The organism is Thioclava sp. ISO4, from assembly GCF_058105145.1.
In genome coordinates this window covers 3,079,254-3,133,846 of sequence record NZ_CM176571.1, presented here as the reverse complement: position 1 = coordinate 3,133,846, position 54,593 = coordinate 3,079,254, and the positions used below count along the sequence as shown (strand labels likewise).

Here is a 54,593-nt window from a genome sequence, read left to right as displayed (position 1 = left end):
GGCCGCCCCGAGCAGGTCAGCTTCCAGCGCTGGAGCAATGCGAACCCGCAAAAGCGCCACCGGCTTCAGCCCTTCGGCGGCTATCTCTCGGAGTTTCTCGAGGTCGAGGGCTTTCGGCTGCCGACCCATGTGGAGGCGGGTAACGACTTCGAGAGTGAGGCCTATTTCCCGTTCTACATCGCCGATGTCACCGACATCCGCTTTCCCAGGTAACAGCGCCTACCCGTGTCTCATGGCCGCACTTCGCCGGGGATCACTTCGGTCACGGCGCCTTCACGCGTGAACATCATGTCGCGCTTCCACCAGACGACGATCGCGGCGACGCCCACTAGAATCCACGTGTCCCAAGGCTGCGCATCCGGCCAGAACGGGTTGATGAGCTGCCAGTGGAACAGCATCGGCAACAGCAGGCTGCCCCGCGCCGCGTTGAAGATCGGCGTGACCAGAACCGCGAGGGTGATATTGCCGATGAAGAAGGGCAGGAAGCTCCATTGCGCGAAGACCACCCCGGCGAGGTAGAAGGCGGGCAGGTGCCAGACACCCCAGATCGCGCCGATCAGCACGCCCGCCCAGAACGGCGCGACATGGCGCTGCAAAAGCGGTTGCGCGACGCCGCGCCAGCCGAATTCCTCGATCGGGCCGAGAAGCAGCATCATGAACATCACGCTGACCATCGCGCCCACGCCCTCGGGCGGCATCGGCGCAAGCAGGGGGCCGCCCTTGATCAGCGAGCCCGCCATGAAGACGAGCGGGATCACGAGCAGGATGAAGCCCCACCACGGCGCGGGGCAGCGCCAGATCAGAAGCCGCGACAGGAACCTGCGCAAGCCGCCAATCCCGGCGGAGGCCACGACCAGCGTGAAGGCCGCGATGGCCGGGGCCCAGGTGGCCAGAAAGAAGAGCGGGTGGGAGCCGCTGATCTGGCCGAACCGCGCGGCCATGGCGTCAGGCCAGAAGATGTAGCTGCCGATCACGCCCCAGGTGATCGCGAAGGTCAGCGCGAGAAAGGCGAGCAGGGCGCGCGCCGTTGATGTCGGGGTCGGGTGTTCGCGTGCAGCAGACATTGGGATGACCTTGGAGCGTGACGTCAGGAAACGCGTCACCGTCACTCTTTTTCGCGCGGATTTCCTTGTTCTGGGTCAAGCGGATCGAGCCTCGAACGCTCGCCACCGGCTAAGGGGCCATGAACCGCCGCCGCGCCTCCACCGCGATGTTGTAGCGCTGCTCCAGATCGGCGATCAGCGCCATCGCGACGCGCTTGGCATCGTCTCCCTCCGCCTCCCGGTAGCTCTCTATGGCGGCCTCCAGCAGCTTCTTGAGCTTGAACTCCTCGGGCAGCGCGCCGGCTTCGGCCATGATGCGCGACGCCACGGCCGTCGCCATATCGGTGAACGCCTCGCCCGAGCGATCCGGAAGCGGCTTGCCCTCGCCGGAAAGCCCGCTCAACTGTCCCTCCGCGAGAGCCTTCTGAATTTGCCGCTCGACGAGGCGGTTCAAGGATTGGGTCATGCCGTGGTCCTGCCTGATCCGGCGCCGCGCGCGATGCGGCGCCCACGCGAGCATAGCGCGCTTGTGGCGGTGCGAATACTCGGACTTCTGTGCGAAACGGATGATAGGGCGGCGCGCGGGTTCAGGCTGGTCGCGCGAATTGCGGCAGAACCCAAAGCCCGTCCGAGGCCGCCGCGCCCACCTGCAACTCGCATCCATAGGTGCGACTGAGGACCGGCCCGCGCATCACTGCCTCGGGCGGCCCATGCGCCTCGATCCGGCCCTCGCGTATCAGCACCATCTCGTCCGCCAACTGCGCCGAGAGGTTGAGGTCATGCATCACCGCGACCACGCCGCCGCCCGCATCGGCGAAGCGGCGCAGGATCGCCATCACCTCGAGCTGATGCGCGATATCGAGGCTCGCCACCGGCTCGTCGACCAGAAGCCAGCGGGGGCCCGCGTGGCTGACCGGTTGCCAGACCTGCGCCCGGACCCGCGCCAGATGGGCGCGCGCCTGCTGGCCGCCCGAGAGCGACTGGATCGGGCGATGGGCCAGATCGCTCAGCCCGACCTCGGCCAAAGCGGCGGCCACGATTTCGGGGTGATCGGCCTCGATCCCGGCATGCAGCCCCATCCCCACGACCTCGGCCACGGTGAAAGGAAAGGCGACGCTATTGGATTGCTCCAGCACCGCGCGCAGCGCGGCCAGCCGCCAGGCGGGCGTCTTCGCGATCTCATGGCCTTGCAGCGTGATCCGCCCGCGATAGGGCAGCGCCCCCGAGGCCGCTTGCACCAGCGTGGATTTGCCCGAGCCGTTCGGGCCGAGGATCACGGTCACCGCCCCCGGTTTGGCGGTCAGCGAGAGGCCCTGCAACACGTCGCTACGCCCCCGCGCGACATGCAGATCGGAAATCTCCAGCATGTTCAGACCCCTCCCAATCCCTGACGGCGGATCAGGATCCACAGGAAGACCGGCGCGCCCAGAATGGCGGTGACGATCCCGATGGGCAGTTCCGCAGGTGCGACCACCAGCCGCGCGATCAGATCGGCCAGCACCAGAAGCGCCGCGCCGAGGAGAGCCGCATCCACCAGCAGCGTCTTGTGATCCGGCCCGCCCGCGATGCGCAGCAGATGCGGCACCACGATGCCCACGAAACCGATCCCGCCCGCCATCGCGACCGCCGCCCCCGCCAGCGCCGCGACGCCGATCACCGCGCGATGTTTGAGCCGCTCGATATCGTGGCCCATATGCGCCGCCGTCGCCTCGCCCAGTGCCAGCGCGTTTAGCCCGCGTGCGAGGCGCGGCACGAGGATCAGCGCAGGCCCGATCAGCAGCCCGCCCACGAGCAGCTTCATATCGCTCGCGCCAGCCAGCGAGCCCATGCCCCAAAAGGTCAGATCGCGCAGCTGCGTGTCATCGGCGAGATAGGTCAGGATGCCGGTCAGTGCGCCCGCCAGCGCGGCCAGCGCGATCCCGGCCAGAAGCAGCGTCGCGATGGAGACCTGACCGCCCCGGCTGGCAACCCGATAGAGCAGCAGCGTGGCCGTCCACGCCCCGCCGAAGGCCGCAACCGGCACCAGCCATGTGCCGAAGAAGGCGGCAATGGCGGCGGGGAGAAAGCCGCTCAGCACGATCATCGCGACGGCGCCGAGGCCCGCGCCCGCGCCGACGCCGATGATGCCGGGATCGGCGAGAGGGTTGCGAAACAGCCCCTGCATCACCGCGCCCGCCACTGCGAGCGCCGCCCCGACCATCAGCCCCATCACCAGCCGCGGCAGCCTAATGTCGAGCAGCACCACCCGGTCGCGGGTCGAGATTTCCGCGCCCGTCAGCCACTGGCCCAGAACCTGCGGCAGCGAGACCCCCGCCGCCCCGGTCCCGAGCGACAGGGTCGCCGCGATCACCAGCAAGGCGATCAGCCCGAGCCGCAGCGGCGCGCAGGGGCTGCGAATGGCGTCGGGCAGGGCGAGGGAGGTCATCGCCATCGCCTCAGCCCTCCGCCTCGGGATAAAGCGCGGCATGCAGAGCTTGCGCGGCCTGCGGCGTGCGCGGTCCGAAGCCCAGAAGCAGCATCCCGTCCATCGCGACCAGCGCGCCCTTTCTGGCCGCGCGGGTCTGCCCCAGCGCAGGATGGGTAAGGATATCTCGCTCGGTCACCGCCATCTCGCCCTCGCGATCCATCGTCAGAATCACATCCGGATCGGCGGCGAGGATCGCTTCGTCGGTGACGGGCTTGTATCCGGCGAAGCCTGTCGCGGCATTCACCCCGCCCGCAAGCTCGATGATCGCCTCCGCCGAGGAGCCTTCGCCGCCTGCCATGACGCGGCCGTTCTGCAGGGACAGCACGAAGAGCACCCGCTTGGGCGTGGCGACAGCGCCCGCCGATTTGCGCACCGTGTCCATCTCGGCGTCGAACCTTGCGGTCAGTCGCTCCGTCGCCTCTTCGCGATCAAGCGCGGCGCCCACGACCGCGATCTTCTCGCGCACGCCCTGCACGCTGGGATCGCCCGGCAGCGCGACGAAATCGACGCCCGCCGCCTTCAGCGTCTCGACTGCCTCGGGCGGCCCTGCCGTGGCTTCGGCGAGGATCAGGTCGGGGTCGAGCGCCAGCACGCCTTCCGCCGAGAGCGCGCGGACATAGCCCACATCGGGCAGCTCGGTGATGGTCGCGGGATATTGCGAGGTGGTGTCGCGCGCGACGAGCCGGTCTTGCGCGCCAAGCGCCGCGACGATCTCGGTCACGGCCCCGCCGAGCGAGATCACGCGGGCGGGCTCTGCCAGTGCGGGTCCGGCGGTGAGAAGGGCTGCGATCAGGGCAAGGCGCTTCATGCCTGCCCCTCCCGGCGCGGCAATGCGCGGATCGTCGCGTTGAACGCCTCGACGCCGCCATCCTTGCGCGAGGCGAAGATCTGCGTGATCAGCGCGCCGTGCTTGTCGAAGGCCTCGAGACTGAGCGCGGGGCCGTTCTTCGTCGGCTTGTCGACCAGCCAGACCTCGGCGATGTGATCGCCGCGCAGATGCAGGTTGAAGCGCGGGTCGAGCACGTTGATCCACGGGCCCATCGGCTTCACCGTCTCGATCGTGCCGCCATGGATCTCGATGCAGCCCGCATTGCCGACGAAGATCATCAGCGGCGTCTGATCAGTAGCGCAGCGATTGAGCAGCGCCTCGACCGCATCGGGGGACATCTCGGTCGCATAGGGCGCGCCCGCGATGCGGTAGGCCCCGAGCCGGTTCATCTTCAGCTTCGAGACCAGCCGCAGGAACTGATGCGTGTCGGTCAGCTTGTCCCATTCCGCGCGCAGGGTCTCCGCCTTCTCAGGCAGCGATTTCGCGGCCTCGACCTGAGCGCGGGGCGCAAGGTCGAGCTGGTCCGACTGTTCGGGCAGGCGCAGCTCTGCGACGAGCGCGTGGAAGGCCGCCACGTCGCTCTCGGGTTTCAGATGCACCTTGTGGATCGCATCGCCCGCCCGGTCGAACACCTGGATCGAGCGTTTCTCGCCATCCTCCAGCGCGAAGGCATGGGCCCAGTGCTGCGCGAAAAGACGCAGGTCGATCTCCTTGCCGAGCACCATCTGCGCATGCGCGCCCGAGTGATAGTCTTCGTAAGTGCCGCGCCGCTCGATCACGCAGCTCTCGTTGCGGGTCAGCGCCATCACGTCGCCAAGCGCGGTCAGGCGCGGCATGATCGCATCGGGATGGGCTTCGATTGCGGTGGCGGTCGTGCCGATCTGGGCGGCGACCAGTTCGGCCTCCGCGATGCCATGCTGCGAGGCGAAATCGCGCGCGCGCATCTCGGGGCGCTCGGCGCGGAGCGCGCGGATACCTTCGGGGGAAAGCTGTTGGGGCAGGGTGCCGTCTGCGGGCATGGGGAGTCCTCTCGTCGTTTTCGCAAGGGGCGCGAATCTGGCGAGAGGGCGAAGCCTCGGGCTGGGCGCGGATGGGATCAAATATATCTCAGGAATATACTTGACTACTTTTGTCGGATTCTCTAGCTGGTCAAATCATCGAAATCAAGACAGTTTCTGCGCTGCCAGCGTCACGCCAGCCCCATGCAGACCACGAAGGGGACAATCATGGCTACGACGCCTCGCGCCGCGCGGATGCGGCTTTTCACGACAGTTACCAGCCTCGCGCTGATCGCCGCCGCAGGTCCGGTACTCGCACAGCAGAGCGGGACCGATGACGGCTACACGATGCTGGGCCGCCTGATCTATGGCTGGGGTACGCCGAAAGTGGCGATCGACACGCCACAGGCGGTGACGGTGATCGACCAGCAGGACCTCGACGAGGAACAGCCGCGCACGATGGGCGATCTGTTTGCCGATGTGCCGGGCGTGCAGGCGGCGGGCGCTTCGGCGCGGATGCTGGGGCAGGCCTTCAACATCCGCGGCATCGGCAATGCCGAGCAGACCGGCAGCCAGAACCGCATCATCATCACCGTCGACGGCGCGGTGAAATTTTTCGAGCAATATCGCACCGGCTCCTTCTTCGGCGATCCCGAGCTTTACAAGCGTGTCGAAGTGCTGCGCGGTCCGGCCTCGTCCACGATGTATGGCTCGGGCGCGATCGGCGGCGTGGTGAATTTCACCACCAAGGACGCCACCGATTTCATCCCCGCGGGGCAGACCGGCGCGGTGCGGCTCAAGGGCGCTTATGACAGCAATGGCGACGGCAAGATCGGCACGCTCACCTATGCCCAGAAGCTGGGCGAAGATGCGGATATGCTGTTCAGCTATTCGCAGGGCTCGTCCGACGACATGGAAGACGGTGCGGGCGAGACGATCCCGGCCACCGCAGGCGATCGCTGGTCGGCGCTGCTGAAGTCGAACTACTATTTCGGCGAGAACCGCGATCAGCGCCTGACGTTTTCCGCCTCGCGCACCGATAGCGACCTGAAGGATGCGGCTGTCGCGCAGACCGGCGGGTCGCTGGCCTCGGCTTTCGGCACCTCGGATCTGCATGCGATCGACGACACGCTCAGCCTGACCTACGCGAATGAGGGCGTGGGCAACCCGTGGCTCGATCTCGAAGCGCAGCTGAGCTACTCGAAAACCTCGACGGAGCGGGACAATTTCTCGCTCGGGATGATGTGTTCGGCGGGCCGTTTCTCGGTGCTCTGCCCGAATACGGCGAGCTATGAGACCACCGCGCTCAAGCTCGAGAACACTGTCGAGATGTCGCGCGGCGCGTGGGAGAATTACCTCACCTTCGGCACGCAGCTCTCGCATCAGAACCGCTACGCGAATTCCTCGGTGGGCGAGCCCGCCTTCCACCCCGGCGGCACCGAGGACAAGCTGGGCCTCTACGTGCAGGGCGAATTCGTCTGGAACGACAAGCTGACGATCACGCCGGGCCTGCGCGTGGACCGGGCATGGCTCTCGCCCGATGCGGCGGCGGCAGCGCAAGGCGGCACCGATCAGGACGGCACGGCGATCTCGCCCAAGATCGCGGCGCTCTATCAGTTCAACGACACTTGGGGCGTCTTCGGCTCGCTCGCGCGCACCGAGCGGATGCCGACGCTGGACGAGCTCTATCAGACCGACGGGATCGGGGCGGCGGGCCGCACCGCGAGCCTCAATCTCGACAAGGAGAAAGCCACCACCGTCGAGCTGGGCGTGACCTATCAGACCTCGGGCCTCATCTCGGAAGGCGACAGCCTTTCCGCCAAAGCCACGCTGTTCCACAACGACCTGACCGATCTGATCGCGGCCAACCCCTCCGGCTCGGTCGGCGTGCCCTATTTCCGCAATGTCGATTCCGCGAAAATCTGGGGCGGCGAGATCGAGGCGTCCTACGAGGCCGATCGCTGGTTCGGGCAGCTCGCCTATTCCAAAGTGAAGTCGAAAGACGAGGCGACGGGCCAGACCCTCACCGACACGCCCGCCGAGAATATCGCGCTGACGCTGGGGGCGAAATTCCCCGGTCAGGGCGTGCGCGCGGGCTGGCGCGTGCAGGGCTTCAGCGGGATCGAGACGGCGTCCACCTCGACCTCCGCGCCGGGCTACGCCACGCATGATCTGTTCGTCAGCTGGCAGCCCGAACGGCTCGCCGGGATCGAGGTGAACCTGACGGTCGAGAACGTCTTCGACCGCGCGTATCGCAACAACCTCTCGCTCGACAACGCGCCGGGCCGGAACGTGAAACTCTCTGTCGCCAAGGCCTTCACATGGTGAGGGCGGCGCTTCTGACACTGCTTTGCGCGTGCCTCCCTCATGGCATCTCCGCGCAGGGCGCGCCCCGGCTCAGCTTGACGCTGGCCGGGGCAACCGAGGCCGAAAACGCCTGCCGGTTGAGTCTTCTGGCCGAGAACGGGCTGGGGAGCGATCTCGACGCGCTGGTGGTGGAGGCCGTGATCTTCACCCGCGCGGGCGCGGTCGAGCGGCTGTTGCTCCTCGATTTCCGCGACCTGCCCGCGGGCAAACCCCGCGTGCGGCAATTCGATCTGGCCGGGCTGCGCTGCGAGGCGCTTGGCCAGATCCTGATCAATGGCGTCGAGACCTGCGAGGGCGCGGACGAGGCGGCCTGCGCGGACGCTCTGGAAACCGGCTCGCGCGTCGACGGAACGGAGGTGACGGGATGATCTCTATTGCGGCAATCCAACAGGGTTTGAACGATTTCGTGGCGCTCGGCGGCTGGGTCGTGGCGCTCCTGCTGTGTGTTTCGGTGATCGCCGGGGCGGCGGTGCTGTGGAAGCTCTGGCATCTGGCGAGCCTGCGGATCGGGGCTCACGCGCGGTTGGAGGCCGCGCTCGATCTGTGGCAGGCGGGCCAGCGCGGGGCGGCGCGCCAGAGCCTCGCGCAAGCTCGTGGCCCGCTGGTGGAACTGACCCGCCGCGCGATGGCGGCGCCCGAGCCGCAGGCGCTGCGGACCCGCTTGCAGACCGAGACCGAAATCCAAGCCGCCCGCAGCGAGGCGGGGATGCGACTGCTGGATGCCATCGCGCAGACCGCGCCGCTTCTGGGCCTGTTCGGTACGGTTCTGGGCATGATCGAAGCCTTCCAGACCCTGCAGAGCGCAGGCGCTTCGGTCGATCCGGCGCAGCTTGCGGGCGGCATCTGGGTCGCGCTTCTGACCACCGCGCTCGGCCTCGGGATCGCGATGCCGGTCTCGCTGTTTCTCTCCTTCGTCGAGAGCCGCATCGCCCGTGAAAGCCAAACTGCGGCGCTGATGATCGAGGCGCTCTGCGGCCCCGCGCTGCCCGAGAGCGCACCTGCCCGGGCCGAACTCAATCGCACCGTGCAAACCGCCGGGGAATGACATGCGCAAGCCGCTTCGCCGCCGCAGCCTGTCGATGACCTCGCTGATCGACGTGATCTTCCTGCTGCTGATGTTCTTCATGCTGGCCTCGAGCTTTTCGCGCATGACCGAACTGCCGATCGCGGCGCGCGGGGCGGGGGGCGCGGCTGCGACCGAGAGCAAGCTGGCTTTCCTCAAGCTCGGACCCGAGCGGCTCAGCCTGAACGGCGAACCGCTGGACTTGGAAGCGCTGGAAGAGACCTTGAGGGATGACTTCGCACAGACCCCGCCGCGCCTGCTGGTCAGCCTCGAGCCTGACACGTCGAGCCAGCGGCTGGCCGATCTGCTGGTGCGGCTGCGCGCGGTGCCGGGGCTGCAGGCGGAGGTGCTGGGATGAGCACGCGTTTCACCCGCCGGCGGAGCGAGCCGATCCTGACCCTGATCAACGTGGTCTTCCTGCTGCTGGCCTTCTTCCTCGTGGCCGGCACGCTCGCCGCGCGCCCGCCCGCCGATCTGCAGCTTGTCACTTTGCCGGAAGGCGCTCGCGCGCCCGAGCCGGGCCGGGTGGCGCTGAATGCGCAGGGCGAGATTCTCTGGCCCGAGGGCGTCGCGGATGCGGCCGCCTTCATCGCGCAGCTTCCGCCCGAGGCAGGCGGCGTGGCCCGCATCCTGCCCGATCGCGCAGCCCCCGCACCCGCGCTCGTGGCGCTGGCCCGCGATCTCAGCGCGGCGGGGGCGCAGGGTATCCGCCTCGTGGCCGAACGGGGAGAGACGCCATGAACCGGGGCGCGCTCATCGCCTGCGCGGCGCTTGCGGTCTCGGCCGGGCTGCACGCGCTGGGGCTGGCGCAGACGCCCGTCGCCGCGCCGGAGCTGCCGCCCGCAGGCGGGCAGGCCGCGCAGGAGGCGCCGCTTCTGGGCAATGATTTCGCCGATCTCGCGGCCGGGCGGACCACGCCGGTTGTGCCGGAGCGCGCCGAACCGATTGCCCGAGAGGCCACGCGCCCGGTGCAGCCGGAGACGCCCGCAATGCCCAATGCGGCACCCCCGTCCGCGCCCACAGCGCCGGACCGCCTCGCCGCCGTCGCCCCCACGCGCGAGACCCTGCGCGCCCAGAGCACGCTCGCCCCGCAGCAAAGTCAGCGCCCCGAGGCGCGCCCCGAACGCCCCGCGCCGCAGCGGGCCACCAAGCCGCGCAGGCAGGCGCAAAGCGAAGCGAAACCAGCCCCCCCAAGCAACGCGGGAAATGCCGCCCGCGACGCCCGGCGCGGCACCTCGCATGGCGCGGCCAAGGCGCGCAACACCGCCGATAAAGGCCAGCCCGCCAAGGCCCCCAGCGCGGCCCGGTCCGGCCAATCGCCCCGGCAATACGCGGCCTCGGTGATCCGCAAAATCCAGTCCACGCCGAAGCGACGCGGGCAGGGCCGGGGGCGCGCCGTGGTCGGCTTCGTGATCTCCGCGAACGGGCGGCTGAGCACGGTGCGCATCCTGCGCGGCTCCGGCTCCTCGGGGCTCGATGCGGCAGCGCTCGACCACGTCCGCCGCGCCGCGCCGTTCCCGCCCCCGCCGAAGCCGGGAATGAAGTTCTCCTTCGAATTCATCGCCCGCGGCTAGGCTGTCATCCTCAAACGGCCCGGAGGGCTGATCGCACAGGGCAGACAAAACCGGTTTCATCTGGTAAAACAGGGCTTTGCACGGCGTTCTTGCCAGCGCTTGAATTCCGTATCGCATGGTCGCATTCTCGACGGCGAAGGGTGGAGAACCATGTCGGAGACACTGTCGGCACTGGGCGGAATCGGGTTGTTCCTGCTCGGCATGAAGATAATGACCGAGGCGCTGCGCGAAGCGGCAGGCGCGAACCTGCGCCGCCTGCTGGCACGGTTCACCACCACGCCGCTCAAGGGTGTGGCGAGCGGCTTGGTCACGACGGCAGTGATCCAGTCTTCCTCAGCGACCACGGTGATGACGGTCGGCTTCGTCGGCGCGGGGCTGCTGAGCTTCACGCAGGCGCTCGGCGTGATCTACGGCGCCAATATCGGCACCACCGTCACCGGCTGGATCGTGTCGCTGGTGGGCTTCAAGTTGAAGCTCGGCGCGGTGGCCATGGGGCTGTTGTTCTTCGCGAGCCTGACGCTGTTTCTCTCGCATGGTCGTGCGGCGCGCATCGGGCGCGTGCTTGCGGGCTTCTGCCTGCTCTTCATCGGGCTCGACATGATGCAGCAGGGCATGTCGGGGGCGGCGGACTGGATCACGGTGGAGCGCATCCCCGGTACCGGAGTGGGCGGCTTGCTCGCGATGGCGGCGCTGGGGCTCGCGGTCACGGTGGTGATGCAATCCTCCTCGGCGGCGATCGCGGTGGTTCTGGTGCTGGTCAGCAACGACGCGCTGCCGCTGATCCAGGCTGCGGCGGCGGTGATCGGGATGAACCTCGGCACCACCTTCACTGCGCTGATCGCCGCTTTCGGGGGATCGCGGGCGATGCAGCAGACGGCGATTGCGAACCTGCTGTTCAACTGCGGGACGATGGTGATCGCCTTTCCCCTGCTACAGCTGATCGCGGGCCCGCTGGAGGCGCTTGCCGCACGCACCGGGGTGGATACCGCGCTGGTGCTGTTTCACACCGGGTTCAACCTGCTGGGGACGCTCGCCTTTCTGCCCGTCACGCGCCAATTCGCGACGCTCGTCGCCAAACTGCGCCCCGATCTGGGCGGGCGCGCACCGCCGGAACTCGACCGCCACCTGCTGAGCGACGAGGGCGCGGCGATGCAATCCGCCCATGCGATGGTGATCTGGGCCGCGCGCGAGGTCTTCTCGGCCTATTCGCTGGCCATCGGCCCCGCGCGCGATCTGCGGCGGATGTCGGCATTGGGCCCGCGGGTCGGGATCGCGCTCGATGAGCTGAAGGATTACATGGCGCAGATTTCGGTCCCGCGCGACAAGCCCACCGAGGCCGCCGCCTTCGCAGCCCTGATGCATCAGGCCGACCATCTGATGCGGCTGGTGGAGCAGGCCGAACCTCGCGGCTATATCGCGATCCTTCTGCGCGGAAAGATCACGCCGCGGCCCGCGCAATGGTTCGCCGCCTGCCTGTCGCCTGACCGTCCGCTCGATCTGCCGCAGATCGGGGCGCGCATGGCGCTGATGGCCGCGCCGGTCGCCCATCGCTTCGCGCGGCACCGGCGCGGGCTTCTGCTTGGCGAGCATGTCGGGCTTTATACGATGCAGGAGACGTTTCAGGCGACCGATGCGATGCGCTGGTTCACGCGGATCATGCATAACGTGCAGCGCGTCGGGGAATATGAGCGCGAGGTTCAGAGCAATCTGGGCCATGAGGCCGTCTCCGCCCCCGAGGCCGCGCCGCCGCCTGCCGCCGAACTCGCCTGACGAGGTCCCGAAGCGGGGCGACTTGGTTCGCTCATGCGGCATGGGTCGCGCGCTATGGGCGACGATATTCCCGCTGCGAAACAGTCTCTTACGATTTCGGGGAGCTTGGAGCGGGTAGCGGGAATCGAACCCGCGCGTTCAGCTTGGGAAGCTGACAGGCTACCATTACATCATACCCGCATGGTGCGAGCGCAGAGGTATTCCAGCCGAAAGCCACGGTCAAGAGGGATCGCGCGCGTCCTCGGGCCCGCTCACAAAAAAGCGCCCGGCGAGGAGGACCTCACCGGACGCCAGGCGCCGCGCAAAATTTAGGGAGACGAGGCGCGGGGTCGATTTACATCTTCGGCTGAAGCACGGTGTTGATCACGTGGACCATGCCGTTCTTCTGCTTCACATCGGCGGTCTGAACCGTCGCGACATCGCCTTTCGGGTCCTTCAGCATCACCATGCCGTCCTTGACCATCGCGGTCAGATCACAGCCGCCGAGCGTCTTGATCGTCGCCATGCCGTTGCCGCGCTTGACGGTCGCCATGATGTTCTCGGCGGTGATCACGCCCTTGGCGACGTGACAGGTCAGGATATGCGTCAGCATCTCCTTGTTCTCCGGCTTCACCAGCGTGTCCACGGTGCCCGCGGGCAGCTTGTCGAAGGCCGCGTTGGTCGGCGCGAAGACGGTGAACGGGCCGGGGCCTGCCAGCGTGTCGACGAGGCCCGCCGCTTTCACCGCTGCGACCAGCGTGGTCAGGTTCGGAGCGGCCGAGGCGTTCGCCGCAATGGGCTTGCTCTCATACATTTTCGCGCCACCGACCATCGGGTTTGCCAGCGCGGGCAGGGCGAGGCCCAGCGTTGCGGCTGCGGTGAGCGATGCGGCGAATGCACGGAATTTCATAGACATAAGGATTTTCCTCCCTGTTGAGCGACGGTTGTCCCCGCCAAAGCACAAGGGTTACGGCGCGCTGGGGTCGCGCCGATCACTTATGTCTTATCACGAAACCGTGTGCGGCCTGATCCGGCCTGAAATCGGGCGTCTCGCAGCGCCCTGAAGCGAGGCCCGAAGGCCCGCCTCAGCCGCGCCGGCGGCGCCTGCGTCCGCCGTCCTCGCCCGATCCGCCGGTGTTGAAGCTGACCTCCGGAAGCGGCGCGATCTTGCGCAGCTCGGGGAAGGGGGCGGTGGCATGCGGGAGCGCGTTCGCGGCCACGAAATGCTCCTGGAAACGCGGCTCGATCGCGGTCTCGACCTTGGTGATCTGATGCACCTGCGCCTCGATCTCGCGCCGCGCCTTCACCGAGCACAGCGCCATATGCGCCCCGGTGCCGGCCGCGTTGCCCGCCGAGGTGACGTGATCGAGCGGGGCATCCGGGATCATCCCCAGCACCATCGCGTGCTTGGGCGAGATATGCGCGCCAAACGCACCGGCCAGCACCACGCGGTCGACCGTGTCCACGCCCATCTCGTCCATCAGCAGACGCGCGCCTGCGTAGAGCGCGGATTTCGCCAGCTGGATCGCACGGATGTCGCCTTGGGTGACGGTGATGCGCGGGCCTTCCTCGCCGCCGTCATAGATCACGTATTCATGGGTGCGCCCGTTTGGCTCGCAGCGCGGCGTGCCGACCTGCTCGGCCGAGCCGATCAGCCCCGAGGTGTCCACGATCCCGGCCATCCGCATCTCGGCCACGGCTTCGATAATGCCCGAGCCGCAGATGCCGGTGATCCGGGGCGTGCCGAATTCGGGATCGGTCGACCAGTGCTCGTTGCCGATGATCTTGAAGCGCGGCTCCTTGGTCTCGGGGTCGATCTCGATCCGCTCGATCGCCCCCGGCGCGGCACGCTGGCCGCTGGAGATTTGCGCGCCCTCGAAGGCCGGGCCGGTGGGTGAGGAACAGGCCAGAACCCGTTGTTTATTCCCGAGAAGTATCTCGGCATTGGTGCCGACATCGACGATCAGCGACAGGTCGTCGCGCTTCTGCGGAGCCTCCGACAACGCCACCGCCGCCGCATCCGCGCCGACATGACCCGCGATCAGCGGCAGGATATAGGCCCGCGCGCCGGGGCTGGCCTCGATGCCGATCTCGCGCGCCGCGAATTCAAGGCTCTCCGAGGTCGCCAGCGCAAAGGGCGCCTGACCCAGTTCGACCGGATCGATCCCCAGCAGCAGGTGGTGCATCACCGGGTTGCAGACCACGACCGCCTCGACGATCTCACCCGTCTCGACCTTCGCCTCGCCCGCCAGCTGCCGCGCCAGATCGCCCATCGCGTCCCGCACCGCATTGGTCATTTCCTGATCGCCGCCGGGGTTCATCATCACGTAGGAGACCCGGCTCATCAGGTCTTCGCCGAAGCGGATCTGCGGGTTCATCACGCCCGCGCTCGCCAGCACCCGCCCGTCATCGAGCGCGACCAGATGCCCTGCGATGGTGGTCGAGCCGAGGTCGATCGCCAGCCCGTAAAGCGGCACCTCGCGCACGCCGGGGAAGACGCCCGTCACGCGCGGCCCGTCGCCCGCATCGTGGATCGCGACCGTGACCTTCCAGTCGGCCTTGCGCAGCGCGGGCTGCAGCATCCGCAGAACATCAAGATCGGCGCGCACGCCCTTGATCTGCCATTGCTTTTCGAGCGCCTGCGAAAGCCGCTGCAGATCGCCTTCGGGGCGGTGCATATCCGGTTCCGCGACTTCGACATAGACGGGGCGCGTCGCCGGATCCATCTCCATCACGCGCTCGGAAGCCGCCTTGCGAACGACCTGTTTGTGCACCTGACTTTCGGGCGGCACGTCGATCACCACGTCGTCGAGGATCTCCGTCTGGCAGCCCAGACGCCGCCCCGGTTTCAGCCCGCGAATCCGGTCATAGCGTTCCTCGACCGCGTTGAGCGGGCTGACCGCGTCCGGCTCCACATGCAGACCGAGTTTCGGGAAATCCCCGAAGGAGGGCGTGCATTGGCATTTCGAGCACACGCCGCGCCCGCCGCAGACGGAATCAAGATCGACCCCCAGCTTGCGCGCCGCCGCGAGCACCCTTGTGCCACGCGCCACGCGCCCCCGCTTTCCAGAGGGGGTAAAGATCACCTGCACGTCGTCGGCCATATCGCGCTCCCGTTTTCCTTGCCCCCGTTCTAGGGCGCAAGCGGGGCAGAGCAAAGCCCGCAACCGACGCGCCTGCATGAGAAATCGTCATCATCATCATGCAGCCGATGCGCGCCGCCCATTGCTCTCCCCAGCGGCGCGTTCTATCTAATCGGGCCATGAAGATACTCTTTCTTGGCGATGTGATGGGCCGCGCGGGCCGCGCCGCGATCACCGAAACCCTGCCGAAACTTCGCGAGGAGTGGCGCCTCGATTTCGTCGTGGTCAACGGCGAGAACGCCTCGGGCGGCATGGGGCTGACCGGCGATCACGCGAAGCTTCTGCTGGATGCGGGCGCGGATGTGGTGACGCTGGGCGATCACGCCTTCGATCAGAAGGACATGCTGCGCTTCATCGAGAGCGAGCCGCGCATCATCCGTCCCGTGAACTACGCCAAGGAAGCGCCGGGCAAAGGCGCGCGGGTGTTTCAGGACCGGCGCGGGCGCAAGGTGCTGGTGGCGCAGGTGCTGGGCAATGTGTTCATGAAACGCGCCTTCGACGATCCCTTCTCGGCCATCGAGGCGGAACTGAAACGCTACCCGCTGGGCGGGGCGGTGCAGGCGGCGCTGGTGGATGTGCATTGCGAGGCGACGTCCGAGAAAATGGCGATGGGCCATTGGTGCGACGGGCGTGCGAGCGTCGTCGTGGGCACCCATACCCATGTGCCCACGGGCGATGCGCAGATTCTCGAGAAGGGCACCGCTTACCTCTCCGATGCGGGCATGTGCGGCGATTACGATTCCGTCATCGGCATGGCGAAGGCCGAACCGATGCGCCGTTTCGTGACCGGCATGTCGAAGGAACGCTTCTCGCCCGCCCGCGGTCCGGTGACGCTGTGCGGCTTTTACGTCGAGACCGATGACAAGACCGGGCGCGCCACCCGCTGCGAGGCTGTGCGCACCGGCGGCAGGCTCTCGCAATCGGGGCCGCTCTGAGCGCGGCGCCGGTTCTTCTCTGCCCGAAGCTTATGCGTTTGCCTGCAAATATCCTCTGCAGCGATCAGAGCGCGCTTGCTCGTGCAACACGTGTCGATAGTATCGGGCCGATGCGCTTACGCGAGAACCTTACATGATCCAACTGCCCCTGACCGGCACCGAGACGGCAATCGCGGCCATGCTGGTCGTGGGTTGGATGTTTGTCATGTTCGTCCGCGAGACATGGCCGCCAGAGGTCACCGCCATGGCCGGCGCGGCTCTGATGCTGATCTTCGGCTTCGTGCCCTACGAGAACGCAGCCGCGATTCTGTCGAACCCCGCACCCTGGACCATCGCCTTCATGTTCCTGATCGTGGGTGCCCTGGTTCGCACCGGCGCGCTTGACGCGATGACGCGCTATGCGGAATCGCGGATCGACCAGAACCCGAAGCTGACCGTGCTGTTGATGTTCGGGGTCACGATGTTCGCAAGCGCCGTGATGAACAACACACCGGTCGTTGCGGTGATGATCCCGGTCTTCATTCAGGTCGCGCGCAAGCTGAACCTCTCGCCCTCGCGGCTGCTGATGCCGCTGAGCTACGTCACCGTGATGGGCGGTATGATCACCCTGATCGGCACCTCGACCAACATTCTCGTCGATGGCGTGGTGCGGGGGCGGGGGATGGAGCCCTTCACGATCTTCGAAATCGCGCCTCTGGGCTTCGCGATCTGTCTGGTCGGCGGGACGTTCCTCGCGATCTTCGCGCCGAAACTGATCCCCGAGCGGCAATCGCTTTCCTTCATGCTCGGCGACCGCCCGAAGATGAAATATTTCACCGAGGTCGCGATCCCTGAGGAAAGCGGGCTGATCGGCGAGTCGGTGCTGGAGACCGACACGTTCAAGCGCGAGGGCGTGCGGGTGATCGACGTGCTGCGCGGCGATGCCTCGCTGCGCCGGGACCTCGCCTCGGTCGAGCTGATGGCCGGCGACCGGGTCGTTCTGCGCTCCGAGATGGAAGAGCTTCTGGGGATGCAGAAGAACCGCGACCTGCGCATGGTCGACAAGCTGTCCTCGGTGCAGACCGAGACGGTGGAAGTGCTGATCTCGCCCGGCTGCCGGATGATCGGGCAGCGTCTGGGTGATATGCGCCTGCGCCGCCGCTACGGTGTCTACACGCTCGCCGCGCACCGCCGGAACCAGAATATCGGCCGCCAGCTCGACGATCTGATCGTGGTGGTTGGCGATACGCTGCTGCTCGAAGGCGCGCCCGAGGATATCGCGCGTCTGGCCGCCGATATGGACCTCGTGGACGTCTCGAAGCCGCAGGCGCGCGCCTATCGCCGCTCGCATCTGCCGCTTGCGATGGGCGCGCTCGGCGCGGTGGTGATCTTCGCAGCCCTTGGCGTGGCGCCAATCCTCGCGCTCGCGATGGTGGCGGTGGCGGGCATCCTCGTGACCCGCTGTATCGACACCGACGAGGCCTTCACCTTCATCGAGGGCCGCCTGCTTGCGCTGATCTTCGCGATGCTCGTCGTCGGCGCGGGGCTGGAGCATTCCGGCGCGGTCGAGATGATCGTCTCGGGCGTGGCGCCCTTGCTGAAGATGCTGCCGCCGCAACTCGCGCTGATCGTGGTCTATTTCCTCGGCCTCATCATGACCGAATTGCTGTCGAACAACGCGGTGGCGGTGATCTACACCCCGATCGCGATCTCGCTGGCCGCGGCGCTGGGGCTCGATCCGCGGCCCTTCGCGGTGGCGGTGATGTTCTCGGCCTCGGTGGCCTTCGCGACGCCGATCGGCTATCAGACTCACATGATGATCTATGGCCCCGGTGGCTATAAGTTCACCGATTTCCTGCGCGTCGGCATCCCGATGGATATCGTGACCGGGTTGACCGCCTGCCTGCTGATCCCGCTGATCTGGCCCTTCTGAGGAGGTTCCCCCATGCGCTTTGCCGCCCGTATCGCCGCCCTGTCGCTTCTCGCGCCGCTCGCGCTCGCCGCCTGTGTGCCGGGGCAGGGCAGCCGCGCGCCCTCCTGGCCGGACAATGTCAGCTTTCAGGGCACGGTGATGCGTGTCTCCTTCATCGACGGCACGGTCTGCCACGCCAATATCTCGGGCCAGTATACCGGCGATCTGGCTGGGTGCCCCTATCCCATGCGCTACCAAGTGACCCGCTTCGAGCCCAGCTATCTCGCGGGCAGCGGCGTGGGTGGCCTGTTCCAGCCCTATGCCGAGGTGACGCTGAAAGACGCCTCCGGGCGGCGCTGGCAGTTCAAGACGCCCAAGGAAATTCCGCCGCGCGGCCGCGGCGCGGGCACGCTGACCTTGCCGCAGTAAGGCGCTCCCGACGGGCGAAGAGGGCGCCCGCCACCCATCTATCTTGAATCATCCCCCCGTTGCGCACTATACGGGGTCGATTTCGCGACTATTCCGAACGGAGATACCCATGGCAGGCCACTCAAAATGGGCCAACATCCAGCACCGCAAGGGCAAGCAGGATGCGGCGCGCTCGAAGATGTTTTCCAAGCTCTCGAAGGAGATCACGGTCGCCGCCAAGATGGGCGACCCCGATCCCGAGAAGAACCCGCGCCTGCGCCTCGCCGTGAAAGCGGCCAAGTCCCAGTCGATGCCGAAAGACGTGATCGACCGCGCGATCAAGAAATCGCAGGCGGGCGACGGCGATGACTACACGGAGATCCGCTACGAGGGCTACGGCCCCGAGGGCATCGCGGTGATCGTCGAGGCGATGACCGACAACCTCAACCGCACCGCGTCCAACGTGCGCTCCACCTTCACCAAGAATGGCGGCAATCTGGGCACCACCGGCTCGGTGTCCTTCATGTTCGACCGGATGGGCGAGATCATCTATCCCGCCTCCGTGGGCGATGCCGAGACCGTGCTGATGGCCGCCATTGAGGCGGGCGCCGAAGACGTCGAGAGCGACGATGAAGGCCACTGGATCTACTGCGCGATGGAAGACCTCTCGGATGTCTCCGACGCGCTGGAGAAGGAGCTGGGCGAGGCCGAGGAAGCCAAGCTGATCTGGAAGCCCCAGAACCGCACCGAGGTCGATCTGGAGACCGCCCAGAAGCTGATGAAGCTGATCGACACGCTCGAAGACGATGACGACGTGCAATCCGTCACCGCCAATTTCGACGTGCCCGAAGAGGTCGCAGCGCAGCTGTAAGGCCCAATGCACCGAAAATTGATAAAAGCGCCCTCCGGGGCGCTTTTTGCGTCTCAAACGGCCTCAAACCGCCCGAATTTCGGCCCCCCGGTTTACATTCCCGTCCAGAACCCCCAATTTGTCGCGTGACGCTCCGAGCACCCGCGTAACCCCGTGGCCTCGGCAAATTCATCTCCCCCCGAAAGGATATCACCATGACCCAGGCAAAGGCTGGCGACACCCTGCATCTTCATTACACCGGCAAGCTCGATGACGGCTCCGTCTTCGATAGCTCGGAAGGCCGTGACCCGCTGTCCTTCACGCTCGGTTCGGGCCAGATCATCCCCGGCCTCGACAAGGGCGTGACCGGCATGGAAGAGGGCGAAAAGCGCACCGTGCGCGTCGAGCCCGCAGAGGCCTATGGCGAGCATCACCCCGAGCGCATGCAGTCGGTCGATCGCGCGAACATTCCCGACGACATCCCGACCGAGCCGGGCACCCAGCTTCAGGTTCAGACCCAGGACGGTCAGACCGTGAACGTGACCGTCGCCGAGGCGAACGAGAAAGAACTCGTCCTCGACGCGAACCACCCGCTCGCCGGCAAGGCGCTGACCTTCGACGTGGAACTCGTCAAGATCGACGCGTAAGCCTGCACGCACCTGGCGTGTTTCAACGGCGGCTGTGCTTTCGAGGCGCAGCCGCCGTTCTCGTTTCAAAGAGGCTTCGGGCGCATTGCGAAACCGTCGCGACGCCCCCGCTCACGGCTATTCGTTCGCGGCGCTACGTCACTTGGGAACCAAACCCTCGGCGCCCCCCTTTTCCCACCGACGTGTCTCTGTTACGCGGCGCGCTCCATCCCAGTGACACCACCTGAATCCCGAGAGAAGGAGCCGCCATGCGCATTTCCGTCGACGTGCAGATGCAATACCAGTTCCCGCAACCGAATACGGTCGCGCTGGTGCTCGAAGCGGCGCAGGCTCCGGGGCAGGAAATCGTCAGCGCGTCGATGAATCTCGGCGATGCGAGCGTGGGCCGGATCGCGGGCGATTGCGGCGTGGGCGAGCGGATCTGGGCGCAGGTCGGCACGCAGATGATGCTGCATTATCAGGCGGTGATCGACATCACGCGTCCGGCGATCGACCTGACCCAGATGCGGGCGGCACAGCTGCACGAACTGCCCGCCGAGGCCGCGCCCTATATCCGGCCCTCGCGCTACGTTCAGTCGGACAAGTTCGTCTCCTTCGTGAGCAAGCGTTTCGGCGATTTGCAGGGCGGGGCGAAAGTCGCCGCGATCCGCGACTGGATCGAGAAGAACCTCTCTTACGTGCCCGGCGCGTCGGACAGCGACACCAATGTGCTCGAGACCTTCGCAGGCCGGGCAGGGGTCTGTCGCGACTATGCGCATCTGTTCTGCGCGATGGTGCGCGCGGCGCAGATTCCGGCGCGGATGGCGTCCTCCTACGGGCCGGATGTGTGGCCGCAGGATTTCCACGCCGTGGCCGAGGTCTGGCTCGATGGCGCGTGGCATATGGTCGATGCGACCGGCATGTGCGGGGCCGAGAACATGGCGCTGGTCGCGGTGGGGCGCGATGCCTATGACGTGGCCTTCATGGAATCGCAGGCGCCCGCGATGCTGATCAACCAGAGCGTCTCGGTGATCCGGGTCTGAGCGCGCGCCCTCAGGGCTTCAGCGGATAGCGATCGGCCTCCTCGAAGGCGTCGATCACCTTCGTCCCCGCCTTGAGCCGCGCCGAATGTTCCACGCCGGCGGGGATGTCGTAGCTGTCGCCGGGGCGATAGACCTTGGTCTCGCCAGCGATGGTCAGTTCCGCCTCGCCCTCGATCACCGTGCCCCACTGAGCCTTATGCGCATGGGGCGGCAGGTCGAAATCGGTGAGGAAGTGCAAGAACACCACCAGCCCCGCCTCCGAGCGGATCGCGTGGCTGCGCACTTGATCTTCGGGAAACGGCAGATCGAGGGCGGGGAAGGCCTGAATGAAATCGGGTAGCTCCATGGGCGTCTCTCCTCCTGACGGGCCTGCGGGACATCCATCACTATGCGCGCCGCGCAGGCCGCGGGCAATGCGCGCTCAGGCCGGGGAGCCGCTCTGGCGCAGCCGATAGTCCGCCAGATCGCCTTCCGCCGCGACATCGAACGCCTCCAGCAAGGAGGGCAGGACCGAGCCGTCACGCGCAACCGCCGCGTCGAAATCGACGCGTCTCACAGGCCCGAACTGCTCCCAGAACGCCTCGATCGCCGCCGCATCGAAATACCACTCACCGCGTATGTCGTTCGTCCCCGTGCCGAAGGGGCGCGTCATCTGCTCGGCGAAGCGCTGCAGCTCGTTCTCCCAGCTTGTGCGCCAATCGGCTTCATTGCGAAAGCAAATCACCGGAACGATTTCGATGTCGAGCTTTTCGAAGACCTTGCGCAGACGGTCGGCCTCTTCGGGCATCCGTGCGAAACACAAGGCTTCGGCGCTGAGCACTGCGCGCCCGTCGCGTGGCATCGCCTTGAGCTGGCGTCGGATTTCGGCCCGATAGAGAAAGCCGCGCATTGATCCCGCCTTGGGCATCGCTCCGGTCATCCGTGCAACACTTTGCAGCCCGTCGCGCAGGATGCCATGCGCGAAGCCAAAGCAGGTGGCTATCTCTCCATGCGCCTTGTGTTTCTCCGTTAGGACGGTGAGCCCCTGAGCCTTGAGTGCCGCTTTATTGTCACGCAGATAGGCCTGCAATGACGTCGTGCCGGTCTTGTGGGTGCCGACATGGAGATACAGTCTGCGCAAATCGTCCCTGCCTTTCGCTCATGTCGCCCTTCTCTGCGGGCGTGTATCTCTACGCTCCCATGTCGCACAGGCAGGATCAAGCATCCTCACGCTAAAGGTCCGGATTAGCGCAGCAACACCGCTTTCGCCGCCTGTCGCAGCGCTTTGGTCAGCGGCGTGAGCGGGGCTTTCAGCCGCCTCGCGCTCTGCCAGTAGAGCGGCACGTCGATCGGCGCCGGGCCCAGCCGTTCCAGCGCGCCGCTTTCCAGATGCGCGCGCACCAGCGCCTCTGGGTTCAGCCCCCAGCCCATGCCGCGCAGACAGGCCTCCACGAAGCCTTCGGTCGAGCTGATACGATGCGCGCGCAGCCCCATCGGCATGCCCGCGATCATCGAGGCCCAGCGGTCCTGCAGCCGATCCTTGGCGTTGAACTGCAGGGCAGGGGCCGCGCGCAAGGCGTGCCGGTCGATCCGGTTCGGGAAATAGCGCGCGACGAAGCCCGGGCTCGCCGTCGCGATATAGCGCAGCCGCCCGAGGCTCACGCTGTCGCAGCCCGCAATCGGCCCCTCATCGGCGGTGATCGCGCCCGCGACCTCACCGCGGCGCAGCAGCCCCGCCGAATGGTCCTGATCGTCGATCACCAGATCGAACCGCACGCCCTCGACCTCGGCCAACGCGGGCAGCACCCAAGTCGCGAGGCTGTCCGCATTCACCGCGATGCGCAGAACCGGCGGGGTCTCGGAAGGCGCAAGCTCGGTCTCCAGAAGCGCCACCTCGCGCAGATGGGCGATCAGCCGCGCGCCATCCTCTGTCGCGCGGCAGGGCGTGGCGCGGATCACCAGAACCGCGCCCATCCGTTCCTCCAACTGGCGGACCCGTTGCGAGACAGCCGATTGCGAAACCCCGAGCCGCGCGCTCGCGGCTTCGAAGCTTCCGGTCTCGATCACGGTGGCGAGCGCATCCAGCGCGGCATAGTCGAACATAAGTTTTACTTATACAGAGTTAGTTTAATTAAGTTGAACTTATATGCGCGCCCCGGCACTGAGAAGCGTCTCTGTGCAGGCTGGGGGTGAGACGGATGGAATTGGTGGCATTCTGGGCGGGGCTGAAACTGGGGCTCGGGCTCATCGTGGCGATCGGCGCGCAAAACGCTTTCGTGCTGCGTCAGGGGCTGCGGCGCGAGCATGTCTTCGCGGTGGCGCTGTTCTGCGCGCTTTCCGATGCGGTGCTGATCGCGCTTGGCGTGTCAGGCTTCGCTGCCGCTTCCACGGCGCTGCCATGGCTGCCGGAGACGCTGCGCTGGGGCGGTGTCGTCTTTCTCAGCTGGTATGCGATCCGCTCTGCCCTCGCGGCGATCCGCGGCGGCGAGCATCTCGACCCGAGCGCAGGCAGCGCGCCGTCCCTGCGTGCCGTTCTGGTGACGGTGGCGGCCTTCACCTGGGCGAACCCGCATGTCTGGCTCGATACGGTGGTTCTGCTGGGCGCGGTCTCGGCGCAGTTCGCGGGCGCGCGGATCAGCTTCGCCTCGGGCGCGATCGTGGCTTCGTTCGTCCTCTTCTTCGCGCTGGCCTATGGCGCGCGGCTTCTGGCGCCGCTTTTCGCCAAGGAGAGCGCTTGGCGCGTGCTCGATGCGCTGATCGCGGTGCTGATGGGCTCGATCGCCTGGAAGCTCGCCGCGGGCGGATTATAACCGACACAAAGCCGCCCCTTGCGCGCGGTGCCGAACCAGCGTCCAAGAGGGGTCATGACCGCGCAAGACAAACCCAATAAACCGCTGATCGGCATCCTGTGGATGCTCGCCACCACGGCCTGTTTCGTGATGGTGAACATCATCGTCCACTGGCTGGGCGATCAGGTGCCCGCCGCGCAATCGGCCTTCGTGCGCTTCATGTGGGGGTTGATCTTCTTCGCGCCCGCGCTGGCCCGCATCCTGCGCCAGACCTTCCCGCCTCAGGTCTGGGCGCTGTTCGGGCTGCGCGGGGCGCTGCATGCGGTGGCGGTGGGGCTGTGGTTCTTCGCGATGAGCAATATCCCGATCGCCGATGTCACCGCGATCAACTACCTCAACCCGATTGTCGTCACAGTGGGCGGCGCGCTCCTGCTGGGCGAGGGGCTGGCCTGGCGGCGCGTGACGGCGGTGGTCGTCGCACTGATCGGGGCGCTGATCATCCTGCGCCCGGGGATGCGCGCGATCGAGCCGGGCCATCTCGCCCAGCTTGGCGCGGCGCTGTTCTTCGGCGGCGCCTATCTCGCGGCGAAGCGGCTGACCGATTACGTGCCCGCGGGCACGGTGGTCGCGATGATGACGCTGGTGGTGACCGTCGCGCTCGCCCCGGTGGCGATCTGGAAATGGGAGCCGATCACGCTGTCCGAGACGCTCTGGCTGGGCGCGGTGGCGGTGTTCGCGACGGGCGGGCATTACTGCATGACGCGCGCCTTCGCCGCGGCGCCTGTGACGGTGACGCAGCCGGTCATCTTCCTGCAACTGGTCTGGGCGGCGATTGCGGGCTGGACGATTTTCGGCGAGCGCCCCGACCCTTACGTGATCTTGGGCGGCGCGATCATCATCGCCTCGGTCAGCTACATGACCTTCCGCGAGGCGCAGCTCAAACGCCGGGTGACGCTGCCTCCGCCTGCCACCAAGATCTGACAGCGCCGCACTTTTCTGCAAATGTCGGATGCCTCCGGCGGGGATATTTGAGCCAAGCCGAAGGGGCGCGCGCGCCTTGGTTTCGGCTTGGTCAAAATATCCTCCGCGAAGCGTCCCTCAGCTCGCCTCGGCGCTGCGCTGGGGGTCGATGAGCCGCGTGATGACGCCCTCGCGGGTCACGACACGGCCATCGGTGAGCAGCACGGCGGGCTCGTAGCGCAGCCGCTCCATCACGTCGCGCACGGGCGCGTCGGCGGGCATCGGCGCGCCCGTGGCGTCGCCGGTCGGCGTGCCGATAGGGTCGGCGATATCCTCGGCGGTGAGTACGCCGAGCGGGTTCATATGGGCCACGAAGTCGGCCACATAGCCATTGGCGGGCTTGGCGATGATGTCGCGCGCGGTGCCGCATTGCACGATCCGCCCGCCTTCCATCAGCGCGATCCGGTTGCCGATCTTGAAGGCTTCGTCGAGGTCATGGCTGACGAAGATGATCGTGCGCTTGAGCTTGGTTTGCAGCTCCAGCAACTCATCCTGCAGTTTGGTGCGGATCAGCGGGTCGAGCGCCGAGAAGGGCTCGTCCATCAGAAGGATCGGCGCGTCGGTGGCAAATGCTCGGGCGAGGCCCACGCGCTGCTGCATGCCGCCCGAAAGCTCTGCCACCTGACGGTCCGCCCAGTCCGAGAGGCCCACCAGTTCCAGCTGGGTGTCGACCTTCTTGCGGCGTTCCGCCTTGCTCATGCCGGCGAGTTCGAGGCCGAGACCCACATTCTCGCGCACGGTCCGCCAGGGCAGCAGGCCGAATTGCTGGAACACCATCGCGATCTTGGTCAGGCGCATCCGGCGCAGGGTGGCGGGGTCGGCATGGGTGACATCGACGAGGCTCTCCCCGTCATGCACTTCGACCTGACCGCGCACCACCGGGTTGAGCCCGTTCACCGCGCGCAGGAGCGTCGATTTGCCGGACCCGGAGAGGCCCATGAGGACGAGAATCTCGCCCTCGGGCACCTCGACCGAGCAATCATGCACGCCCAGAACCTGATCGGTGCGCTCCTGAATCTCGGGGCGCGAGAGCCCTTCGTCCATCAAGGGCAGCGCCTCTTGCGGGCGGTCGCCGAAGACGATGGAGACATTGTCGAATTTGACGGCCGTTTTGGCTTTGGTCTGGGTCATTTCGAACCTCCGCGGCGCAGCATGCGGTCAAGGATGATGGCGACGACGACGATCACGAAGCCGGACTCGAAACCGAGCGCCGTGTTGACGGTGTTGAGCGCGCGCACGACCGGCACGCCGAGCCCGTCCGCGCCGACCAGAGCGGCCACCACGACCATCGACAGCGAGAGCATGATGGTCTGGTTCAGCCCCGCCATGATCTGCGGCGTGGCGTAGGGCAGTTCGACCTTCCACAGAAGCTGGCTCTTGGTGGCGCCGAAGGATTGCGCGGCCTCGGTCAGCGTGTCCGGCGTCGAGGAGACGCCCAGATGGGTCAGGCGGATCGGCGCGGGCAGCACGAAGATCACGGTCGCGATCAGGCCCGGCACCATGCCGATGCCGAAGAAGACGATGGCCGGGATCAGGTAGACGAAGGCCGGCAGCGTCTGCATCAGGTCCAAGACCGGTTGCAGCACCGCATAGAGGCGCGGGCGGTGGGCGGCGGCGATGCCGATCGGCACGCCGATCCCCATGCAGACCACGCAGGCGGCGATCACGAGGGTGAGGCTCTCGGTCGTCTCTTCCCAATAGTCCTGATTGAGGATGAACAGGAAGCCCACGATTACCAGGAGCGAAATCTTCCAGCTGCGTTGCAGCAGGTAGGCGATCACCGCGAAGGCGAGGATCACGAGAATGGGCGGGGGGCCTTGCAGCACCCAGAGCGTTGCGTCGATCAGCGCCTTGAGCGCCACGGAGAGCGCGTCGAAGAGCGGTGCGGCGTGGTCCTGCAGCCAGTCGATCACGATCTTGGCGGTCTTGCCGACGGGGATTTTGGTTTCGGTCAACCAGTTCATAGCTGTCCTTGCGGTTTGTTATTTCTGGCGCGTCTCGATGCGGTCGAAGGCGACTTGCGATTGCGCCTTGCCGGTTTCGGGGTCGAGCTTGGTGACGCGCAGGACCAGCCCGGCCTTGGGGGAAAATTCCTTGAGGAAGGCGGTGCGCAGCTTGCCCATCGCGATCCGTTCGACGACCTGCCAGACATCGTAGCGGCACGCGCCGATCTGCACCGAGCCGGTGCCGCGATAGGCGTAGGAGATGGTGCCGCGGTCTTTCGTCTCGCCGTCGACTTTCAGGCTCACCGGGGTGCGCCAGTTGCCCAGTTGCGGCAATTGGTCGAGCCGCGCGGGATCGTCGTCATAGAGGAGCGCGAAGCTGCGCCCGTCCATTTCCTGCAGGCTCACCGCCAGCGGATGGTCGTAGCGCTCGCGCTTGGGCGGGCGGCCAAGCTCGGGATCGTCGACCCGGTAGGAGGTCAGCGTGCCGTTCTCGTAGCGATAGGCCTGCGCCATTTTCGGGCTGATGCGGGTGAGCGTGACGCCGGCCGCGTGCAGGGCCTCGGTGTCGGGACAATCCGCGGCGCGCGCGGGGGCGAGGGGCGTGGCGATCATCCCTGCGAAGAGAAGGGCCGCGCCGGTGAGGGCGCGGACCGAAGGGACACGGGGGCGGCGGAGGGTGATGCCCTGCCGCCCGCGCGAAGGTTTTGCCCAAAGGCTCACGAGTTCAGCGCTTTCTCGACCGCTTCACGCGCATCGCCGCCATCCTTGGTGGTCACGCCTTCGAGCCAGGCCTGCCAGGTTTCGGGATGGGCCTTGAGCCATTCCTTCGCGGCATCCTTGGGGTCCTCGCCGTCGTCGAGGATCTTGCCCATGATCTCGTTCTCCATCGAGAGGGTGAACTTCAGATTGGAGACGAGCTTGCCCGGGTTCGGGCATTCGTCGACATAGCCCGCGCGGACATTGGTCATGACCGTCGCACCGCCGTAATCGGGGCCGAAGAAGTCATCGCCGCCCGAGAGATAGGTGATGTCGAAGTTGGAGTTCATCGGGTGGGGCTCCCACGCGAGGAAGATGATCGGTTTGTCGGCCTTGTCGGCGCGCGCGACCTGCGCGAGCATGCCCTGCTCGGAGCTTTCCTTCAGGTCGAAATCCTTCAGGCCGAAGGCGTCCTTGTCGATCATGTCGAGGATCAGCGCGTTGCCGTCATTGCCCGGCTCGATGCCGTAGATCTGGTTGTCCAGCTCGTCGGCATGCTTGGCGATGTCGGAGAAGTCCTTGATGCCGGCCTTGGCGCCGGCGGCGTTGGTCGCGAGCGTGTATTTCGCGCCGGTCAGGTTGGTGCCGAGCGTCTCGACCGTGCCGTCCTTGGTGTAGGGATCCACGTTGGCGGCCATCGAGGGCATCCAGTTGCCGAGGAACACGTCGACATCGCCTTTCGACAGTGCCTCGTAGGTCACCGGAACCGAGAGCACCTTGGTGTCGGTCTCGTAGCCGAGCGCTTCGAGGATCGTGGTCGCGACCGCGGTGGTCGAGGTGATGTCGGTCCAGCCGACATCGGAGAAGGTCACTTTCGAGCAATCGGCGGCCTGCGCGGGCGCGGTGCCTGCCAGCCCGAGCGAGAGCGCCGCACTCAGCGCGAGGAGCGTGGAACGAAACGTCATATTTTTCTCCCTATCACAACGTCAAGAAACCGCAGAATGCGGTTATTGATTGACGAGTCAATAAACATGTCTTAGCCCGACATACAAGCAAACGACCCGAAGGAGGCCCGCACGATGCCCAAGCTTGGAGCAGAGCCTATACGCCGCGCTGCCTTGGTGAAAGCCACCATTGAGACAGTGGGCGAGGCGGGATCGCTGGATGTGACGGTCGCTCAGATCGCCCGGCGCGCAGGCATGTCCTCGGCGCTCGCGCACCATTATTTCGGGTCGAAAGACCGGATTTTCCTCGCCGCGATGCGCTCGATCCTGTCGATTTACGGCGCCGAAGTGCGCGGCGCGATGGCGATGGCGCAGACCCCGCAGGAGCGGGTTCGCGCGGTTGTGATGGGCTCCTTCGCGGCGGGATCGTTCCGGCACGAGGCGATCGCCGCGTGGCTGAACTTCTACGTGCTCGCGCAGTCGAGCGCCGATGCGCGGCGCCTGCTGCATATCTATCAGCGCCGTCTGCGCTCGAACCTCATGCATGGGCTGCGCCCGCTGGTCGGTGACCGGGCGGGCTCCGTGGCCGAGGGTTTGGGCGCACTGATCGACGGCGTCTACATCCGCGCGGCGCTGGTCGCGGGCGATCCCGACCGGGAGGCCGCCTGCAATCTGGTGCTGGCGCATCTGGAAAAAGAATTGGAGGTCCACCAATGAGGGCACAGCCGAAAGCGAGCCATTTCGTCAATGGCGACTGGATGGAAGACACCGATGGCGACGAGCTGATCGTCACCTATCCCGGCACCGGCGAAGTCATCGCGAAGCTGCATGCGGCGACGCCTGCGGTGATCGACGCAGCGATTTCGGGGGCGGTCGAGGCGCAGAAGGACTGGGCCGCGCTGCGCCCGGTCGAGCGCGGCCGCATCCTGACCCGTGCCGTCGCGATCATCCGCGAGCGCGCCGAGGAACTGGCGCAGCTCGAGACGCTCGACACCGGCAAGCCGATTCAGGAAACCCGCGAGGCCGACTGGCCCTCGGGCGCCGAGGCGCTGGAGTATTTCGCAGGTCTCGCGCCGACGCTGACCGGCGAGACGATGCCGTTGGGCGGCGATTTCGCCTATACGATCCGCGAGCCGCTGGGCGTCTGCGCGGGCATCGGCGCGTGGAACTATCCCAGCCAGATCGCCTGCTGGAAATCCGCGCCCGCGCTGTCGACCGGCAACGCGATGGTGTTCAAGCCCTCCGAGATGACGCCGCTGGGCGCGCTGAAGCTCGCCGAGATCTTCATTGAGGCCGGGATGCCCGCTGGTATCTTCAACGTGGTGCAGGGCTTCGGCCCGGTCGGGGCGGCGCTGTCCACCGATCCGCGTATCGCGAAAGTGTCGCTGACGGGCTCGGTGCCGACGGGCGCGAAGGTCTATCAGGCGGCCTCGGCGGGGATGAAGCACGTCACAATGGAGCTGGGCGGCAAATCCCCGATGATCGTGTTCGACGATGCCGATATCGAAAGCGCGATCGGGGCGGCGATGCTGGGGAATTTCTATTCCTCGGGGCAGATCTGCTCGAACGGGACGCGGGTCTTCGTGCAGAAGGGCATCAAGGAGAAATTCCTCGCCCGTCTGAAAGAGCGCACGGAGACCATCGTCGCGGGCGATCCGCTCGATGAGGCGACGCAATTCGGTCCGCTGATCTCGCAGGCGCAGTTCGACAAGGTGATGTCCTATGTCGAGAGCGCGAAATCCGAAGGCGCGCGGCTGGTCTGCGGTGGTTCTGCGGGCAACGAGGGGCCGCTCTTCGTGCAGCCCACGGTCTTCGCCGATGTCACCGACGACATGACCATCGCGCGCGAGGAGATTTTCGGCCCGGTCATGTCGGTGCTGGATTTTGAGACCGAGGAAGAAGCGATCGCGCGGGCCAACGACACGCAGTTCGGCCTCGCCGCGGGCGTGTTCACCGGCGATCTGGCGCGCGGCCATCGCGTGGTCGGCCAGCTGCAGGCGGGCACGACCTGGATCAACGCCTATAACCTGACGCCGGTGGAGATGCCCTTCGGTGCGGTCAAGCAATCGGGCTTCGGGCGCGAGAATTCCCGCGCGGCGGTGGAGCATTATACGCAGCTCAAATCCGTCTATGTCGGCATGGGACCGGTCGAGAGCCCTTACTGAGTTCGAATTTGGGGCGGCTGGGGGCGCTGCCCGTCGCCGGTTGGTCCTCGGACCGATGGCGCACCAAACGGCGACCCCCGGAGTATTTGAGGCCAGATGAAGATGAGTGTTTCGGCAGAATTTGTGATCGTAGGCGCTGGGTCCGGCGGTTCGGCGCTGGCCTATCGGCTCGTGGAAGCGGGGCGCGACGTGGTGGTGATCGAGCATGGCGGCTCGGATGCGGGGCCGTTCATCCAGATGCCCGGCGCGCTGAGCTATCCGATGAATATGGGGATCTACGACTGGGGCTTTCAGTCGGAACCCGAAGAGCATCTGGGCGGGCGGCGTCTGGCGACCCCGCGCGGCAAGGTGCTGGGCGGCTCGTCGAGCATCAACGGCATGGTCTATGTCCGGGGGCATGCGCGCGATTTCGACCATTGGGAAGAAAGCGGCGCGACCGGCTGGGGCTATGCCGATGTGCTGCCCTATTACAAGCGGATGGAGCATTGGCATGGCGGCGAAGAGACCGAATGGCGTGGCCGTTCGGGGCCGCTGCATGTGACCCGCGGGCCGCGCGCCAATCCGCTGTTCGACGCTTTCGTCGCGGCGGGCAAGGCGGCGGGCTACCCGGTGACCGAGGATTACAACGGCCAGCAACAGGAAGGCTTCGGGCCGATGGAGGCCACGATCTACAAGGGGCGTCGCTGGTCGGCGGCCAATGCCTATCTGCGCCCGGCGCTCAAGACCGGCAAGCTGCGGATCGTGCGCGGTCTGGCGCGGCGCGTGGTCTTCGAAGGCAAGAAGGCCGTCGGCGTCGAAATCAAGCGCAAGGGGCAGATCGAGGTGGTTCGGGCGACTTCCGAGGTCATTCTGGCCGCGAGCTCGATCAACACGCCGAAGCTGCTGATGCTGTCGGGGGTCGGCCCGGCGGAGCATCTGCGCGAGCATGGCGTCGAGGTGCTGGCGGATCGTCCCGGCGTGGGTGCGAACCTGCAGGATCACCTTGAGATCTATATGCAATTCGCGGCCAAGCAGCCGGTGACGCTGTTCAAATACTGGAACCTCTACGGCAAGGCGCGGGTGGGCGCGCAGTGGCTGTTTACCAAGGGCGGGCTTGGCGCGTCGAACCAGTTCGAGAGCTGCGCTTTCATCCGCTCGGATGCCGGGATCGACTATCCGGACATCCAGTATCACTTCCTGCCGATCGCGGTGCGCTATGACGGCAAGGCCGCCGCCGAGGGGCACGGCTTCCAGGCGCATGTCGGGCCGATGCGCTCGAAATCGCGTGGGCATGTGCGGCTGCGTTCAGGCGATCCCGAGGCCAAGCCGGAGATCACGTTCAACTATATGAGCCATCCCGACGACTGGGCCGAGTTCCGCAAATGCGTGCGGCTGACGCGGGAGATTTTCGCCCAAGGGCCGATGGCCGCGCATGTGAAACACGAGATCCAGCCCGGCGCTGCGGTCGAGACGGATGAGCAGATCGACGCCTTCATCCGCGAGCACGCCGAGAGCGCCTATCACCCCTGCGGCACCGCGAGGATGGGGGCGGCGGACGATCCGAGCGCCGTCGTCGATCCGGAAGGCCGCGTGATCGGGGTGGAGGGGCTGCGGGTCGCCGACAGCTCGGTCTTCCCGCGCATCACCAATGGCAACCTCAACGCGCCCTCGATCATGGTGGGCGAGAAGATCGCCGATCACCTGCTGGGCCGCGCGCCGCTCGCGCGCGAGAATCTCGAGCCGTGGATTGCGCCGAACTGGCAGGTGGCGCAGCGCTGAGTTAACGGCCCTCGCGGTGCAGGGTGCTGAGGGCATAGCGCCCCGGCCCCTGCGCCGCGAGGATCAAGAGCCCGCCCGCGATCGCCCAGTTCTTCACGAAGATCGTCACCTGCCACGGGTCGGCGCGCAGCTGCCAGTGAAACCAGCTGGTGAAGATGCAATAGCCCGCGAGGATCAGCGCCCAGATCCGCACCTTCGGGCCGAAGATCAGGCCGAGCGCCGCGATCAGGTTGAACAGCGTGACCGGCCAGACCAGCCAGCCGGGCAGGCCGAGCCAGCCGATCATCTCCTCCACCATCTGCGGGTCGCTGACTTTCTGCACCGCTCCGCCGAAGAACAGCAGAGCGATCAGGATGCGGCCGATCAGGTTGAGCGCGTCGGACATGTGGGGCTCCCAAGTTTGGCGTTTACCAATCGGCTACGAAATCTGTTGCGTGCGAGATCAGTTCCGCCGATATCTGGGGTATGTTAAGGATTTGTTCACTCCTCGTTCTTCTGGCGGTGCCCGCCGCATCGCAGCTCTCGGCGGCGACCGTGAGCGGCCTGCCGCGCGTCGTCGATGGCGATACGCTGATGGTCGCGAATACGCGGGTGCGGCTTTTCGGGATCGACGCGCCGGAGGCGAAGCAAAGCTGCAAGACGGCGCAAGGCGTGCGCTGGGCCTGCGGTCGGGCGGCCACGGCGGAGCTGCAGCGGCTCGCGGGGCAGGGGGTGCGCTGCTCGGGCGATGAGGAAGATCGCTACGGGCGGCTGATCGCGGTCTGCCGGGCAGGCGGGCGCGACCTGAATGCCGAGATGGTCGCGCGCGGGGCGGCCTTCGCCTATCGGAAATATTCGCGCGATTATGTGTCGCAGGAGGACCGGGCGCGGCGCGCGGGCCTCGGTGTCTGGCAGGGCGCGGCAGAGCGCCCCGCAGAGGTGCGTGCAGCGGCCAAGATACAGAATCCGCCGGGAAATTGCGCGATCAAGGGCAATATTTCCGGGCGCGGGCGGCTCTATCACCTGCCGGGCACGCGCTCTTATGCGGCCACGCGGATCAACGAGGCCAAGGGCGAGCGGTGGTTCTGCTCGGAAGCCGAGGCAAAATCCGCAGGATGGCGTCGTGCGGGCGGCTGATTTGATACGCATCAATGTGGCGCGAGTCGCGGTGGTCTAGGGTCGGTCCGACAGCAAGGAAAGGGAGCGACATGGCCAATACGCCGCACACGCTGCAAGAAGAATTCCCCACGCAACTCGACCGGATTCACGAGTTGAAAATCTCCAACACGCATTTTGCAAAATTGTTGGACGATTATGACGCGCTCAACGATCGCGTGCACCGGGCCGAGACGAATGTGGAGCCGATGGACAGCTTGGCCGAGACCGACCTGCGCAAGCAACGCGCCGCGGTGAAGGACGAGATCGCGCGGATGCTGGGCACCGCCGACGCCTGAGTTGTAGGGTAACGAGTGATTTTGGTGAGACGCCTCGAGGCTTCGGCCCCGGGGCGTTTTTCTATGCGATGTCGTAAGGCAGAAGCCCGCGATGGTCGGGATCGACATGCAGGCGGCGTTCCAGCGGCGGAACCGAGCGCTGGTGGCAGTCCTTGCGCTCGCAGATTCGGCAAGAGATCCCGATCGGCTGGTAGGCTTTCGGGTTGCCGAGCTCCATATCGTCGGCATAGACGAGCCCCTTCGCGTGGCTCACCTCGCAGCCCAGACAGATCGCGTAGCGCCGCGCGGGCGCGGTGAAGCTGCCACCCGATTTCGAGACGTCTCGCGCGAGGCAGAGATAGCGCACGCCATCGGGGGTCTCGGCGAGTTGGCGCAGGAATTTCGTTGGTGTCTCAAAGGCTTGGTGGACGTTCCAGAGCGGGCAGGCGCCGCCGAACCGGGCGAATTGCAGTCGGGTCGCGGAGTGGCGCTTGGTGATCGTGCCGGCCTGATCGACGCGGACGAAGAAGAAAGGGATGCCCTTCGCGCCGGGGCGCTGCAGCGTCGAGAGGCGGTGGGCGACCTGCTCGGTCGAGGCGGTGAAGATATCGCAGAGCCGCTCCAGATCGTGGCGCGTGTCCTGCGCCGCCTCGAGGAAGGGGCGGTAGGGCAGCAAAGCTGCGCCCGCGAAGTAATTAGCCAGACCGATCTTGGCGATCGCGCGGGCGGTGTCGGACTGGAAGCGCGCGAGGTCGAGCGTGGCCTCCAGCAGATCGTTCTGGGTCAGCAGCGCCACTTGATGAAGCAGCTGGAAGGCCTGCGTCGGGCGACCCGCATGGGCGTTGATCAGAAGGCGATTGCCGTCGCGCTCGCGCAGTTGCGAAATGTCGGAAAACTGCACGTCGATGCCCCGTTTTGCGAGGGTGTCTATCGCATGAGGAATGGGCTCCAACCGATTGCCATCACGGCAGGAATAGCGCTCGGCCGCGCGGTCGACGGCGTCGATGTAATTGTCGCAATAGTGGAAGAAGTCGCGGACCTCCTCCCAAGGGGAGACCACCGTTTGCGCGCCCTCGCGGCCCAGGGCTTCGTCGAGCGAGGCGAGGCGTTCATGGGTCTGGCGATAGGCGCGGTGCAACTCGAGGAAGGACCGGGCGAGGGCGGGTGCATTGGACGCCGCGAGCCGCAGATCGGCCAAGGGCGGCGCGCCATCGGAGAAGATCGGGTCGGCCAGCGCCTCGCGCATGTCCGAGACCAGCCGCTCCGCATCGCCTGCCGAGAGCTCGGTCACGTCGAGGCCGAACTCGCTCGCCAGCGCCAGCACGACCTGCGCCGAGACCGGGCGGTGGTTGTTCTCCATCTGGTTGAGATAGGGCAGCGACACGCCGAGCCGCTCGGCGAAGGCTTTCTGGGTCAGACCGAGCCGCGTGCGGGTTTCGCGCAGTTTTACACCGGCATAGAGTTTCTGAGTCGCCATCTGCCCCTCCCTTTGCAAATGAATTTGTAGCTTTGCAAACATTCGCCGTCAAACTTTCCCGAGTCTGGGGCGGCGTCGCGGGAGCAATCGGAGATACGCTGCGCTCGGCACTGGGCTTCGCAGTTATGCAATTCGCTATCCGTTGCTTGCCAATTATTTGCAAATTTTCTCGAATCCCCTTTGTAAGATTGTTGCGTTCGGAATAGTGTGCCGGGAAATTATGCGGAGGACCCTCATGAGAGACATCCTGAAGGAGCTGGAGCATCGGCGCGACGAAGCCCGCCTTGGTGGCGGCGAGAAACGCATCGAGGCGCAGCACAAGAAGGGCAAGCTGACCGCGCGCGAGCGGATCGAATTGCTGCTCGACGAGGGCTCTTTCGAAGAGTTCGACATGTTCAAAACCCATCGCTGCACCGATTTCGGGATGGAAGAGAGCAAGCCCTATGGCGACGGCGTCGTCACCGGCTGGGGCACCGTGAACGGCCGCATGGTCTATGTGTTCAGCCAGGACTTCACCGTGTTCGGCGGCTCGCTGTCGGAAACCCATGCCGAGAAGATCTGCAAGATCATGGATATGGCGGTGCAGAACGGTGCGCCGGTGATCGGCATCAACGATTCGGGCGGTGCGCGGATTCAGGAAGGCGTGGCCTCGCTTGCGGGCTATGCGGACGTGTTCCAGCGCAACATCATGGCCTCGGGCGTGGTGCCGCAGATCAGCCTCATCATGGGGCCCTGTGCCGGTGGTGCGGTCTATTCGCCCGCGATGACCGACTTCATCTTCATGGTGAAGGACACGTCTTACATGTTCGTCACCGGCCCCGACGTGGTGAAGACGGTCACCAACGAGCATGTGACGGCCGAGGAGCTGGGCGGCGCGACCACCCATACCAAGAAAAGCTCGGTCGCCGACGGTGCCTATGAGAACGATGTCGAGGCGCTGTTCGAGACTCGCCGCCTGATCGATTTCCTGCCGCTGTCGAACCGCGAGAAGGCTCCTGTGCGGCCCTTCTTCGACGAGGTGGACCGGATCGAGGCGTCGCTCGACACGCTGGTGCCGTCGAACGCGAACACCCCCTACGATATGAAGGAATTGATCCTGAAAATCGCGGATGAGGGGGATTTCTTCGAGATTCAGAAGGATTTCGCGGGCAACATCATCACCGGTTTCATTCGTCTCGAAGGTCAGACGGTCGGTGTGGTCGCGAACCAGCCGATGGTGCTGGCGGGCTGTCTGGACATCGATTCCAGCCGCAAGGCCGCGCGCTTCGTGCGCTTCTGCGACGCGTTCGAAATCCCGATCCTGACGCTTGTCGATGTGCCGGGCTTCCTGCCGGGCACCAGCCAGGAATATAACGGCGTCATCAAGCACGGCGCGAAGCTGCTGTTCGCCTATGGCGAGGCGACCGTGCCGAAGGTCACCGTCATCACACGCAAAGCCTATGGCGGGGCCTATGACGTTATGTCCTCCAAGCACCTGCGCGGCGATTTCAACTACGCCTGGCCGACTGCGGAAATCGCGGTGATGGGCGCCAAGGGCGCGGTCGAAATTCTCTACCGCTCGGAGCTGGGCGAACCCGAGAAGATCGCCAAGCGCACCGCCGACTATGAGGGCCGGTTCGCGAACCCGTTCGTGGCGGCCGAGAAGGGCTTCATCGACGAGGTGATCCAGCCGCGCTCGACGCGTCGCCGGGTGGCCCGTGCCTTTGCGGCGCTGCGCTCGAAGAAGCTGTCCAACCCGTGGAAGAAGCACGACAACATCCCGCTCTGAGGAGGCGCATGACGGGCAGGCCGAGGATCACGACGCTCTTGCCCGGCGCTCTCGCCGGGATGGTGCTGGCGTCTCCGGCGCCGGCTCAGGAACTGCGGGAGGTGACCCCGGTGCCCGATTACGGGGCGATGATGCATCCGGGCAATCTGGGTGAGGATCTGGGGCCGGGCGATGGGCCGGAGGGGACCAAGGGCGACGAGATCCCGGTCCCGTCGGGGCAGAAGGTCTGGTGGATCGACGTGATCCACAACGAGGCCGGGCCGGACGGGCTGACCTATCGCTTTCGCTTCCTCGCGCCGCAGATCGGAGGGCGCAGTCCGCTTTCCTCCGATATCGCGCTGAAGGATATCGAGGCGCTGTGCAACGGGTGGGTGGTGCCGCGCCTGCCGCAGCCCGGTCCGGAGCCCGCGCAGGTGATGGTGAGCCTGTCGGACGAGATCGTGCCGTTCGGCGATGCCGCCCCCGAGGTGGTGCAATATTTCGACAGCTTTTCCGTCGAGGACGGAAACTGTGTTTGGGAGTTTTTCTGATGGCTTTGGCCGGATCCGCAGATCACAGCTTGGAGGGCATGATGCCGGGGCGCGCGCAGGCGCGGTCGATCACGGCGAAATCGCGCTTTCGTGAGCGGGGTTTGCGGGCTAACCTGTCCTTGGGGAAAGCAATTTCGGTCCCCGCATTGAAACGGGTCGTGCCGGACCTCGCCGAGATCGGGGCGGGCGCCCCCTTGGACAGGAGAACGACATGTCGAAAGCTCTCATCGCGCTTGGCCTCGTGGCCTTCGTCGCAGCCTGCGCGCCCAAGCCCGAGCCTGCGCCGGTGGCCGTCACCACCGAGCCGACCTACACCGGCAAGTACAAATAATCTGCGTGCGGGGCGGGGCGGCAGCCGTCGCCTTGCCCCCACGATCCCTGCGGGAACGGTGGCGTTTTGCGGTGCGCCACAGGTTTACCTAGCGGAAATTTGCTTTTTGGAATATGCTCCTAACCATTCCAACAAAGAATGGGGGAGAGTGAAATGGTTCGAATTTCTCTGGGTGCAATGGCCTGCGCGGCCCTGCTTGTGGGCTGTGCGCCCAAGCCGGAGCCTGCACCGGTCACCGTGGAGCCGGTCTATACCGGCAAATACGGCGGCCCTGTTGGCGGCTCCTGCCGACCGACCGGACGGCTTGTTGACTCGCAATATCCGGCCTCGGTGCCCGACTGTCCGCTTGAGTGCGGACCGCTCGAGACCGCCACGGCCGCAACGACGCAGCGACCGGCCGAATGCGTGCCCGAGCCGCGTGGCGGATCGAGCGAACGTCAGCCGACACCTGGCACGCCACCTTCTTCGACCGACCCGACCGGCGGGAACCAGAACCGAAACCAAACGGGTCAATAATGAAGGCGTAACGCAAAAGCTCAGCACGCGCCGTCCTAGCAACTTCAAAGGGGAGGGCGCGTCATGCTGAAGCATCGCGGTTTCCCGTCGCGGTTACCCTCGACGGATTATCAATTCACCATTCGCCGCGCCAACAAGAAGGGCGCGACGAAACTCATTCGGCGTGAACGCTTTGCCGATCGCGGCCATGGCGATCGCAAGGCCGATGCCGGCTTCATGGCGGCACTCTGGGCGCAGTTCGGCGAAGAGCCGTTCGAGCGCGGCAATCTCGATGCGGGCCGGTTGAGCTGGCTCTTCGGGCGCGAAGTGGTGGCCGCCGAGGATCCGTTCGATCCCGAAAGCTACGAGGCGCTTCTCAAAATCGACGTGAAACGCGCAGAAGCCTCCTTCTCGGAGGTCTTCGCCGATCCCGACGCCTTCGCCTTCGATGATGACGAGGATGAGGATTGGGCATGATTTCGCTGATGTCCTGCGCGAAATGGCGGCATGCCGCCGAACCTCGGAATTGCAGGGATTTCGCCTTTGCAATCGCCGGTGCGCGCGGTCACATTGAGCGGGCAAGTCGTACTGTCCCCAACACCCGCGACTTGTGTAATATCCCTACCCCTTCCCTATTCCTGCGGCCTGATCTTATGGTCGGGCCGCAGCTTTTTTCTCTAGGGGGTCAAGGGGCGCGCCGTAGAGCTTTGACGGGGACTGGCGATTGCTTGCCTATGGGGCTTCAGCTCGCGTTTTCGCCGTTGGCTTTTCACGGTGCCGCGATAAACTTGTGTCCAATCATAACCGCTATTGGAGGCAGTTTCCCATGCGCAAAACCCCGATCCTTCTTCTCGTTGCCGGCCTCGCTCTCGCAGGCTGCATGCAAACCGACGGCCAGCGCGCCCTCGCCGGTGCGGCCGGCGGCGCGGTCATCGCGGATGCGACCGACAACAACATCGTCGCCGGTGCGGCCCTCGGCGCGCTCGCAGGCACGTATTGCGACGACGCGGGCGTCTGCACCCGCTCCTACTAAGCACATCCGCGCGGCTTTCGCCGCGTCCGATCGCTATCCGACCGCCATCGGGGCTGCACGCCCCGGTGGCGGTTTTTCTTTTGTCTCACATCATGAACACGACACGCGGGGCGGGGGGATGCCCCTCCCGCACCGGAAGGGAAGGGCCTGACATGTTCAAGAAAATCCTGATCGCCAACCGTGGCGAGATCGCTTGCCGCGTCATCAAGTCGGCGCAGAAGATGGGGATCAAGACGGTCGCCGTCTATTCCGATGCCGATGCGCAGGCGCTGCATGTTCAGATGGCCGACGAGGCGGTGCATATCGGCCCGCCCCCGGCGAACCAATCCTATATCGTGATCGACAAGATCATGGACGCGATCCGCCAGACCGGCGCCGAGGCGGTTCACCCGGGCTATGGCTTCCTGTCGGAGAACAAGAAATTCGCCGAGGCGCTGGAGAAAGAGGGCGTCGCCTTCATCGGCCCGCCCTCGGGCGCGATCGAGGCGATGGGCGACAAGATCACCTCGAAGAAGCTCGCGAAAGAGGCGGGCGTGTCGACCGTGCCCGGCTATATGGGGCTGATCGAGGACGCCGAGGAAGCGGTGAAGATCTCCGACGAGATCGGCTACCCGGTGATGATCAAGGCGTCCGCCGGTGGCGGCGGTAAGGGGATGCGCATCGCGTGGAACGCCGATGAGGCGCGCGAGGGCTTCCAGTCGTCGAAGAACGAGGCGGCGAACAGCTTCGGCGACGACCGTATCTTCATCGAGAAATTCGTGACCCAGCCGCGCCACATCGAGATTCAGGTGCTCGCCGACAAGCACGGCAACTGCGTCTATCTGAACGAGCGCGAATGCTCGATCCAGCGCCGCAACCAGAAGGTCATCGAAGAGGCGCCGTCGCCCTTCCTCGACCCCGAAACGCGCAAGGCGATGGGCGAGCAGGCCGTGGCCCTGTCGAAAGCGGTGGATTACTGCAGCGCGGGCACGGTGGAATTCATCGTCGACGGTGAGAAGAACTTCTACTTCCTCGAGATGAACACCCGTCTTCAGGTGGAGCACCCGGTTACCGAGCTGATCACCGGCATCGACCTCGTCGAGCAGATGATCCGCGTCGCCGATGGCGAGAAACTTCCGATGAAACAGGAAGATATCGGCATCAACGGTTGGGCGATCGAGAGCCGTCTCTATGCCGAAGATCCCTATCGCAACTTCCTGCCCTCGATCGGGCGTCTGACCCGCTACCGCCCGCCGGTGGAAGGCAAGACCGCTTCGGGCGGCATCGTGCGCAACGATACCGGCGTCTTCGAGGGCGGCGAGATCTCGATGTTCTACGACCCGATGATCGCCAAGCTCTGCACCTGGGCGCCGAGCCGTGGCGAGGCGATCGAAGAGATGCGTCTTGCGCTCGATATGTTCGAGGTCGAGGGCATCGGTCACAACCTGCCGTTCTGTGCTGCGGTGATGGATCACGAGCGCTTCGTGACCGGCAACATCACCACCGCCTTCATCGAGGAGGAATATCCCGAAGGGTTCAACGGTGTGACGCTGGACGCGGGGATGCTGCGCAAGGTCGCGGCCGCCACCGCCGCGATGGAGCGCGTGGCCGAGATCCGGCGCACGAAGATCTCCGGCACGCTCGGCAATCACGAGCGCAAGGTCGGCAAGGATTGGGCCGCCTCGCTGCAGGATGAGGATTTCAAACTCAAGGTGAACGCGGATCGCAACGGTTCGACCATCCTGTTCGAGGATGGCGAAGAGATGCGCGTCGAGAGCGACTGGACGCCGGGCGACCCGCTGGCCGAACTGACGGTGAACGGGGCGCCGCTGGTGCTGAAAGTCGGCAAGATCCCGATGGGCTTCCGCATCCGGGTGCGTGGCGCCGATCTGAAGGTTCATGTCCGCACGCCGCGCCAGTTCGAGCTCGCGCAGCTGATGCCGGTGAAACTGCCGCCGGATACCTCGAAATTCCTGCTCTGCCCGATGCCGGGCCTCGTGGTGAAGATCTCGGTCGAGGAAGGCGCGGAAGTGCAGGAGGGTCAGCCGCTGGCCACCGTCGAGGCGATGAAGATGGAGAACATCCTGCGCGCCGAGAAGAAGGGCACCGTGAAGAAGATCAACGCCGAGGCGGGCGCGAGCCTTGCCGTCGACGACATCATCATGGAGTTCGAATAAGTGACGCCCGCGCCGTGGCATAGGGAGGCCGGGCGACCGGCTCACCCCGCCACGGCGGGGCGCGATCTATTGGCGCGCGGTGTTGTGCGGGGATGTGGTCAGAAGCCGCGCTCTTCGCGGATCTCGTCGCGCCGGATCGGCATCTTGTCGATCGAGCGGACGATCTCGCGCGCGTCCCACGGGGCGGGCTTGCGCAGGTTCACCGTGCCGTCCTTGGCGATGATGACGAGGGAAAACCCGCGCGGGCGCAGCGTGCGGCGCACGTCGCTGGCCGGATCGGGCGTGGTGTCGGTGATGACGACGACGTCGCGCCGGGCCAGCTCCGCCCAATGGTCCTTCAGATACCGGATCTGCTCCTTGAAGGCCGGGTCGAGCGGGCTGTCGGCGAAGACGACGATGGGCCGTTTCTGCCAGACGAACGCGTCCAGATCCGCATCCGCCCCATCGACCGGTGCGAAGGGGGGCGTGACCTCGGGCTCTGCCACGGCGAGATCGACGGTGCTGTCCTGGGCTGCGGCCGCAAAGGGCGTCAGCGCAAGAAATGCAGCGAGTCCAAGGGATAATAGACGGGTCATGGGCTCCTCTCTCGTTCCTGATATATGCGTGCGAGCCCCCTCGCACCATGCCAGACCGTGCGAATTTTCGCGAAATGCGGCCTTTAAGCGCGCCGCAAGGAATCGCGGTGCAGACTGGCGCCGGGTTTTCGGGGCTGCGGTAGGGTGCCGCTTGGACCCGGGGCCGTGGGGGCCGGGCATGGATGTCATTTTGCATATCGGGGCGCATCGCACTGCGACGACGACGTTTCAGGCGTGGATGCTGCAAAACGCCGACGCGCTGGCCGCAGGCGGGATCGCCTATTGGGGGCCGGACCGGACGCGGGCGGGGCTGTTCTCGGGGCTAGTGAAGCGCCCCGATCTGGTGACGCCCGAGGATGGGGCGGCGCTGTCGCGGCTGCGAACCGCGCTGGCGTTCGAGCTGGACCGGCTCGCCGATCAGGGGATGCGCCATCTGGTGATCTCGGAAGAGAACCTGCTGGGCGCGATGCCGCATTGCGTGGATATGCTGACGCTCTACCCGGATGCCGCGGGGCGGCTGGAGCGTGCGCGACAGGTGCTGGGCGGGTATCTGAGCGGCGTGGCGCTGTCGATGCGGCGCTATGATATGTGGTGGTCCTCGGTGCTGTCGGTGATGGCGGGGCGGGGCGCAGGCCTGCCCGATGCGCGCGGGCTTGCACGGCTTGCCGATCATCCGCGCGGCTGGCCGGAGGTGATCGCGCAGGCGCAGACTGCGCTTGGCGCCCCGGTCACGGTCTGGAGCCATGAGGCGCTGGGGGCGGCGCCGCAGGCCCAGCTTCAGGCGCTTGTGCCGGGCGAAAGCCTGCCTACGGGGCTGTACGACGCCCGCCGGCAGCGCAATGCGGCCCCGGGGCGCGCGGCGCTGCGCGAGGGGCTTCTGCGCGCCGGGCACCGCGTCGCGGCGGGGCCGGGGCGCTGGATGCCTTTCGATCAGGCGCAGCGCGCGCAGATGACCGCCCGCTATCTGGAGGATTTGACCTGGTTGCGCCACGCGCCGCCGGGACTGAATTTCGTGGAAATGACGGCCGAAGATGCGGGGAAGACACCCGCCGCGGCGACAGTGGAAGAAGGATTTGGCCATGACGGACAAGAAAGAGGACTGGCGTAAGCTCGCCGAGAAGGAACTGCGTGGCAGGCCGTTCGACGACCTGACCTGGAACACGCTCGAGGGGATCGCGGTCAAGCCGCTTTACACCGAAGAGGACGTGGAGGGGCTCGACCATCTGGGCACCATGCCGGGCCTGTCGCCCTTCACGCGCGGCCCGCGGGCTACGATGTATGCGGGCCGTCCGTGGACGATCCGGCAATATGCGGGTTTCTCGACCGCCGAGGAGTCGAACGCCTTCTACCGCAAGGCGCTCGCCGCCGGTCAGCAGGGCGTGTCGGTGGCCTTCGACCTCGCCACCCACCGCGGTTACGATAGCGATCACCCGCGCGTCGTCGGCGATGTCGGCAAGGCGGGCGTGGCGATCGATAGCGTCGAGGACATGAAGATCCTGTTCGACGGTATCCCGCTCGATCAGATTTCGGTCTCGATGACGATGAACGGCGCGGTGATCCCGATCCTCGCCAACTTCATCGTCACCGGCGAAGAGCAGGGCCATGATCGCAGCGTTCTGTCGGGCACGATCCAGAACGACATCCTCAAGGAGTTCATGGTCCGCAACACCTATATCTATCCGCCCGAGCCTTCGATGCGGATCATCGCGGATATCATCGAATACACTTCGAACGAGATGCCGCGCTTCAACTCGATCTCGATCTCGGGCTACCACATGCAGGAGGCTGGCGCGAACCTCGTGCAGGAGCTGGCCTACACGCTAGCGGACGGGCGCGAATACGTGCGCACCGCGATCAAGGCGGGGATGGATGTCGACAAGTTCGCGGGCCGTCTGAGCTTCTTCTTCGCGATCGGGATGAACTTCTTCATGGAGGCCGCCAAGCTGCGCGCGGCGCGCCTGCTGTGGAGCCGGATCATGGAAGAGTTCGAGCCGAAGAAGCCGCAAAGCTCGATGCTGCGCACCCACTGCCAGACTTCGGGCGTCTCGCTGGCCGAGCAGGATCCCTATAACAACGTGATCCGCACCGCCTATGAGGCGATGTCGGCCGCGCTTGGCGGCACGCAGTCGCTGCACACCAACGCGCTGGACGAGGCGATCGCGCTGCCCACCGAGTTCTCGGCCCGGATCGCGCGCAACACGCAGCTGATCTTGCAGGAAGAGACCGGGATCACCAACGTGGTCGATCCGCTGGCGGGCTCCTACTACGTCGAGAGCCTCACGGCGGAACTGGCCGAGAAGGCCTGGGAGCTGATCGAGGAAGTCGAGGAGATGGGCGGTATGACCAAGGCCGTGGCCTCGGGCATGCCCAAGCTGCGCATCGAGGAAACCGCCGCCCGGCGTCAGGCACTGATCGACCGGGGCGAGGATGTCGTGGTCGGTGTGAACAAGTACCGCCGCGAGACCGAGGACGAGCTGGATATTCTCGACATCGACAATGCGAAGGTGCGCGACAACCAGATCGCGCGGCTCGAGAAGATGCGGGCCAGCCGCGACGAGGCGGCCTGCGAGGCGGCGCTGACGGAACTGACGCGCCGCGCCTCCGAGGGTGGCAACCTGCTCGAGGCGGCGGTGGAAGCTGCACGCGCCCGGGCCTCTGTGGGAGAGATTTCGATGGCGATGGAAAAGGTGTTCGGACGTCACCGCGCCGAGGTGAAGACGCTCGCCGGTGTCTACGGCGCGGCCTATGACGGCGACGAGGGCTTCGCGCAGATCCAGAAGGACGTCGAGACCTTCGCCGAGGAAGAGGGCCGCCGCCCGCGGATGCTGGTGGTGAAGATGGGTCAGGACGGCCACGACCGCGGCGCCAAGGTGATCGCGACGGCCTTCGCCGATATCGGCTTCGACGTCGATGTGGGCCCGCTGTTCCAGACGCCGGAAGAAGCCGCCCAGGACGCGATCGACAATGACGTCCATGTGGTCGGGATTTCGTCGCAGGCGGCGGGTCACAAGACGCTGGCACCGAAGCTGATCGAGGCGCTCAAGGAGAAGGGCGCCGAGGATATCATCGTGATCTGCGGCGGCGTGATCCCGCAGCAGGATTACGACTACCTCAAGAAGGCGGGCGTGAAGGCGATCTTCGGGCCGGGGACGAACATCCCGCTGGCCGCGCGCGAGATCCTCGACATCGTGCGTCAGGCGCGGGCCTGAGGGCGCTGAGGGGGGAGGGGGCTCTGCCCCCGCGCTGACGCCCCCCCTCCCGGGATATTTTGACCAAGGCGAAGTCCGGGCTTTGCTTTGAATTTGGGCGGCGCGCGGGGGAACCCTGTGCGCCGCCAGTCATTTCAAAACATTACAATGATTTAATCACAGGGCGGATTTGCGCGGGTGCATTTCCGCCGCAGCGCGGCTAGACTTGAACCATGGACAAGCCCATCTCTCTTTGGTCGCGTATCGCGCAGGCGCTCTCCGCTCTCGGGCGGGGGGAGGCGCTGTCGACGGTCTTCGACAATCTGCGCCAGCCGCCGGAACGCTCTGTTGCTTTCACCATCGCGGTGATTGCGCTCGGGGCGAAGATGGCGAAGGCCGACGGGCAGGTCACGCGCGACGAGGTGGCGGCGTTCCGGCGGATTTTCCAAATCCCGCCGGAAGAGGAAGCCAATGCCGCGCGCGTCTTCAACATGGCGCGCACCGATGTGGCGGGCTTCGACGCCTATGCCCGCAAGATCGCCAATATGTTCGGCCCCGGCGCGGATGTTCTTAAAGACGTGCTCGAAGGGCTGTTCTTCATCGCGCTGGCCGATGGCGATTACCACGAGGGCGAGGATGCCTTCCTGCTGGAGGTCGCGCGGATTTTCGGGCTGGAGGAATGCTGTTTCCGCGCGATGCGTTCGGCCTTCGTCGACGATGCCGATCCCGATCCCTGGACCGTGCTGGAGGTCGAGCCGGGCACGCCGCTCGATCAGGTGCGCAAGGTCTGGCGCAACAAGGTGCGCGAGGCCCATCCAGACCGGGCGATTGCCCGTGGTCTGCCCGAAGAGGCCGTGCAGCTCTCCGAGGCGCGGGTCATCGCGCTCAACAAGGCCTGGGAGGAAATCCGCGCCAGCCATGCGGAGGCGTGATGCGGATCGCCACTTGGAATATCGAGTGGTTCAACAGCCTTTTCGCGCGCAACGGGGCGCTTCTCGACGATAGTGAATGGTCGGCGCGCTACAACGTGACGCGCAGCCAGCAGACCGGGGCGATCGCGATCGTGATGAGCGCGCTGGAGGCCGATGTGCTTCTGGTGGTCGAGGCGCCCGACGACAATCATCGCCACAAAACGGTGGATATGCTCGAAGGCTTCGCGGAGCGGTTCGGGCTGCGCCAGCGTCGTGCGCTTTTGGGCTTTTCCAACGACACGCAGCAGGAGCTGGCGCTGCTCTATGACCCCGATGTCGTGACGGCGCGGCATGATCCGCAAAGCTCGGAGGCGTGGCCGCGTTTCGATGGCAGCCTGCGGATCGACCTCGATATCGATGCGCGGATGGATACGGTCACCTTTTCCAAGCCGCCGCTGGAGGTGGTTCTGGGGACGCGGTCCGGGGAGGTGATGCGGATGATCGGCGTGCATGTGAAGTCGAAAGCCCCGCATGGTGCGACGAGCCCGGAGACCGCGACCCGCATGGCGATAGAGAACCGGCGCAAGCAATTGGCGCAGTCGATCTGGATCCGGGGCCGCGTGGAGGAGCATCTGGCGGCGGGCGACAGCCTGATCGTGCTGGGCGATTTCAACGACGGTCCGGGGCTCGACGAATACGAGAAGCTGTTCGGACGCTCGGGCGTGGAGATTGTCGCGGGCGAGGGCGGCCCGGAAGCGGAGCGACTGCACGATCCCCATGCGCGGCTGTCGAAAGCCCATCACACGGCCGCAGCCCCGAGTTCCGCGCGGTTCTACCTCGTTGATCAGAAGCAGTATTTTTCGGCCATGCTGGATTATGTGATGCTCTCGCCCGATCTGGCGGCACGGGCGCGGGAGTGGCGTATCTGGCACCCGTTCGACGACCCGCATATCTATCGCGTGCCCGAATTGCGCGAGGCGCTTTTGCAGGCCTCCGATCATTTTCCCGTCTCGGTCGATATCGAGTGATCTCGGGGGCGTGATTTTCGCGCCGCTTGCGCGTAGGATCGAGGGTATGAAACAGCCGCTTGTCATCGTTTTCTCGCTCGCCCTTCTGGCAACGCCCGTCTCCGCGCAGGAGGAGGGCGGCGATGTCGATCGCGGGTTCTCCTTGCTGCAGGAGGGGGCGCAGACGCTGTTTCGCGGGCTGATGGACGAGATGAAGCCGCAACTCGACGAGATGCAGAAAGGCTTGGGGGAGGCCGCGGCCCAGTTGGGGCCGAAGCTGCGCCAGTTCCTCGCGCTGGTCGACGACATGTCGAATTACGGGGCGCCCGAGCGGCTGCCCAATGGCGATATCATCATGCGGCGGAGCCCGGACGCGCCGCCGCCGCCGCCCCTGATGACCGAGCCGCCCGAGGACGCGCCGCAGAAAGACGGCCCGGAGCAAGGCGGGCCGGTCGAGATCCCGGAGGGCGGGATCGAGCTTTAATCGGTGATGATCGGCTCGGCCTTCAGCGCGTTCGCAAGCGAGCGGAAGCGCGACTCGGCGACCTCGCCCATCAGCGCCTTGCCGCGCTTGGTCAGCTTCAGTTCCAGCTCGCCCATCTTGGCCGAATATTTCAGCTCGCCCGCATCGGCGGGGCTGTGGGTCGCGAACATCGAACCGAAGCGCATCGCCTTGCCCAGAACCTCGGCCTCCTGAATCTGCTCTTCCGACAGCAGCGGCAGGAACGGCTCCAGCCGCGAGCCGTTGCGCGAGTTCTTGTAACGATGCAGGAGCGCCACGCCGAGCCAGATCCGCTCGGGGTGGGACATGGCCGAATAGTTCGCGCGGGTGACGTTCTCGAAACAGGCCTCGGCGCGGTAATCGGGATGGGTGCGCCATGTCGTGTCATGCAGCAGGCAGGCCGCGCGCACGAGGCGGAATTTCTCGGGCGGAAGGGGCCCGAAGATCGGTTCGATGAAGGCGTGGAGCTTTTTGCCGAAGCCGGGCATCCGGCTCATCACGCGCTCGGTATGGCGCGCGGCTTCCACCAGCGGATCACGGCGGCGCAGCCGTTCGGGCATCTGTTCGTAAAGCAGCCCTTCGCGGATGCCGTAGGCGGAGACGTCGATCTCCTTGGGCTGGAAGGTGGCGATCAACTCGCGCAGCACCTGGCTGGCGAGCGGGACGAGTTCCATCCGCGCGGCGGAGGTGCCGGTCTTGGAGCGCAGCTTCTCCATGTCGGATTTCCCGATCCACTCGATCGTCTCGCCCAGCTCGTCGGGCTTCATCCGGTATTCGTGCTGCACCAGCAGCGGATAGTCGCGCCGCTCCATGTCGAGCCGTGCGATGGCGCGCCACGAGCCGCCGACGAGATAGATGCGTTCGTGTTCGGTGCCGACCTTCTCGGCCAGCTCCTTGATCGTGGCCTGAATATGGGCGGCGATCGCCTTCTTGCCGCCGGGGATCTGCTGCAGGCGGAAGGGGCCAAGCTGCGAGGTCGCGCGCCGCCAGACCTTGCCGCCGCGGATCTCGGCTAATTCCATGGAGTTGCCGCCGATATCGCAGACGAGACCCTCGGCCTCGGGCCAGCCCAGAAGCACCCCTTGCGCGGACAGCCGCGCCTCTTCCAGCCCGTCGACGATATGGACCTTGAGGCCGGTCTCTTTCTCGATCTTGGCGTGAAACTCTGGGCCGTCCTCGGCATCGCGCATCGCGGCGGTGGCGACGCATGTGAGCGGGCCGATCTCCATCCCCTCGGCGAGCGCGGCGAAGCGTTTGAGTGCGGTCAGCCCGCGTTCACGCCCCTCGGGGTTGAGCTTGCCTGTCTCCGCCAGCCCTTGGCCGAGACCCGCCATGACCTTCTCGTTGAAGAAATAGGCGGGGCTGCGCGCCGCGCCATCGAAGACCACCATCCGGATCGAGTTGGAGCCGATATCGACGACGCCGACGCGCGAGAGCGCGCGCACGGATGGGTCATCGAAGAGAGGCTGGCCGAACGGATCCCAATCGTCGCTGTCATCAACTGCCGGCGCCGCTTTGTCTTTGCTCATCTGCCCGTCCGTTCGAGTCGTCCGGCCTCCACGCTAGGGCTAGTCGAAGCTATGGGCAAGTTCGGGAACGTCGCTTGCCCCAGCGGAACCCCGGCCCGAGAGCGAGGGGTATTCCATGAAGAACCGGTGGCAGGAGAACAGGTCCTCGCGGTCGTCGGGCAGGTGGCGGATGAACTTTCCGTCGGGCTGCAAAATCCAGCTCTGCGCCTCGTCGGCCATGTTCGCCGCCATGATCTGGCTGACGATCTGCGCCTTCACCGTGGGGTTCTTGGCCTCCACCAGCGTCTCGACCCGGCGATTGAGGTTGCGCCCCATCCAGTCGGCGGAGGAGAAGAACACCCGCGCGTCGTTGGAGGGCAGGGCATGGCCATTGCCGAAGCAGACGATGCGCGAATGCTCCAAGAACCGCCCGACGATGGATTTAACCCGGATATTCTCGGACAGGCCCTTGATGCCGGGGCGGATGCCGCAGATGCCGCGGATCACGAGCGAGATTTTCACCCCCGCCTGCGAGGCCCGGTAGAGCGCGTCGATCACGTCGGATTCGATCAGCGAATTCATCTTCGCCCAGATCGCCGCCGGTTTGCCCGCCTTGGCGTGTTCGATCTCGCGGTCGATCAGGTCCAGCAGGCGCGGCTTCAGCGTGATCGGCGAGATGGCGAGGTTCTCAAGACCCTCGGGCTGCACATAGCCCGAGAGATAGTTGAAGACCTTGGTGGCATCGCGCCCCAGCGCCGCGTCGCAGGTGAAGAAACTCAGATCGGTGTAAATCTTCGCGGTGATCGGGTGGTAGTTGCCGGTGCCGTAATGGGTGTAGGTCACCAGCTGATCACCCTCGCGGCGCACCACGGTCGAGATCTTCGCATGGGTCTTGTAGTTGATGAAACCATAGACGACATGAGCGCCCGCGCGCTCCAGACGGCGCGACTGGCGGATATTGGCGGCCTCGTCGAAGCGGGCTTTCAGCTCGACCAGAGCGGTCACGGATTTGCCGTTCTCAGCCGCCTCGCAGAGCGAGGAGACGACGGGGCTGTCCTTCGACGTGCGATAGAGCGTCTGCTTGATCGCCAGCACGTTCGGGTCGTTCGCCGCCTGATCGATGAAGCGCACCACCAGATCGAAGGTCTCGTAGGGGTGGTGCAGCAGGATGTCCTTCTGCTTGATCGCGGCGAACATGTCGCCCTCGTGGTCCTGCACGCGTTCGGGCACGCGCGGGATGAAGGGCGGCCAGAGCAGATCGGGGCGCTCGCTCAGGATCAGTTCCTTCACGTCGGCAATGCCCACGAGGCCCTTTTCCTCGACCACCTCTTCGGGATCGACATGCAGCTCGCGCATCACCAGCGCCTGCAGGTCTTCGGGCGCGCCGGGCGAGACCGACATGCGGATGACCTGCCCGCGGCGGCGGCGTTTCAGCGCGGTCTCGAACTCGCGCACGAGGTCTTCGGCCTCGTCCTCGACTTCCAGATCGCTGTCGCGCAGCACCCGGAACGAGCACGAGCCCACATCCTTGTAGCCCGGGAAGAGCGAGCTCAGATGCAGCATCAGAAGCTGTTCGAGCGGCAGGAACCGCGCCTCGCCCGGCAGGCGCACGAAACGGTCGATCTGCGCCGGGATCGGCAAGAGCGCCTGCAACCGGCGCTGATCGCTTTCCCGCTCCAGCTCCAGCGCGAGGCAGAAGCCGGTATTCGGGATGAAGGGGAACGGGTGCGCGGGGTCGATCGCCAGCGGCGAAAGCACCGGGAAGACGTTGTTGAGGAAGTGATCCGAGAGGAAGTCGAGATCGCGCTTGGTCAGCCGCGAACGGCTCACGACATGAATGCCCTCGCGCTCCATCTCGCGCTTGAGCGCCGACCACGTCGCCTGCTGGGTGTCCATCAGCCGCCGGGCATTGGCGTTGATCTTCTCCAGCTGCTCGGCCGGGGTGAGCCCGTCATCGGAGGCGTTCACGTTACTCTCGCGCACAAGCTCCATCAGGCCCGCCACGCGCACGGTGTAGAATTCGTCGAGGTTCGTGGCCGAGATCGACAGGAAGCGCACGCGCTCCAGGAGCGGCACACGCGGATTGCGCGCCTCTTCCAGCACCCGCCAGTTGAAGGCCAGCCAGCTCAGTTCGCGGTTGAAGAACCGGCCCGGTCCGCTGATCTCCGACTCGGGCAGCGCGATTGGCGTGGGGAAGGGGGTCTTGAGGAAATCTGCTTGGGTCATGGCGCGCTTATCGTTGGATTTTGTAATGGCTCCGTGACAGTTTGCGCGGCTCAGTCGAGACTGTCCAGAACCTCCGCCGCCAGTCTTTGGGTGATCGCACGGCGTTGTGCGAGCGCCTGCCGATCGAGCGCCGCGACCAGTTTGCGCGCGGTCGCCAGAGAGCGGTCCATCCGCGTGACCAGCCAGCCGATCAGGTTGGGCGGTACGGTCAGTTGCCGGTCCGAGAACAGCTTCACCAGAACGGCCGCCAGCAGCGCGTCATCGGGGGGCGTGATCCGCACCGTCGCGGTCGCCTCCATCCGGCTGATCAGGTCGGGCAGGGTCATCCCCCAGTCGCGCGGTGGCGTGCGCGCGGTCAGCAAAAGCCGCCCACCCTCGGCCTGCATCAGATTGTGCAGGTGAAACAGCGCGCGCTGGCCCGCCTCATCCGCGCCGATCCTCTCGGCCCGTTCGATCACGGTCGCGCCCTTGGCTACGAGGGCAGGGGCCATCTCTTCGGTCAGATCGCGCGCGGGCAGGATGTCGGCGCCCTGTTCATCGGCCCAGATCGTCGCGAGATGCGTCTTGCCCGCGCCTTCCGGCCCGATCAGGATCATCCGGCCCAGCGGCCATGTTTCGCGCGCATCGAGGGTCGTCACCGCCAGCGCATTGGCTGGCGAGATGAAGAAGTCTTCACGCCCCTGCGCGGAACGCAGGTGCAGCGGGAAGGTCAACTGCTCGGCCATTCTCAGCTCTCGTGTTCGGTCGTCTCGGTCGCGCCCGTCACTTCCCCGGTCTCCTCGTTGATGAGAGAGATCGGCGAATGGGCTATCGGCTCGCGCTCCGTTTGCCCTCGGTAAAGCGCCCCTTGCAGATATTGGTCGATGAAGAAGCGCGCAACCACTCCGATCACCGCAGCGACGGGAACGGCGACCAACATGCCAACAAAACCGAACAAAGTGCCGAAAGCGGACAGCGCGAAGATCAGCCAGAGCGGATGCAGCCCGACCGAATCGCCCACGAGTTTCGGGGTGACGAAATTGCCTTCGAGAAACTGGCCGAGCACGAAGATGCCCGCGACGATTCCGATATTGAACCACTCGCCCCAGAACTGGAACAGCGCGAGGCCGATGGCGAGCGCGCCGCCGATGATCGCGCCGATATAGGGGATGAAGGTCAGCGCGCCTGCGACCGAGCCCACCAGCAGCCCGAAATCGAGCCCCGCCGCCATCAGCGCGATCGCGTAGAAGGTGCCCAGCACGAGGCAGACCGTGACCTGACCGCGCACGAAGCCCGAGAGCACCCGGTCGATATCACGCGCGATGGTGCGGATCGTGTGGACGTGATCGCGCGGCAGCCAGCCGTCGACCTTCGCCACCATCCGGTCCCAGTCGAGCAGCATGTAGAAGGCCACGACCGGCACCACGACGATGAAGACGACCACATTCACCAGCGTCATCGCCGAGCTTAGCAGGGTCGCCGCCAATTCGCCGCCGCGCGCCTTGATCGCGGTGCCGAGGCTGTTGAGCGTATCGTTCACGACCGAGTTGTGCAGGAGATTGGGGAAACGCTCGTTCAGGAAGGTCTGCAACGAGGCCAGAAGATCGGGCGCGAGGGCGACCAGCTGCGCCAGCTGCCGCGCCAGCATCGGCACCACGGCGAGCGCGAGGATCACGAAGATCAGCACCGTCGCCAGTCCGATGATCGCGGTAGAGACCGCGCGGCTCAGCCCCAGCTTTTCCAGCCGGTCGGCCAGCGGGTCGAGGAAATAGGCGATCGCGCCGCCCATGATGAAGGGCAGGATGACATTGCCCAGCCACCACAGCGACAGGACCAGCACCAAGGCGGCGACGGACCAATAGGTGACTTGCTGGCGGGCAGGCAGGGCCATGCGCGGTCCTTTTCAGCGATGCGTTCGCTCTAACGTGGCGAAATGCGGTGGGAAATCAAGGCTTCGCGTCGGAACGACTGGTCGGGAGATGACTGTTCAGCCAGTCAAAGTAGGCCATATGTATGTCTAGGCCTAAGTCCTCAGTCGCCCATCCGACCGGTGGTGCGATCTCGAGGGGACGAATCGTGTAGCGGTGGTAGAAGCGATTGCTTCCGTCGCCGTAGGAATCTTCAAGAAAATCAATCTCTGGAGAGATATGAAACGACATGCCTTCAAATTTTGAGCCGAGAAATTTGTTACTTGAAAGAGGAGTGTCCGGTAAACGCCCTCCAGAGAAGCTGCTTGCGATGAACTGACTGAAACTCCAGAAAGATTGCCCGAAATTCGTGTCCGCGAATGTACAAAAAGAAAGATTGCAGTGGTCGATGCTGCACTCCCGCATATCACAGTGAAAGAAGTTACAATCCAGTAGCACTGATGACCTGAGCTTAGCTTTGCGGAATACAGATCCGGAAAAGTCCGTATTGCTCCAATCTCCGTTTTCCAAGACGATCGACGAGAGGTCACATGACCTGAGGTCCAGTCGATATCTCCTCTTTTGGGTTGAATTCCGCTCTTTCAGCGCAGCGGCGATCTTCGCGAAATATTTGCCGGCGGGTTTGTTCTCTACCGAGAGTTCAAGCAAGGTCTCCCAGATAGTATGACCGCGAGTCGCTGCCTCAACTTCTCTGCCCGCAGTAGGTCGTTTTCCAAGAATATTCATTGCGATCATGATGTCAGATCGCGGTGACGAAACTTCATCTAGGTTCTCTTCGTGGCTCTCTGCTGGCGCGTTGTTGCGAATATAAGCGCAGAGGACTTCCATCACCCGCACATAGTCGCGCTCCTTGTCGTAGGTCAAAGAGTCTTGCGATATCCGTTCCAGCGAGAGAAGTCCGCCGATCCGCACCTCGATATTGGGTTCGCTCAGTTCTGTAATGATCGGTTTCTTGAAGTCTGGCTTGCTGTCGCTCCCGTCTTCGTAAAGGAGGGTGCCTTCCTTGTTGCGACGATGTACGCGCACAACCTTCTCCGCTCCCAGCTGCTCCACGGCCTTGGAGATGCGGTCGGTGATATGGCCCTCCTTCTGGAAGCCAAGCTGGCGGTGCTTGATCACCGTGCCCCAGATCACAAAGGGCGCGCCGAGGATTGCCGCAATCAAGGCTCCAGCACCCAGATTGGGGCCACCAGCGCCAGTCCAGACCTGATGTGCGGTTCCAAGGACGACGACGAAGGCCGCGATCAATGCGCACACCACAAGTATCGGGACAAAGATTAGAAC

At 65.6% G+C, this 54,593-nt stretch carries 55 protein-coding genes and 1 tRNA gene (2 of these 56 cut by a window edge); 32 read left to right on the top strand and 24 right to left on the bottom strand.

All coding sequences use genetic code 11. The features are described 5' to 3' along the window. On the top strand, positions 1–213 hold the 3' portion of the coding sequence (locus AC2TZ7_RS15360; protein ID WP_489864893.1) for a DUF6544 family protein. It extends 615 nt beyond the left edge of the window; 213 of the gene's 828 nt are visible here — the last part of the coding sequence; the start codon falls outside the window, past its left edge; its stop codon occupies positions 211–213. A gap of 17 nt (positions 214–230) precedes the next feature. Here the strand turns inward: AC2TZ7_RS15360 and AC2TZ7_RS15355 are convergent, their stop codons facing one another. The 6 genes from AC2TZ7_RS15355 to AC2TZ7_RS15330 form a co-directional block, all read right to left on the bottom strand. Next, positions 231–1,064, bottom strand: coding sequence for a CPBP family glutamic-type intramembrane protease (locus tag AC2TZ7_RS15355; protein WP_489864892.1), 834 nt, complete (start codon positions 1,062–1,064; stop codon positions 231–233). Positions 1,065–1,173: 109 nt separating this feature from the next. Then, complete coding sequence (locus AC2TZ7_RS15350) at positions 1,174–1,509, bottom strand: DnaJ family domain-containing protein (protein ID WP_489864891.1); 336 nt, start codon at positions 1,507–1,509, stop codon at positions 1,174–1,176. Positions 1,510–1,630: 121 nt separating this feature from the next. Then, positions 1,631–2,410, bottom strand: coding sequence for a heme ABC transporter ATP-binding protein (locus AC2TZ7_RS15345; RefSeq protein WP_489864890.1), 780 nt, complete (start codon positions 2,408–2,410; stop codon positions 1,631–1,633). 2 nt (positions 2,411–2,412) lie between these two features. Further along, positions 2,413–3,468 (bottom strand): FecCD family ABC transporter permease, encoded by a 1,056-nt coding sequence (locus AC2TZ7_RS15340; RefSeq protein ID WP_489866824.1) that lies wholly within the window; start codon positions 3,466–3,468, stop codon positions 2,413–2,415. A gap of 10 nt (positions 3,469–3,478) precedes the next feature. Further along, entirely contained in the window at positions 3,479–4,318 is an 840-nt protein-coding gene (locus tag AC2TZ7_RS15335; protein WP_489864889.1) for a heme/hemin ABC transporter substrate-binding protein, read from the bottom strand. Next, complete coding sequence (locus AC2TZ7_RS15330) at positions 4,315–5,358, bottom strand: hemin-degrading factor (protein ID WP_489864888.1); 1,044 nt, start codon at positions 5,356–5,358, stop codon at positions 4,315–4,317. The genes AC2TZ7_RS15335 and AC2TZ7_RS15330 overlap by 4 nt, the downstream gene beginning before the upstream one ends. 207 nt (positions 5,359–5,565) lie before the next feature. Here AC2TZ7_RS15330 and AC2TZ7_RS15325 point away from each other — a divergent pair, with 207 nt between their 5' ends. The 7 genes from AC2TZ7_RS15325 to AC2TZ7_RS15295 all read left to right on the top strand — a co-directional run bounded on the left by AC2TZ7_RS15325 (position 5,566) and on the right by AC2TZ7_RS15295 (position 12,111). Continuing rightward, on the top strand, positions 5,566–7,665 hold the full coding sequence (locus AC2TZ7_RS15325; RefSeq protein WP_489864887.1) for a TonB-dependent receptor domain-containing protein: 2,100 nt from the start codon (positions 5,566–5,568) through the stop codon (positions 7,663–7,665). Positions 7,666–7,739: 74 nt separating this feature from the next. After that, a complete protein-coding gene (locus AC2TZ7_RS15320) occupies positions 7,740–8,072 on the top strand; it encodes a hypothetical protein (RefSeq protein WP_489864886.1) in 333 nt (110 codons plus the stop codon). After that, the gene (locus tag AC2TZ7_RS15315; RefSeq protein WP_489864885.1) at positions 8,069–8,749 is read left to right on the top strand and encodes a MotA/TolQ/ExbB proton channel family protein; all 681 of its coding nucleotides are present in this window, start codon (positions 8,069–8,071) and stop codon (positions 8,747–8,749) included. Before AC2TZ7_RS15320 ends, AC2TZ7_RS15315 begins: the two co-directional genes overlap by 4 nt. A 1-nt stretch (position 8,750) precedes the next feature. Then, positions 8,751–9,125 (top strand): ExbD/TolR family protein, encoded by a 375-nt coding sequence (locus AC2TZ7_RS15310; protein ID WP_489864884.1) that lies wholly within the window; start codon positions 8,751–8,753, stop codon positions 9,123–9,125. Beyond that, positions 9,122–9,508 (top strand): ExbD/TolR family protein, encoded by a 387-nt coding sequence (locus tag AC2TZ7_RS15305; protein WP_489864883.1) that lies wholly within the window; start codon positions 9,122–9,124, stop codon positions 9,506–9,508. Before AC2TZ7_RS15310 ends, AC2TZ7_RS15305 begins: the two co-directional genes overlap by 4 nt. Further along, on the top strand, positions 9,505–10,341 hold the full coding sequence (locus AC2TZ7_RS15300) for an energy transducer TonB (protein ID WP_489864882.1): 837 nt from the start codon (positions 9,505–9,507) through the stop codon (positions 10,339–10,341). Before AC2TZ7_RS15305 ends, AC2TZ7_RS15300 begins: the two co-directional genes overlap by 4 nt. Positions 10,342–10,491: 150 nt before the next feature. After that, complete coding sequence (locus AC2TZ7_RS15295; RefSeq protein WP_489864881.1) at positions 10,492–12,111, top strand: Na/Pi cotransporter family protein; 1,620 nt, start codon at positions 10,492–10,494, stop codon at positions 12,109–12,111. A gap of 106 nt (positions 12,112–12,217) precedes the next feature. On the opposite strand, the gene AC2TZ7_RS15290 is transcribed toward AC2TZ7_RS15295, so the two are convergent. The 3 genes from AC2TZ7_RS15290 to AC2TZ7_RS15280 form a co-directional block, all read right to left on the bottom strand. Beyond that, a tRNA-Gly gene (locus AC2TZ7_RS15290) sits at positions 12,218–12,291 on the bottom strand. Between the two features lie 154 nt (positions 12,292–12,445). Continuing rightward, positions 12,446–13,006 (bottom strand): fasciclin domain-containing protein, encoded by a 561-nt coding sequence (locus tag AC2TZ7_RS15285; RefSeq protein ID WP_489864880.1) that lies wholly within the window; start codon positions 13,004–13,006, stop codon positions 12,446–12,448. Between the two features lie 169 nt (positions 13,007–13,175). Then, the gene (locus tag AC2TZ7_RS15280) at positions 13,176–15,194 is read right to left on the bottom strand and encodes an ASKHA domain-containing protein (protein ID WP_489864879.1); all 2,019 of its coding nucleotides are present in this window, start codon (positions 15,192–15,194) and stop codon (positions 13,176–13,178) included. Between the two features lie 158 nt (positions 15,195–15,352). Between AC2TZ7_RS15280 and AC2TZ7_RS15275 the strand changes: the two genes are divergently transcribed. The 6 genes from AC2TZ7_RS15275 to AC2TZ7_RS15250 all read left to right on the top strand — a co-directional run bounded on the left by AC2TZ7_RS15275 (position 15,353) and on the right by AC2TZ7_RS15250 (position 20,986). Then, on the top strand, positions 15,353–16,168 hold the full coding sequence (locus AC2TZ7_RS15275; protein WP_489864878.1) for a TIGR00282 family metallophosphoesterase: 816 nt from the start codon (positions 15,353–15,355) through the stop codon (positions 16,166–16,168). Between the two features lie 133 nt (positions 16,169–16,301). Beyond that, positions 16,302–18,080, top strand: a complete 1,779-nt coding sequence (locus AC2TZ7_RS15270) for an SLC13 family permease (RefSeq protein ID WP_489864877.1) — start codon at positions 16,302–16,304, stop codon at positions 18,078–18,080. A gap of 12 nt (positions 18,081–18,092) precedes the next feature. Then, the gene (locus AC2TZ7_RS15265) at positions 18,093–18,488 is read left to right on the top strand and encodes a hypothetical protein (RefSeq protein ID WP_489864876.1); all 396 of its coding nucleotides are present in this window, start codon (positions 18,093–18,095) and stop codon (positions 18,486–18,488) included. A 109-nt stretch (positions 18,489–18,597) separates the two neighbouring features. Beyond that, positions 18,598–19,338, top strand: coding sequence for a YebC/PmpR family DNA-binding transcriptional regulator (locus AC2TZ7_RS15260; RefSeq protein WP_078542695.1), 741 nt, complete (start codon positions 18,598–18,600; stop codon positions 19,336–19,338). A 194-nt stretch (positions 19,339–19,532) separates the two neighbouring features. Then, positions 19,533–19,964 (top strand): FKBP-type peptidyl-prolyl cis-trans isomerase, encoded by a 432-nt coding sequence (locus AC2TZ7_RS15255; RefSeq protein WP_078522873.1) that lies wholly within the window; start codon positions 19,533–19,535, stop codon positions 19,962–19,964. A 248-nt stretch (positions 19,965–20,212) separates the two neighbouring features. After that, a complete protein-coding gene (locus AC2TZ7_RS15250) occupies positions 20,213–20,986 on the top strand; it encodes a transglutaminase-like domain-containing protein (protein WP_489864875.1) in 774 nt (257 codons plus the stop codon). 10 nt (positions 20,987–20,996) lie between these two features. On the opposite strand, the gene AC2TZ7_RS15245 is transcribed toward AC2TZ7_RS15250, so the two are convergent. From AC2TZ7_RS15245 to AC2TZ7_RS15235, 3 genes are all read right to left on the bottom strand, one after another. Continuing rightward, a complete protein-coding gene (locus tag AC2TZ7_RS15245; RefSeq protein WP_489864874.1) occupies positions 20,997–21,332 on the bottom strand; it encodes a cupin domain-containing protein in 336 nt (111 codons plus the stop codon). A 75-nt stretch (positions 21,333–21,407) separates the two neighbouring features. Beyond that, positions 21,408–22,106, bottom strand: a complete 699-nt coding sequence (locus tag AC2TZ7_RS15240; RefSeq protein WP_489864873.1) for a hypothetical protein — start codon at positions 22,104–22,106, stop codon at positions 21,408–21,410. A gap of 104 nt (positions 22,107–22,210) precedes the next feature. Beyond that, positions 22,211–23,068, bottom strand: a complete 858-nt coding sequence (locus tag AC2TZ7_RS15235) for a LysR family transcriptional regulator ArgP (protein WP_489864872.1) — start codon at positions 23,066–23,068, stop codon at positions 22,211–22,213. A gap of 95 nt (positions 23,069–23,163) precedes the next feature. On the opposite strand from AC2TZ7_RS15235, the gene AC2TZ7_RS15230 reads away from it, so the two are divergent. Both AC2TZ7_RS15230 and AC2TZ7_RS15225 read left to right on the top strand, forming a co-directional pair. Next, complete coding sequence (locus AC2TZ7_RS15230) at positions 23,164–23,775, top strand: LysE/ArgO family amino acid transporter (protein WP_489864871.1); 612 nt, start codon at positions 23,164–23,166, stop codon at positions 23,773–23,775. Between the two features lie 54 nt (positions 23,776–23,829). Next, positions 23,830–24,735, top strand: coding sequence for a DMT family transporter (locus AC2TZ7_RS15225; protein WP_489864870.1), 906 nt, complete (start codon positions 23,830–23,832; stop codon positions 24,733–24,735). 117 nt (positions 24,736–24,852) lie between these two features. On the opposite strand, the gene choV is transcribed toward AC2TZ7_RS15225, so the two are convergent. Genes choV through AC2TZ7_RS15205 form a run of 4 tightly spaced genes read right to left on the bottom strand, consistent with a single transcriptional unit; the run spans position 24,853 to position 28,381 of the window. Then, positions 24,853–25,905: a choline ABC transporter ATP-binding protein gene (choV, locus tag AC2TZ7_RS15220; RefSeq protein ID WP_489864869.1), complete on the bottom strand. Its 1,053-nt coding sequence runs from the start codon at positions 25,903–25,905 to the stop codon at positions 24,853–24,855. Beyond that, positions 25,902–26,738 carry a choline ABC transporter permease subunit gene (choW, locus tag AC2TZ7_RS15215; RefSeq protein ID WP_489864868.1) on the bottom strand — a complete coding sequence of 279 codons (837 nt, stop codon included), beginning with the start codon at positions 26,736–26,738 and terminating at the stop codon, positions 25,902–25,904. Before choW ends, choV begins: the two co-directional genes overlap by 4 nt. Positions 26,739–26,756: 18 nt before the next feature. Continuing rightward, positions 26,757–27,440 carry a hypothetical protein gene (locus tag AC2TZ7_RS15210; protein WP_489864867.1) on the bottom strand — a complete coding sequence of 228 codons (684 nt, stop codon included), beginning with the start codon at positions 27,438–27,440 and terminating at the stop codon, positions 26,757–26,759. Further along, positions 27,437–28,381, bottom strand: a complete 945-nt coding sequence (locus AC2TZ7_RS15205; protein WP_098411345.1) for a choline ABC transporter substrate-binding protein — start codon at positions 28,379–28,381, stop codon at positions 27,437–27,439. Before AC2TZ7_RS15205 ends, AC2TZ7_RS15210 begins: the two co-directional genes overlap by 4 nt. Before the next feature lie 114 nt (positions 28,382–28,495). On the opposite strand from AC2TZ7_RS15205, the gene betI reads away from it, so the two are divergent. The 3 genes from betI (at position 28,496) to betA (ending at position 32,283) form a co-directional block, all read left to right on the top strand. Next, positions 28,496–29,077 carry a choline-binding transcriptional repressor BetI gene (gene betI, locus AC2TZ7_RS15200; RefSeq protein ID WP_489864866.1) on the top strand — a complete coding sequence of 194 codons (582 nt, stop codon included), beginning with the start codon at positions 28,496–28,498 and terminating at the stop codon, positions 29,075–29,077. Continuing rightward, positions 29,074–30,525, top strand: coding sequence for a betaine-aldehyde dehydrogenase (betB, locus tag AC2TZ7_RS15195; RefSeq protein WP_489864865.1), 1,452 nt, complete (start codon positions 29,074–29,076; stop codon positions 30,523–30,525). The genes betI and betB overlap by 4 nt, the downstream gene beginning before the upstream one ends. A gap of 102 nt (positions 30,526–30,627) precedes the next feature. Continuing rightward, positions 30,628–32,283 carry a choline dehydrogenase gene (gene betA / locus AC2TZ7_RS15190; RefSeq protein ID WP_489866823.1) on the top strand — a complete coding sequence of 552 codons (1,656 nt, stop codon included), beginning with the start codon at positions 30,628–30,630 and terminating at the stop codon, positions 32,281–32,283. 1 nt (position 32,284) lies between these two features. On the opposite strand, the gene AC2TZ7_RS15185 is transcribed toward betA, so the two are convergent. Next, positions 32,285–32,668 carry a DoxX family protein gene (locus AC2TZ7_RS15185; RefSeq protein ID WP_489864864.1) on the bottom strand — a complete coding sequence of 128 codons (384 nt, stop codon included), beginning with the start codon at positions 32,666–32,668 and terminating at the stop codon, positions 32,285–32,287. A 149-nt stretch (positions 32,669–32,817) separates the two neighbouring features. Between AC2TZ7_RS15185 and AC2TZ7_RS15180 the strand changes: the two genes are divergently transcribed. After that, complete coding sequence (locus tag AC2TZ7_RS15180; protein ID WP_489864863.1) at positions 32,818–33,399, top strand: thermonuclease family protein; 582 nt, start codon at positions 32,818–32,820, stop codon at positions 33,397–33,399. A gap of 71 nt (positions 33,400–33,470) precedes the next feature. Continuing rightward, complete coding sequence (locus AC2TZ7_RS15175) at positions 33,471–33,716, top strand: HP1242/YdcH family protein (protein WP_489864862.1); 246 nt, start codon at positions 33,471–33,473, stop codon at positions 33,714–33,716. Between the two features lie 61 nt (positions 33,717–33,777). On the opposite strand, the gene AC2TZ7_RS15170 is transcribed toward AC2TZ7_RS15175, so the two are convergent. Further along, positions 33,778–35,172 carry a helix-turn-helix domain-containing protein gene (locus tag AC2TZ7_RS15170; protein ID WP_489864861.1) on the bottom strand — a complete coding sequence of 465 codons (1,395 nt, stop codon included), beginning with the start codon at positions 35,170–35,172 and terminating at the stop codon, positions 33,778–33,780. Between the two features lie 235 nt (positions 35,173–35,407). Between AC2TZ7_RS15170 and AC2TZ7_RS15165 the strand changes: the two genes are divergently transcribed. The 6 genes from AC2TZ7_RS15165 (at position 35,408) to AC2TZ7_RS15140 (ending at position 41,485) form a co-directional block, all read left to right on the top strand. Further along, positions 35,408–36,940: an acyl-CoA carboxylase subunit beta gene (locus AC2TZ7_RS15165; RefSeq protein ID WP_489864860.1), complete on the top strand. Its 1,533-nt coding sequence runs from the start codon at positions 35,408–35,410 to the stop codon at positions 36,938–36,940. Between the two features lie 8 nt (positions 36,941–36,948). After that, positions 36,949–37,470 (top strand): DUF6497 family protein, encoded by a 522-nt coding sequence (locus tag AC2TZ7_RS15160; RefSeq protein WP_489864859.1) that lies wholly within the window; start codon positions 36,949–36,951, stop codon positions 37,468–37,470. Between the two features lie 484 nt (positions 37,471–37,954). Beyond that, the gene (locus tag AC2TZ7_RS15155; RefSeq protein ID WP_489864858.1) at positions 37,955–38,317 is read left to right on the top strand and encodes a hypothetical protein; all 363 of its coding nucleotides are present in this window, start codon (positions 37,955–37,957) and stop codon (positions 38,315–38,317) included. A 63-nt stretch (positions 38,318–38,380) separates the two neighbouring features. Next, positions 38,381–38,773, top strand: a complete 393-nt coding sequence (locus AC2TZ7_RS15150; protein ID WP_489864857.1) for a hypothetical protein — start codon at positions 38,381–38,383, stop codon at positions 38,771–38,773. Between the two features lie 349 nt (positions 38,774–39,122). Continuing rightward, positions 39,123–39,329, top strand: a complete 207-nt coding sequence (locus AC2TZ7_RS15145; protein ID WP_098411339.1) for a hypothetical protein — start codon at positions 39,123–39,125, stop codon at positions 39,327–39,329. Positions 39,330–39,481: 152 nt separating this feature from the next. Then, positions 39,482–41,485, top strand: coding sequence for an acetyl-CoA carboxylase biotin carboxylase subunit (locus AC2TZ7_RS15140; protein ID WP_489864856.1), 2,004 nt, complete (start codon positions 39,482–39,484; stop codon positions 41,483–41,485). A gap of 98 nt (positions 41,486–41,583) precedes the next feature. On the opposite strand, the gene AC2TZ7_RS15135 is transcribed toward AC2TZ7_RS15140, so the two are convergent. Next, positions 41,584–42,060, bottom strand: a complete 477-nt coding sequence (locus tag AC2TZ7_RS15135; protein WP_152845285.1) for a DUF4174 domain-containing protein — start codon at positions 42,058–42,060, stop codon at positions 41,584–41,586. Between the two features lie 178 nt (positions 42,061–42,238). Here AC2TZ7_RS15135 and AC2TZ7_RS15130 point away from each other — a divergent pair, with 178 nt between their 5' ends. The 5 genes from AC2TZ7_RS15130 to AC2TZ7_RS15110 all read left to right on the top strand — a co-directional run bounded on the left by AC2TZ7_RS15130 (position 42,239) and on the right by AC2TZ7_RS15110 (position 47,650). Further along, positions 42,239–43,168, top strand: a complete 930-nt coding sequence (locus AC2TZ7_RS15130; RefSeq protein WP_489864855.1) for a hypothetical protein — start codon at positions 42,239–42,241, stop codon at positions 43,166–43,168. Continuing rightward, a complete protein-coding gene (gene scpA, locus AC2TZ7_RS15125; RefSeq protein ID WP_098411335.1) occupies positions 43,140–45,269 on the top strand; it encodes a methylmalonyl-CoA mutase in 2,130 nt (709 codons plus the stop codon). Before AC2TZ7_RS15130 ends, scpA begins: the two co-directional genes overlap by 29 nt. Before the next feature lie 224 nt (positions 45,270–45,493). Beyond that, on the top strand, positions 45,494–46,180 hold the full coding sequence (locus tag AC2TZ7_RS15120) for a tellurite resistance TerB family protein (RefSeq protein ID WP_098412536.1): 687 nt from the start codon (positions 45,494–45,496) through the stop codon (positions 46,178–46,180). Next, complete coding sequence (locus AC2TZ7_RS15115; RefSeq protein WP_489864854.1) at positions 46,180–47,187, top strand: endonuclease/exonuclease/phosphatase family protein; 1,008 nt, start codon at positions 46,180–46,182, stop codon at positions 47,185–47,187. Before AC2TZ7_RS15120 ends, AC2TZ7_RS15115 begins: the two co-directional genes overlap by 1 nt. A gap of 46 nt (positions 47,188–47,233) precedes the next feature. Then, on the top strand, positions 47,234–47,650 hold the full coding sequence (locus AC2TZ7_RS15110; RefSeq protein WP_489864853.1) for an AAA+ family ATPase: 417 nt from the start codon (positions 47,234–47,236) through the stop codon (positions 47,648–47,650). Here the strand turns inward: AC2TZ7_RS15110 and AC2TZ7_RS15105 are convergent. The 5 genes in view from AC2TZ7_RS15105 to AC2TZ7_RS15085 are tightly spaced (at most 55 nt apart) and all read right to left on the bottom strand, a layout consistent with a single transcriptional unit that may run on beyond the window. Continuing rightward, positions 47,647–49,197 (bottom strand): Ppx/GppA family phosphatase, encoded by a 1,551-nt coding sequence (locus AC2TZ7_RS15105; RefSeq protein WP_489864852.1) that lies wholly within the window; start codon positions 49,195–49,197, stop codon positions 47,647–47,649. The two genes, AC2TZ7_RS15110 and AC2TZ7_RS15105, sit on opposite strands and share 4 nt — an antisense overlap. Positions 49,198–49,236: 39 nt before the next feature. Then, positions 49,237–51,402 (bottom strand): RNA degradosome polyphosphate kinase, encoded by a 2,166-nt coding sequence (locus AC2TZ7_RS15100; protein ID WP_489864851.1) that lies wholly within the window; start codon positions 51,400–51,402, stop codon positions 49,237–49,239. 50 nt (positions 51,403–51,452) lie between these two features. Beyond that, entirely contained in the window at positions 51,453–52,127 is a 675-nt protein-coding gene (locus AC2TZ7_RS15095; RefSeq protein ID WP_489864850.1) for a P-loop NTPase family protein, read from the bottom strand. Between the two features lie 2 nt (positions 52,128–52,129). Continuing rightward, a complete protein-coding gene (locus tag AC2TZ7_RS15090; RefSeq protein WP_489864849.1) occupies positions 52,130–53,272 on the bottom strand; it encodes an AI-2E family transporter in 1,143 nt (380 codons plus the stop codon). A 55-nt stretch (positions 53,273–53,327) separates the two neighbouring features. Next, positions 53,328–54,593, bottom strand: partial view of a pentapeptide repeat-containing protein gene (locus tag AC2TZ7_RS15085; RefSeq protein WP_489864848.1) — the 3' portion only. The gene runs 114 nt beyond the window's last position; the window shows 1,266 of its 1,380 coding nt (coding positions 115–1,380); its start codon lies off the right edge, out of view — the gene reads right to left on this strand; its stop codon occupies positions 53,328–53,330.

Bases quoted from the DNA above. Each gene is read 5' to 3' on its own strand.
- AC2TZ7_RS15355 (WP_489864892.1), bottom strand. From the start codon at position 1,064: ATGTCTGCTGCACGCGAACACCCGACCCCGACATCAACGGCGCGCGCC.
- AC2TZ7_RS15350 (WP_489864891.1), bottom strand. From the start codon at position 1,509: ATGACCCAATCCTTGAACCGCCTCGTCGAGCGGCAAATTCAGAAGGCT.
- AC2TZ7_RS15345 (WP_489864890.1), bottom strand. From the start codon at position 2,410: ATGCTGGAGATTTCCGATCTGCATGTCGCGCGGGGGCGTAGCGACGTG.
- AC2TZ7_RS15340 (WP_489866824.1), bottom strand. From the start codon at position 3,468: ATGACCTCCCTCGCCCTGCCCGACGCCATTCGCAGCCCCTGCGCGCCG.
- AC2TZ7_RS15335 (WP_489864889.1), bottom strand. From the start codon at position 4,318: ATGAAGCGCCTTGCCCTGATCGCAGCCCTTCTCACCGCCGGACCCGCA.
- AC2TZ7_RS15330 (WP_489864888.1), bottom strand. From the start codon at position 5,358: ATGCCCGCAGACGGCACCCTGCCCCAACAGCTTTCCCCCGAAGGTATC.
- AC2TZ7_RS15325 (WP_489864887.1), top strand. From the start codon at position 5,566: ATGGCTACGACGCCTCGCGCCGCGCGGATGCGGCTTTTCACGACAGTT.
- AC2TZ7_RS15315 (WP_489864885.1), top strand. From the start codon at position 8,069: ATGATCTCTATTGCGGCAATCCAACAGGGTTTGAACGATTTCGTGGCG.
- AC2TZ7_RS15310 (WP_489864884.1), top strand. From the start codon at position 8,751: ATGCGCAAGCCGCTTCGCCGCCGCAGCCTGTCGATGACCTCGCTGATC.
- AC2TZ7_RS15305 (WP_489864883.1), top strand. From the start codon at position 9,122: ATGAGCACGCGTTTCACCCGCCGGCGGAGCGAGCCGATCCTGACCCTG.
- AC2TZ7_RS15300 (WP_489864882.1), top strand. From the start codon at position 9,505: ATGAACCGGGGCGCGCTCATCGCCTGCGCGGCGCTTGCGGTCTCGGCC.
- AC2TZ7_RS15295 (WP_489864881.1), top strand. From the start codon at position 10,492: ATGTCGGAGACACTGTCGGCACTGGGCGGAATCGGGTTGTTCCTGCTC.
- AC2TZ7_RS15285 (WP_489864880.1), bottom strand. From the start codon at position 13,006: ATGTCTATGAAATTCCGTGCATTCGCCGCATCGCTCACCGCAGCCGCA.
- AC2TZ7_RS15280 (WP_489864879.1), bottom strand. From the start codon at position 15,194: ATGGCCGACGACGTGCAGGTGATCTTTACCCCCTCTGGAAAGCGGGGG.
- AC2TZ7_RS15275 (WP_489864878.1), top strand. From the start codon at position 15,353: ATGAAGATACTCTTTCTTGGCGATGTGATGGGCCGCGCGGGCCGCGCC.
- AC2TZ7_RS15270 (WP_489864877.1), top strand. From the start codon at position 16,302: ATGATCCAACTGCCCCTGACCGGCACCGAGACGGCAATCGCGGCCATG.
- AC2TZ7_RS15265 (WP_489864876.1), top strand. From the start codon at position 18,093: ATGCGCTTTGCCGCCCGTATCGCCGCCCTGTCGCTTCTCGCGCCGCTC.
- AC2TZ7_RS15260 (WP_078542695.1), top strand. From the start codon at position 18,598: ATGGCAGGCCACTCAAAATGGGCCAACATCCAGCACCGCAAGGGCAAG.
- AC2TZ7_RS15255 (WP_078522873.1), top strand. From the start codon at position 19,533: ATGACCCAGGCAAAGGCTGGCGACACCCTGCATCTTCATTACACCGGC.
- AC2TZ7_RS15250 (WP_489864875.1), top strand. From the start codon at position 20,213: ATGCGCATTTCCGTCGACGTGCAGATGCAATACCAGTTCCCGCAACCG.
- AC2TZ7_RS15245 (WP_489864874.1), bottom strand. From the start codon at position 21,332: ATGGAGCTACCCGATTTCATTCAGGCCTTCCCCGCCCTCGATCTGCCG.
- AC2TZ7_RS15235 (WP_489864872.1), bottom strand. From the start codon at position 23,068: ATGTTCGACTATGCCGCGCTGGATGCGCTCGCCACCGTGATCGAGACC.
- AC2TZ7_RS15230 (WP_489864871.1), top strand. From the start codon at position 23,164: ATGGAATTGGTGGCATTCTGGGCGGGGCTGAAACTGGGGCTCGGGCTC.
- AC2TZ7_RS15225 (WP_489864870.1), top strand. From the start codon at position 23,830: ATGACCGCGCAAGACAAACCCAATAAACCGCTGATCGGCATCCTGTGG.
- choV (WP_489864869.1), bottom strand. From the start codon at position 25,905: ATGACCCAGACCAAAGCCAAAACGGCCGTCAAATTCGACAATGTCTCC.
- choW (WP_489864868.1), bottom strand. From the start codon at position 26,738: ATGAACTGGTTGACCGAAACCAAAATCCCCGTCGGCAAGACCGCCAAG.
- AC2TZ7_RS15205 (WP_098411345.1), bottom strand. From the start codon at position 28,381: ATGACGTTTCGTTCCACGCTCCTCGCGCTGAGTGCGGCGCTCTCGCTC.
- betI (WP_489864866.1), top strand. From the start codon at position 28,496: ATGCCCAAGCTTGGAGCAGAGCCTATACGCCGCGCTGCCTTGGTGAAA.
- betB (WP_489864865.1), top strand. From the start codon at position 29,074: ATGAGGGCACAGCCGAAAGCGAGCCATTTCGTCAATGGCGACTGGATG.
- betA (WP_489866823.1), top strand. From the start codon at position 30,628: ATGAGTGTTTCGGCAGAATTTGTGATCGTAGGCGCTGGGTCCGGCGGT.
- AC2TZ7_RS15185 (WP_489864864.1), bottom strand. From the start codon at position 32,668: ATGTCCGACGCGCTCAACCTGATCGGCCGCATCCTGATCGCTCTGCTG.
- AC2TZ7_RS15175 (WP_489864862.1), top strand. From the start codon at position 33,471: ATGGCCAATACGCCGCACACGCTGCAAGAAGAATTCCCCACGCAACTC.
- AC2TZ7_RS15170 (WP_489864861.1), bottom strand. From the start codon at position 35,172: ATGGCGACTCAGAAACTCTATGCCGGTGTAAAACTGCGCGAAACCCGC.
- AC2TZ7_RS15165 (WP_489864860.1), top strand. From the start codon at position 35,408: ATGAGAGACATCCTGAAGGAGCTGGAGCATCGGCGCGACGAAGCCCGC.
- AC2TZ7_RS15160 (WP_489864859.1), top strand. From the start codon at position 36,949: ATGACGGGCAGGCCGAGGATCACGACGCTCTTGCCCGGCGCTCTCGCC.
- AC2TZ7_RS15155 (WP_489864858.1), top strand. From the start codon at position 37,955: ATGGTTCGAATTTCTCTGGGTGCAATGGCCTGCGCGGCCCTGCTTGTG.
- AC2TZ7_RS15150 (WP_489864857.1), top strand. From the start codon at position 38,381: ATGCTGAAGCATCGCGGTTTCCCGTCGCGGTTACCCTCGACGGATTAT.
- AC2TZ7_RS15145 (WP_098411339.1), top strand. From the start codon at position 39,123: ATGCGCAAAACCCCGATCCTTCTTCTCGTTGCCGGCCTCGCTCTCGCA.
- AC2TZ7_RS15140 (WP_489864856.1), top strand. From the start codon at position 39,482: ATGTTCAAGAAAATCCTGATCGCCAACCGTGGCGAGATCGCTTGCCGC.
- AC2TZ7_RS15135 (WP_152845285.1), bottom strand. From the start codon at position 42,060: ATGACCCGTCTATTATCCCTTGGACTCGCTGCATTTCTTGCGCTGACG.
- AC2TZ7_RS15130 (WP_489864855.1), top strand. From the start codon at position 42,239: ATGGATGTCATTTTGCATATCGGGGCGCATCGCACTGCGACGACGACG.
- scpA (WP_098411335.1), top strand. From the start codon at position 43,140: ATGACGGACAAGAAAGAGGACTGGCGTAAGCTCGCCGAGAAGGAACTG.
- AC2TZ7_RS15115 (WP_489864854.1), top strand. From the start codon at position 46,180: ATGCGGATCGCCACTTGGAATATCGAGTGGTTCAACAGCCTTTTCGCG.
- AC2TZ7_RS15110 (WP_489864853.1), top strand. From the start codon at position 47,234: ATGAAACAGCCGCTTGTCATCGTTTTCTCGCTCGCCCTTCTGGCAACG.
- AC2TZ7_RS15105 (WP_489864852.1), bottom strand. From the start codon at position 49,197: ATGAGCAAAGACAAAGCGGCGCCGGCAGTTGATGACAGCGACGATTGG.
- AC2TZ7_RS15100 (WP_489864851.1), bottom strand. From the start codon at position 51,402: ATGACCCAAGCAGATTTCCTCAAGACCCCCTTCCCCACGCCAATCGCG.
- AC2TZ7_RS15095 (WP_489864850.1), bottom strand. From the start codon at position 52,127: ATGGCCGAGCAGTTGACCTTCCCGCTGCACCTGCGTTCCGCGCAGGGG.
- AC2TZ7_RS15090 (WP_489864849.1), bottom strand. From the start codon at position 53,272: ATGGCCCTGCCTGCCCGCCAGCAAGTCACCTATTGGTCCGTCGCCGCC.